The following is a 56,027-nucleotide window of genomic DNA, read 5'->3' on the forward strand; positions in this document are numbered from 1 at the left end:
ATACAATGGACAACAGCGTCGCATGCGCCAGGCCATCGAGCGCCTGCGCTCAGTAGAAATGCGCCTGCACCTTCAGGAACCCCAGGCTTTCGCTGAACGCTCCCCCAGCATGACAGATACCCCCGCGATCTCACTGCATACCCTGATTGCGATCAGCGATCAGCAAGTAGAGCAAGAGGCCCGCGAGGCGCTCTACACACTCTCAGTCTTTCCAGCCAAACCAAATACGTTCAGCGAAGCTGCCGCCCTGGCTGTATGCCAGGAGCCTGCCGAAGTGCTTGATACGTTATGTGACGCGGGATTGCTGGAGAGTTATGCGCCTGACCGCTACGCGCTCCATCAGACCATCGCCGATTATGCCAGTCTCCAGAGAAGAGATGCTGCCTCTGTCGAACGTTTCGCGAGCTTTATGGCAGAGTATGTGAGTCTCTCTGAGAAGGACTATCAGCGTCTAGAACAGGAAAGCAGCAATATTCAGGCGGCCTTGTGTCTGGCCAGCGAACACAATCATCCGGGAACACTGATTGCCGCAGGTAACGACTTTGCCCAGTTTCTCTTTATCCGTGGATCGTGCACCGAGGCAGTAGACCTGTTGGAGCATGTCTGTCAGGCTGCAACCGCTATGCAGAACCAGCAAAGCTTAGCAACTGCCCTCTATCAACTGGGAGACATTACCATCAACATGGGAGAATATGCTCGGGCATATGACTACCTGCAACGCGGCCTCACGCTAACGTCTGAACTCGACACCCCCGCACTCAGAAGCCACATCTTACGTGTTCTCGGTATCTATGCCTCCTCTCAAGGCCATTATGCCCAGGCAGATTCTCACCTTCAGGAAGCTTTAGCTCTTGCGCGGCAAGGCAAGGACGACGAACTTACGAGCCTCGTACTCAGAAGTCTGGGCGGAATTGCCAACGATCAGGGAAAGTTCGCCCAGGCCGAGGGATATTTGCAAGAAGGGCTAGTCCTGGCACGTCGGGTAGGGAAACCGGATCACACCTGTGCGCTGCTCATCAACCTCGGCCAGACAGCACTCACACGGGCCCAGTATGCCCAGGCAGAAAAAATAATTAAAGAAGGTCTGGACCTCGCCATACAGATTGGTTTTCGCGCTGGAATGTGCCTGCTCCAGCAACACCTGGGGATAGCGGCCATGGAACAGGGAAAATATGGGCTGGCCCGCGAGCCATTTGAACAGTCACTTGCGCTGGCCCGCCGTCTTGAGAATCGCGAATATCAGGTCTCAACGCTGGCGAATTTGGGGCTTCTTTTCCTGAAACAGAGTGATTACACCCAGGCAGAGGCGCATCTGGCGGAGGGATTACGCATCGCGCGTATACTGGGGAACCCATGGGCGCTTGCAGGCATACTCAATGAGTGGGGAAAACTCTGTCTGGAACAGGGAAAAGTCGCAGAAGCTGCCGCAGCCTTTATCGAAATGTATCAACTGAGTGCCCAGAACTCCCAGGAATGCGAGGCGCTTGCCCTGTATGGGCAGGCTCGTGTCGCCCACATCCAGGGAGATGTGCAAAAGGCCCACCAACTGGGACAGGCCAGTCTCGCTCTCCTCCAAGGCATGGAACACTACCAGGCTCCTGAAGTAGAGCAGTGGCTGGCGACGGTAGTACCAACGTAGCGTATGGCATCTTCACTGCCAGGAAGAATTAACGATACTCTGTCAGAGTTAATTGGAAAGGTCGGAAGTGCAGAGGGGCGTCAGCCCCTCTGCCTCTCAATTCTCTGCCACCGCCAGCGGCATGAAACCTTTTCCATGAAGTCAGAGACCTGGCTCACCGAGCAGATCGCTGAGATCAAAAGCTGGTTGTGGCATGCCGAGGTCGATCAAGCCATTAAGCGGTTACAGAGTTGGCAAGAGAAAGGGGAAGGCAAGGCCTTGAAAGCGGCTGTGACCTATCTGCAGGAACAACGGGACTGGATCGGCTCCTATGAAGCGTGGAGGCAAGCTGGCTATCCGGTGGGCAGCGGCATTATTGAGCGAGCGATGTCCCTGGTTATTAATTGGCGCATGAAACGGCGAGGGATGAGATGGAAACGAGATAATGCCACAGCGCTGGTGGCTTTGCGAACTGCCTTTCTCAATGCCGATTTGCAGCCACTCGGAGCGTTCCCCAAAGTACGAGCAGCAACGCCAGAATACCAACACCGGCACTAATCAGCGTATAGATCTGTAATTTGTGTGAGGACACCCCATCTATCTCCGCCCATGCTGGATCGCTTGGCATATAGCGGATCGGAACCATCTGTCCTTCGCTCGTAGTAAGGTAGGGGGAATCGGCATCGCACCCGTCAATTTTGGCTGCTTGAATATCCCCTGCCTCCGTTGTGAATTGAACAGTAATATAGTACTACTTTGTTAGTTTCTTCTGGGACGGAAGGACTCGACCTGCTGGGTGTGGAGCAGCCAGAGGACGAGATCCTGGAAGAGCCAGAGCAGCATCTGGCGATGCACGCCAGGCAGCGAGCTTCGCGTGACGCAGGGGGGAAAAAGCCTCATCGGGAGGCGGGGGAAGGGTGAGGCGATGGAACATGAGAAAACTGTAGGTCAGCATGACGAGAGCCAGATGCCGATGCAGGCCGTTCCAACTGCGTCCCTGGAAGTGATCGAAGCCGCATTCCTGTTTGGCATCCTCATAAAACTGCTCGATGACCCAGCGAGCGTGGACTAGCAGAACCAGTCGTTCCAGGGAGGTCTCGGGGGGCAAGGTGCTAAACCGGTATTGTGTTGGCTCTGGCTTCTTGCCAGCCTTTTCGGCAGTCGGCGTTTCCTGGGTGTCTGGGGGGGGCTCCGGGCAGAGGGCGTTCCGCCAGCAGCCAGCCCTCTGGTCCGGTTTGCACGCGGCTATGACTGGTTGAGTGCCGGGGCGAACCGGTTGCCCAATGCACGCGGATGGCGACCGCCTGCACCTGCATCGTGCCCTTTGTTCCTTCGCGCCAGGAGATGGTTCGCCAGGCAGAGGCGGGCAACGCTTCGATCAGATCTTTGACCGTGTGCAGCGGGGCTGGGCGTGGTTTGCGGGGCTGTCCACGTCCTTGATAGGTGGGCAGCTGGAGCGCGGCAGCTTGCACTTCGGCGGGCAACCGGCACCCGAACGTGCTCTCAACGGCGCAGATGTAGGGGATCTGGCGCTCGTCGAGGCCGCGCAGAAAGTTGGGATTGTCTCCATATCCTGCGTCGACCACCACCATTCCGATCGGGACACCCCACTGCCTGGCGCGATCTAGCAGTCCCAGCGCAATTTCCGGCTTGGTCTGCTGGCTGATCGACTCCGGGACCTGTGCCTGCTTGCGGCGCTCGGCATCCTGCATCCAGGCTTGCGGCAGAAAGAGTTGGGCGCTCACGGGCCAGTGGAAAGGTGTGCTGCTTGCCGGATCATCAGCGAGAAACTCAGCACTGACCACGACCTGGCAGTTGCCAATCTTGCCGAGGGTCCCCGAGTATTGCGGAAAGACGCCGACCGAGGCGCTCCCTTTCTTCGGCAGGCCGGTATCGTCGAGAACGAGGATGCCATCCGCTACAGGATGCAAGGCCAGTAAGCGTTTCACGCGTGCTTCGTCCAACTCCAACGGGTCCCAGGCCGCGTCAGTTAACAGGTGTTGCAAGCGCTCAACGGTGGTTCCTGCGACCACATCTGCGATGGTGCCACACGTTTTGTGAGGCAAGTCGGTGAGCAGTCCAGTCAGATAGCGTTCCATACTGTCTCGGCTGGTATGTCGGCGGAACAGCGGGGCAAATGATTCCAGGAACGCTGCCAGTTCGGGTAAGGGTGTGCGACACGAAGCTGTATGAATAGCTGTGAGATTTGAATGAACAAGATCTCACCTGGGGTTCTGCCCCCAGTACCCTACCAAGACATGCGGTTGGAGTAATCCGGCGGTGTGAAGCTCTTGGGACAATGGATGCCTCGCTTGCAAAAGCGGTAGTGAACCCGCGAGGAGTTCACTACGACTGCTAGCATCAAAGCGGTCGGGAACTAGGGTTGGATCGTATGGTTAACAGATGTGAACTGCCCAAAACGTCGTCACCGAAAACAAGCCAAAGATGCTGACAGGCTTGAGCCAAAAGGCAGTGTGGATCGGTCCAGGGTGTGCCCCTTTACCCTGGCGCAGACGCTGTATCCACCGGCGCAGAGGCAGAACCTACTCGATCCGGGTATGCATACGGAACGTGGTAAACCCGTAGTCCTCCCGAAAGGGACAGCCAACCGCAAGGACGGCCTATGGGAATGCGGGCAAAGGAAAACGGAGAAAGCGAAAGCCGCCTGTAATGAGGTGGATAGGGATGACGTCGAGAGACAACATGATCCCGCGCGAAAGCGAGCAGACTTCCGTTTGGTCTTTCTTGACGAGAAAACTTGACGAACAGACACAGGAGGCAAAGCAGATGACAGCGAACATGTTTGCTGGTGCAGCTTCCCACAGCGAGATGAAATGGCACCAGATCAATTGGTCAGCCGCTCACCGCAATGTGCGTCGGCTCCAAGCGCGTATCGTCAAGGCAACACAGGAAGGCAAACGGGGCAAGGTGAAAGCCCTGCAACGCTTGTTAACCCACTCGTTCAGTGGCAAAGCGCTTGCTGTCAGACGAGTGACGGAAAACCAAGGCAAGAACACCCCTGGAGTAGACAAAGACATCTGGAATACTCCAGAAAAGAAGGCAAAAGCCATACAATCGCTCAAGCAACGAGGCTATCATCCTCAACCGCTGAAGCGGGTGTATATTGTGTGATTCGTTCCCTTGAAACGGTTGACAAAGCCGGGGAAAGGGGTCAGGTGAGTAATTCACCTGAACAACTTCATATCCAAGGAGGTGCGGAAACGCCATTCCTACTCCTCCCCTTGAAGTGAACAAGAGAAAGCCTTACCCACACCTCTCTGACTGACTCTCAGATGAGGCGAACAGCTTGGGTAAACAGCATAGAGGGAGACTTCCTAGTCCGAAGGAGATTCTCTCTCTCGGCAGGTAGCCATGGGTAACGTAAGCGAAGATACATGGAAACACCGTCACCCGTAACAAGCCAAACGGGCTGAGAGGCTTGGCTCAAAAGGAGCAAGGATAAGGGGTCGGCAGCGAATGTACTGACCGATATTCACTCCCAAAGAAACCCGGTGGAGAGTATCGCCCTAACGCTACAGAAAATGGATATGAGGAACGAAGTAACCTCATCGCGGCTCTCTGAGATGATCAATACTCAGAGCAGGTAGTCAAACCGGATGCTGCAATGAGGAAGGATTGCCTAAAAAGCCAATGCCTTTGGGAAAGCCAAAGGATATGCTGACGTAGGCACGACAGTTTGAAAGATAAAAACGTCAGTGAGGAGCAAATAAGCTATGAACACGGAATCAAAGCCGATGTATGGATGGAATGACCTCCCCTGGAAGCAATTCGAGCGGCAGGTCTTCAAGCTCCAAAAGCGGATTTATCGAGCTTCACAACGCGGTGATGTCAAAACAGTTCACCAACTTCAAAGACTCTTGATACGGTCCCGTGCCAGTCGTTACCTGGCAGTACGACGGGTCACGCAGGACAACCAGGGAAAAAAAACAGCCGGAGTGGATGGAGTGAAAGCCCTCCCCCCTTGTCAACGCACGGAACTGGCCGAGTCACTCAACCTCAGCCAGAAAGCCTCGCCAGTCAGGAGGGTCTGGATACCCAAGCCCGGCACAACCGAGAAGCGTGGTTTAGGGATTCCCACCATGGCAAATCGAGCACTCCAGGCCCTCGTGAAACTCGCGCTCGAACCACAGTGGGAAGCCCGCTTTGAACCAAACTCCTACGGTTTTCGACCGGGACGCTCCACCCATGACGCGCTAGAAGCCATTCGCTTCAGCATTCGGCTCCAAAGCAAATATGTGTTGGACGCCGATCTGGCAAAATGCTTCGACCGCATCAACCATCAGGCGCTTTTAACCAAGCTCGCCACCTTTCCCGCCTTGAGACGAGTGATCAAAAGCTGGCTGAAAGCTGGGATCATGGAAGGATTGACGCTCATTCCAACCGAAGAAGGCTGCCCACAGGGGGCGGTAATCTCGCCGCTCCTCGCTAATGTGGCCTTACACGGTCTGGAAGAGCGAGTCACCTCAGCTTTTCCGGCTCGGATGAAGCGAGAAGGACAAAGTATTCGCTGGCAACCGACCGTTGTCCGCTATGCAGATGATCTGGTGATTCTTCACCGGGATCCCGCGGTGATAGAACAGGCCAAACACATAGCCGCCGATTGGTTGGCCGAGATGGGACTAGAATTTAAGCCGAGTAAAACCTGGATCACCCATACCCTGAACCGTTATGCTAGCAGGATTGGTTTTACCTTTCTGGGTTTCGAAATCCGCCAATTTCCGGCGGGCAAAAGACACAGCGGGAAAACCGGTGGGAAAGATCAGGTTCACATCGGCTTCAAAACCATCATCAAACCGAGCAAAGAAGCCATGCATCGTCACCAGGAAAGGATCAAGGAGGTAGTAGGAAGGAACAAGGCCAAGTGGTTCTGTCAGAACTCAGGAGAACATTTGGCAAGGGAAGCGCTCATGGAGTATGTTTATAGGAAACAAACACATGATGAAGGATAATCAATGAACTGCCCATACTGTACATCCTCGGCTACCAGAGAACAATGCAAGAAAACCACTCTTGGCTATCGAACCTTTCGCTGCTCTGCCTGCAAACGGCTTTTTAATGAACGAACGGGCACGGCCTTCAACTTTCTAGAATATCCTACAGATACAGTTCTCCTGGTTGTCACCTGGCGATTGCGCTACAAACTGAGCCTGCGAGACGTGACAGAGATGTTTTTGGTGCGTGGCTTTGTCTTCACCCATGAAGCAGTGAGGGATTGGGAAGCTCGATTTGCTCCATTGCTCGCCGATCACCTACGTGTGAAGCGCCGAGGAAAAGCTGGAACCTCATGGTATGTGGATGAAACCTATGTGAAAGTGAACGGGAAATGGTGTTATCTGTATCGAGCTATCGACCAGGATGGCAATCTGGTGGATTCCATGTTGAGCGAGAAGCGGAATATGGAGGCAGCTCAGCGATTTTTCAAGCAAGCTGTTGATGTGGTTGGCCATGCTCCCGATCTCGTCACGACCGATGGGCATAACTCTTATCCACGAGCCATCCGAGAGACGATGAGCAGTTATGTGCAGCATAGGACAAGTAAATATCTCAATAATCGGCTGGAGCAAGACCATCGAGGGATCAAGCAACGCTACTATCCAATGCGTGGCTTTGGGACGTTTGAAGCGGCAGCACGTTTCTGTTGTGCCTTTGACGAATTACGGAACTATCTCCGTCCGCGTCGTATCATGGGAGAATCGACCTCACTCTCCGAACGACGGCGGGCTTTCCTCGATCGGCTTGCAGCCTTGCAAGCCCTGCAGCAAGCAGCCTCATAACAAGAGACGAGCAGTACCAGTGTTCCATAGAGCTTTGATCTGCTTCTGTGTTCTCAGTTCTGACAGAACCGAAAAGAGCGCTCATCGTCGTCAGTACGTCTCTCACCAGGAAGCCCGGCGCAGAAGCAGAGGAGAGAGACTGTCTATGCCGTGATGGAAGACACGCATCATGCCAGGGAGAGGCGAGCAAAATAATCAATGACAAACTGGCGGAATTGCAGTGCCGCCATTGAGAGGCGACGATCGGTCAGCCAGGAAAGTCCGATCGTACGCTGACACTTCGGCTCTGAAATCGGCATTTGGATGATGGCTGGATCGACTAATCCGTGCCAGGAAATCGCTGGCGCAAAAGCGATGCCTTGCTCCGCTCTGATCAATCCTCGAATCGTCGAGGGGTCGTCACTTTCAAAAACGATCCTGGGACGAAAGCCAGCCTGTTGGCAGAAACTATCGGTCAGTTCACGCCAACTGTCCCCTGGCTGCATGTTGATAAAGGCTTCCTGGGCAACCTCCTGCAGACGAATCTGGGAGCGCCGGGCCAACGGGTGGGCTGAGGGAAAAGCAAGCCAAATATCCTCAGTCAGCAGGGGAACGCTGGTGATGCCCGGCTGTTGGAGTGGAGGAGAGGAGATACACAGGTCACATGTTCCCCTGGCAAGGTGCTGCACCAGGCTGGTGACGGAATTGGCCTGATACCCCGAGAGCAAAAAATGAACGCCCGGGTGATCTTTGCGAAAGGCGCTGAGCAGATCTGGAAGCAGGTGGGTTGCCACATGCATCGCGAGCCCAATCTGTCCTTGCCTGCCATCCGCGAGATCGCTCAGGTCACGCCTGCCCAGTTCAAGTTCCTCGAAGATGCGCTCAACGCGCCGGACATACGCCTGACCAAAGTGATTCAGGCGTATGTTTCGCCCCAGACGGTCAAATAAAGGCACGCCCAACTCTTCCTCCAGGCGAGCAATGGTCTGGCTGAGAGGGGGTTGGGCAATCCCCAACTCATCCGCTGCGCGGGTCATGTGCTCCAATCGTGCAACGGTCAGGAAATATTTGAGCTGCAAGAGTTCCACCGTTTCTCTCCTTTTTCATATTATATAATATATGATAGCGATATTATACTATATATTGGACGGTATGAAAAAGCGATGGTATATTCTTCTCAAGAGAAACAAACTTAGAACGTCTCTTCGTCAATTACAGTGCACACGCTCAGTAGCATGCCAGAAAGAAGCTCTAAATGACATTCGATCGCTCTTCTGAACTTCGATTTGAAACAATACCGCTCAACTTCGGAAGCGGAAAGATTCCATCTCTCGGCTTTGGCACATTGATCCCGGACGCGACCGAGACAAGACGTGCGACCAGAAGCGCCTTGGAAGTCGGATTTCGACACTTCGATTGTGCCGAACGATATGGGAATGAGCGAGAGGTAGGCGAAGCATTGCAGGCAAAACTCAAGGCTGACGGAATCACGCGGGAGGATCTTTTTATCACCACAAAGCTATGGAATACCAACCATCGTCCGGAGCGTGTTGAGCGGGCGTTTGAGGCGAGTCGGAACAGGCTCGGAATCAGTTTCATAGATCTCTACCTCGTTCACACTCCATTTGCGTTTCGACCGGGGGACGACTATGACCCACGGGATGAACATGGCAATATCCTTTACGACGAAGGCGTGAGTCTCATCGACACCTGGCGGGCTATGGAAAGTCTCGTTGACGATGGCAAGTGCGGAGCCATTGGATTGTCTGATATCCGTCTCCAAGAACTCGTGCGCATTTACAATTCTGCGAGAATTAAACCTGCCGTTGTTCAGGTTGAATCGCATCCTTATTTTCCACAAGCAGAGTTGTTGGAATTCTGCAAACAGAAGGGCATTGTGTTCTTGGCATTTGCTCCCTTAGGTCATGGAACAAGGCCGGGCCCTCTCGATGACCCGGCAATTTTGGCAATCGCAAAGGAAGTCAACCAAACCCCAGCACAGATTCTGCTTGCCTGGGCAATCCAACGTGGCACGGCAGTTCTCACCACTGCGAAGACACCAGCCCGCGCTCAGGAAAACTTCAACATCCGCGCTATTCCAAAGACCGCTTTTGACAAGATCAACCAAATCCAAACTAGACAGAGACTCAATGCGGTAGTGGAGACCGGGATTCCGGGTTTCATTCCGAAGCGAAGCTGAACTATTTGGCCCAGTGCTACGTAAGCTGCTACGAAGTGCAAAGTAGCATGCATCAAGAGCTTGCGATGAAATAACGAGGAATTTTGTGTGGTTCTCAGGCAGATTTCGCGTGTGCGTAGGCAGAAAGCAGCTTTGGGGTCCGAGAAAAACAGTTGAAACAGGAAATACAGCCATGCTTTTTCGATGTTAATGTATGAAAAGTCACTTGAACATGGTTTATTCCCGCTACTTTGCACTTCGTAGCAGCTTACTTTTAACCATTGGCATTCAACGTAACGTAAACGTCGGTGGCTAGCGTACTGAGCTATGAACTACCAGAGCATACTGTCACTCCAGTGATGCGTACGGCGTAACGTAAACGTTTAACGTCCCTAAGCACTACCAGTTTATAGCTGCGGAGGCTTCTCAAGGGCATTTACGTAACGTTAGCGCAAAGGCGTTTACTGATCTGTAGCACTGGGCCTACTAACAATGTGTTTGGATACAGACAATCGTCAGTCTCCAGTGGGAGTTAGCTTGTGAGTCGGCCTAAGAAGCGCCTTGATGTCTCCACTGAGGGAGTCAGCAAACATCGCCTTGCAAGCCATCTCAGACGAAATTTCTCTCCTAACTCCCATTGTAGAATCAGAACGTGAGAGGTAAGGTGAACGATGAACATTGCTATAGGTCTGCTGGCAGACATTCCTGGGGTCAAGGGGCAGTTGCTTCTGGAGTGGGCGAGGCTGGCAGACAGCGCGGCTTTTTCGAGCCTGGGAGTGACTGACCGAGTGGTGTACCCGAATTACGAGCCACTGATGACGCTGGCAGCGGTCGCGGGTGTGACGAAGCGCATTCGTTTAATGACTGCAGTGCTGCTCGCGCCGTTGCGCAGGACGGCTCTTCTTGCCAAGCAGGCCGCCAGCCTGGACGCGCTCTCCAACGGTCGGCTGACGCTCGGCCTGGGCGTTGGCGTGCGCGAGGATGATTTCCTGGCGGTGGAGGCCTCCTTTCGCGATCGTGGCAAGCGCTTCGATCAGCAGCTCGCACTGCTGACCCAGATCTGGTCTGGCCAGCCCGTCAGTGGGACGCTGGGAGAGGTTGGCCCGGTGCCCGTTCAACCAGGCGGGCCGGAGCTGCTGATGGGGGGGTACTCACCAAAAGCGAGCGAGCGGATCGCTCGTTGGTGCAACGGAGCACTCGTCGGTGTAGGCGGTGGTGGTCCAGAGATGGTGCGCCAGTCCCTGGAGATGACCAGAAAGGTCTGGCAGGAGGCTGGCAGGTCTGGCAAGCCGCGCCTGGTCGTGACCTCGCACTATGCTTTGGGTCCCAACGTGGCTGACTGGGTGAACCGAACCGTGCGGGACTACTACGCGTTCTTAGGACCAGCGGCGACACAGGTAGCTGCCGGAGTACGTACCACGCCAGAAGCTCTGCGTGGCCTTGTCCAGGAGTTTGCGGACATGCGCGTGGACGAGCTGCTGCTGTGGCCGTGCATCCCCGAACTGGATCAGATCAGCCGTTTGGAAGACGCGATCTCAAAAGTGCCTCACTAACGTGTGGGGAAACCGTGAAGAGAATGAGAACGGGAAAAGCGATTTCGTCACATCTCTCTCAGTATCGGCCTCAGCCGCCGGCCCCGGGAGGGCATGATCGCGACTTCGCACGGCCAAGGCCGCACTAACGCAGTTGGTAATTTGACTGTACGGTTGAAGAGTTATGGTCCACATGATCGAAAATCGACGGAATCTTCGAATGGATCATTCCTCTTTTTTTCGTGTAGAGGTGCAAAACGCGCTTCCTCCTCGGCAAACTCACCCTTCTGAAAGAATCGATGAGTCAGCTCATTTACAGGGAAGAGCGACGTCAGCTCAGAACTGGAGCGGTATAGTCACGCAACAGAACGACCAAATTCGAAGATTCTGTCGATTTTCGATCATATCATCTGCAACTCTTCGATCATAAACTCAAATTACCAGCAGTTCGCCTGGTATCTCGCCCAGGAACTAGGCCCGCGAGGCATCACGGTCAACGTCGTCGAGCCCGGCCTGGTGGAGGATACCCGCATGGTGGGTGTCCTCGACGAGGAGCACAAGCAGCGGCAGGTGGCCGCTACCCCCCTGGGGCGCCTGGCACACCCTGGCGACGTTGCCCAGGTGGTCGCCTTCTACGCCAGCGAGGACAACGCCTTCATGACCGGCACCACAGCTGCGGTTAATGGTGAAATGTCCATGTACTGACGCCCTGCTGCTCTCTGCACACGGGGCCATACCGTCCCGGTCCAACCGTTGGTTGGACCGCATCCTGCCCACTGTCACCTCAGCACCATGGACCGCGAGCTTCCGGGCCCGCGCGTGCCGCGGGCCCATGGCGGTGACACAATCAAGGAAAAAGGAGAAACGTTGATGGACACGATTGATCTCGCCTACGTCGGACGGGGCCTGCACGAGGAACTGGTCGCCTACATCGCCGACCAGCAGGACTACTACGCCGATGAGGGCGTCCACGTCGCGCTGCGCGATGGCATCCCCTGGAACAAGGAGCGGCTGCGCCACGAAGCCGTCATCGGGCTCGGCGGGACACTGCTGTCCCGACTGACCGATGGCATTCCCTGGGTCGCACTCCAGGTTAACACCCACCGCCCGCTGTTCTGGTTCCTCGCCCGCCCCGGCCTGACCTCCCTGGCTATTGGCGTAACGTGCGGCCCTCTCAAATGTGTCAGTGACGTCTAATCTAAGGCGGGAAAGCTGTTGCTGAAATCGCCGGCAAAGAGCGATGCCATTTTTGCACAAGTAGTGTCTGACACAAGGCGAAATTGGTCAAAGACGAAAGGAAAGAGATAAATGAGTTCAATACGTGCGATAGTCGTTGATCCTGATTTTCCAGAACGGTTTGCCATCGAAGAGGTCGAAGCGCCCCAGCCTAGCCCGTCGGAAGCGCTTGTTCAGGTTGAGGCATTTTCTTTGAATCGAGGAGATGCAATCATACGAGTCAAAGAGCGCAGGCGACCCGGTTGGGATCTGGCAGGAATCGTCATCAAGCAAGCGGCGAATGGGACGGGTCCGAAGGTCGGGAGCCGGGTGATGGGCATAGTTAATGCAGGCGCATGGGCTGAGCAGGTGGCGGTTCCTACGAACAGGCTGGCCGAACTTCCCGCCAGCGTGACGTTTGCTCAGGCGGCAACCTTACCTACTGCTGGACTCACCGCGCTCAGGGCACTTGAGAAAGGAGGGTCGCTCCTGCACAAGCGAGTGTTGATTACCGGTTCCACCGGTGGGGTGGGACTCTTCGCGCATCAGCTCGCCCGGCGAAGCGGTGCCTTTGTCGTCGGCACGGCTCGCGATGCTCGCAACGAGGCGGTAGTCCGCGAGGCGGGCGCCGATGAGGTGATCGTAGGGGACGATCTTGAGCCAGCGCGTGCCTATGGCCCTTACCACTTGATTATCGAGTCGCTCGGTGGAAAAGCACTGAAGAGCGCATTCTCTCTGCTGGCACCAGGTGCAACCTGCGTCACGCTGGGCTGGTCGGCATCTCCAGAAGTCACCATTGATATCAGAAATTTCATGGTTGCCGGGGGAGTTACCCTCTACAAGCTGGTGATGTTTGCAGAATTCGATCGTCGTGCTGCATCTCGTGACCTGGCCTGGCTCGCACAACTGGTAGCCGAGCAGCAATTGCGGACGCCAATCGAGGTGGAGGCTTCCTGGCACGACATCGGTGAGGTCGTGCAACGCTTGCGGCAAAGGCAATTCACCGGCAAAGCTGTTCTGTATCTGACGTAGAGAGTCCATCTGAAGTTGCCAGAATCTTGCATGAGTCTCAATGCTGAGAGCATTGTTCTGGAGAAAGATATGCTCTCAGCCTGGGCACGGCCAAGGCCGCACTGGCGCATGGCCGTGACACAATCAAGGAGAAATGTTTATGTACACGATCGATCTCGCCTACGTTGAGCGGGGCCTGCACGAGGAACTTACCGCCTATATCGCCGACCAGGAGGGCTACTACGCCGATGAGGGCGTCCACGTCGCGCTGCGCGACGCCTGCTCCTGGGACAAGGAGCGGCTGCGCCACAGCGCCACCATCGGGCTCGGCCGGACACTGCTGTCCCGGCTGGCCAATGGCATTCCCTGGATCGCACTCCAGGTTAACACCCACCGCCCGCTGTTCTGGTTCCTCGCCCGCCCCGGCCTGACCTCCCTGGCCGACCTGGCTGGCCGACGGTTGGCGGTACACCCCCCCCACACCGGACCCGGGTGCTTCGCTCGGATCATGCTGCGCCAGGCCGGCCTGGACCCGGACCGCGACATCCACAGCATCGTCCGCCTGCCCGGCGACTACGGCATGGACCTGCGCTGGCTGTACGAGGGCAGGATCGACGCCGCCCTGGTCGGCAGCGCCGTCGTACCGGAGGTGATAGCGGCTGAACATGGCTGGCAGGTGCTGGGCTGGGTCGGCGACCACTTCCAGATCCCCACCGCAGGCGTAGCCGTTGACCCCACGCACATCCATCCGGATGACCCCGCGGTCCAGGCCGTCGTACGAGCCCACCGGCGCGCCTTGCAGGTGATCCACAACGAACCCGACACCACGGTGCGGCACATGCAGACGTTCCTCAGCCGATACACCGCAGACGAGGTCCGAGCCTACTACGAGACGTTCTACGCACCGTATTTCAGCACCGACGGCCAGGCTGACCTCGCCGTCGGCGCCAGCGCGATTTCCGCGGTCGCCGCCGAACTCGGTGTTCCCGCCAGCGTCACAGCAGCCGAGTTCTACCGCACCGCAACCACCACACGCTAGTACTTTGTCAAAGTTGATTGGAAAGGTGGGGAGAGACGCAGAGGGGCTGACGCCCCTCTGCGTCTCTCCCCTTGCCGCCGCAGGCGGCGTAAAACCTTTCGGATGAAAATTGACAGAGCACTAGGGCTGCGTTGCAATTGACCACTCAGGATGGCAGAAGGCCGTTTTAGCGTTTTTCGAGACAGCAAGTCGCATCTCTTGGCCGCAGAAGCAGCCGCTGGTGTGGAGATCCCAAGATTGCATGGGAGGAAATGGAGGAACTGGCCCTCGAGTATGAACGGACCGGATTACAACGCTAAGCGCCTTAGCGTTGTAATCCGGTCCGTTCATACTCGAGGGCCAAAATCAAGTTCGGCCTTCTCTCCATGGTTGAGGAGACGGTAAAAACCGACGATTCGCTCATCGATTTCACACACATAGACACTATCCTTCTCAATCTGCTCCGAGGTGATGTTGATGTCCTTGACCATAGTGTAATACTTCCCACCGTAGGCATGAGAAGTGCAAACAAGAGTGGTCAACAAGGGACTGTCTGCTCGTTGTGCGCGTCGAATAGATGACATGCGTTACAAGCTCCTAGAAGAGTGAGAAAACGGAAGGGAAGGAGAAGAGCTCTCTTTCTGCCTTTCTTTGATCTGGTGCTTTACCAGTGTACCACGGGTTTCGATGGGTATGATGATGCATATACCCTCTGTGAAGGATATCTTGGCAGGAGATCGTTTGACGAAAGAACCTCTGCACTCTCTGAGCAATCCACATCTCAGTCGATTTCAGAACATCGGTAAGGGTGAAGCCGCTCCAGTATGGACGCTCTTCGCAAGCCCACTCGCACGATGAAAATCCCTTCCTTTCAACTCAAAACTCCTTTGTGAAGGATATCATGCCATATTCTCTCTGAAGCATATCGTGCCAAAATTTTGCCACAATATGCTACAAATTTCACTCAGCACTGCAAATAATGCTGAGACTCTATGAGTAGAGATTTGCCTACATTCTGCATGAGGAAACCTGCGAAAAAACCAGGATCAGTGGTATCGGCACAGAGCCCTCCAGAAATTTCTGGAGGGCTCTGTGCCGATACCACCACGAAGCAGTCAATACTCCTGAGAGGTCCTCGCTCTCTGAAAAAACGGCAAGAATGATTCTCCTTTTGGCGTTTTGGCTCAGTCATCATTATCGTCCCACCCTCTCCGCGAGCCTCTTCCAGAGCTTCGCGGGTTTCGGCAACGAGAAAGAAGAGAAACACCAGAGCCGCCACACCTTTCGTCCGCCACCAGTGGAACAAGGCATTGAGCAGAACCCCTACCAGGACTGAGCCTACCATGTAGCCACAGGTGAGGAAATTGGCCGCGTCACCACACAATGCGCCGCTGTCAATCCGAGCAGCAATACGCCGTTTCATAAACCACAACCAGGACATGATCAGGACCGCAGCCGCGGAGATAGCGATACCAAGCGGTGATTCTTCTGGGCGCGAGCGCAGCACCAGGCCGAGGACGGAGGTAAAGAGACATAATAGTGCCAGAGCCCTGGTGGAGGCCCGAGACGAGGATGCGCAGCACATTGAGCAGGCGGAACATCGTGCCGCCTGGGTGGTCTTTGAGTTACATGGTGACCGCTATTCCCTTTTTCTCCAACAATTCATGGATGTCACTTAATATGTCATCTAGGTCGCGTGGTTCTATAAGCTCACCTTCATCAATGGGAGAAAACTCAGCTAACAAGAACTCCACGTTGATAGAAGAGCATCAAGTTTACTGTGTCTCCTGTGGGATCTCCCGCTGTTCAGCCTCTCTCACAAGAGGTCAAGCTTGCATTAACAACTGGCAAGGCAATGCTTCTCTGAGGAGATGGATGAATTGCTTGAGACGTGCATGCACACTGCTCAGTAGAGCAACCATCCTTCTCGTGCTTTTGTGTTTGGCAACAGGCGCAATGGGAGTAGTAGTCAATGACGTGCCCGAGGCGATCAAACTCAATGTGGCAGCAATCCAGTACTACTTGCTTCAGCTTTTCGCGCGCGCGCTGCACTCGTGATTTGGCTCCTGAAAACGAGAGACCCAGACGCGTTGCCAGTTCTTTCTGCGAGACACCTTGCACATCGGTCAGCAGAAGAGCCTCTTGATGCGCAGAGGGCAAGCACGCAATCATCCTAGCGACCGACGCGGCCAATTGCGCCTGTACGTTCTCTTCTGGAATTTCATCGAGAGGCAGCATCTCCTCGGCATCCTCTAATGGAACGTCCTGCCTCCTTTTGCGATAGTGATCAATGATCAAATTGCGCGCGATCTGGTACATCCAGCTTTCTAGCTTGTCATGTTCGCGCAACGAGTCGACCTGCGTGTGCATCTTAAGGAAGGCTTCCTGGAGCAGGTCTTCAGCCTGCTCCTCGGTTGCCACGCGTCGACGGATAAAGCGATAGAGGGGGTCATGGAGTGTTTGCCAGGCAGACTCAACCGTGTGAACCATGCATTCGTACCTTCTTTTCTGATGGAGTGTATCTGCCTGTATTATGCACAGCACGTCAAGGGCTGGGAAGAGCAACAGAGTTGCGTGCCAGCGTTCCTGATGCTATTTGTGCCAATGAGCAGCGAAACTCCGTGCTTGAGCCTGGTGGAGACACCATCCATCCACGCGCTTTTTCTCCTGCCTGCTTCCCTGGCCAAACATGCTGTCTGAAACCGATGCAGGGAAAGACGAGCCTGTTCATAGTCCTGCTGGCGCCAGTGCGCCAATGCCTCTTCTCGAAACATTTTCATGTCCCTTCCTGTTGTTAAAATCATTTCTATCCATGTAGACGGAGCCGGATGAAAAAGGACGCATCTGGACACGCAGCCGTTGTAGTCTGGTTCCAATTACACCTTAATCTTTGCTTGTTGTCTTCACAGTTTGTACACAGTAACAGCATATGAAATTGTTGCGTCTTTTGGCGAAGCGTCACGTCTACCTAAATGAACATGCCAAAGGGCATACACAATTTTGAACATACGAAAAGAAAAACAAAGGAGCACGCATTTATGACCCAGATCTCCAATTCGTCAAAAACAGCAGCTAAAGGTGGTTTTCAGCACGGCCTTCCCACCGTTTCAACCTTGCCGATACAGCAGAGTGGATGTTGTGGCACAACCAGCCAGTCTGCAAGCACGGGATGTTGCGGCGAACCCACGACCAGCCAGGCCGTAAGCACGGGATGTTGCGGCGAACCCACATCCAATGCCGCCCTCTCCACTGAGACGCAGGTGACAGGCGGGTGTTGTGGGGAACCCGTGCAAGGAGATTCCCCTGCGAGCCAACAGCGATGCTGCTAATAACAACGACTAGGTGGAAGGAGAGACCGCATGGTGACTGACATGGCAACTGAGCACACTGCTCCGCCTGACCTTCTCGCGGCCCTCACGCTTCTTGATCCGGATCGTATGATGGAGCACACACACCAGTTGTGTGCTCCTGCTTTTGCTGGTCGACGTGTGGGGACGCAGGGACACGCAGGGGCAACGGATTTTCTGGTAGAGCAATGGAAGACCCTAGAGTGGGAGACAACCACACAGGCCTTTCCACTTTCGGCTCCAGTATTTGAGCAGGCTGCCCCACTTCTGCTGGAACAGGTGACATCGGAGGGTGAGGTGCTCCGCACCTTTGTACAGCGTACCGAGTATTGTGGGCACCCACGCTCCGCCTTTCAGCCTGAAATTGTCGCAGGGACAGTTGTTGCGTTTTCGGAAGAGGGTGCTCGTGATCGCTATCAGGGAGCGTGGGTTGCGCTTGATGCCGTGCCACAGGGGGCGGCATTCACGACGCTGGCCAGCGAGCTTGCCCAACAAGGAGCGCTTGGTCTGCTTACGCCTCTCTACGCAACCGCTGATGGCTACCTGGTAAAGCGTATCATTGCCAGTGCCCCCGTTGCCCTTCCCGTACTCTCAGTTCGCGCAGACCTGCACGCACACCTGGTAGGGACAAGGATACGCGCACGCGTTCCCGTCTTTGCGCACCAGACCCAAGGATATAACGTTCTGGCGCAACGTCCTGGAACCGATGAGCGCTTGGCCAATGCGCCCCTGATTCTGGGGGCGCATTATGATGGTGTTGGCGATGATGTGGGAGGTCCGCGCCTCCCCGGCGCCACAGATAACGCGGCTGCCGTGGCGGTCTTACTCGAATTGGCACGAGTGATCACGCAAGCTCGGCTCCAGTTCAGGCACCCTCTCCTCTTCGTCGCCTTTGATGCGGAAGAAGTCGGGGCACAAGGGTCCTCTTTCCTGGCCACTCAGTTCAAAGCACAGGGGGACGCGCCGCTCATGCTCAATCTAGATGGGGCTGCCTGTCTCAATGACGCCGTCTGGATTGAGCCAGCCTCGCAGACCAACCCCTTACTCCAATCCCTTGATCAGGCGGGGCGCTGGCTCGATATCCCGCTTATTGTAGGCAACATTGCTTCTGACCAGCGACCATTTGTTCAGGCGGGATTTCCTGCGGTGGGAATGAGTGTTGGGGCAGCACAGTTGCATACCCCTGGTGATGCGATTGAGCGCGTACAGCCAGAGGCGCTACGTATTGCAGCGACCCTTCTCCTTGCCACGCTCTGGCAACTGGCTGCGTAAAGCACCAACAAGAGAGAGCATGTCGGCAGGCCTTTCGCACGTGAGGTCTGCCACCATGCTCTCTCTCTTTATACTTCGCGCTCTCGCGTCTTCACCTCTGGCATCCAATGCCTGGCTGGGGGCGTGAGCGCAATGCCGATGCCCGCCAGGAGAAATCCCCCAGCACACAACCAGAACGCGAGGTCATAGTGCCCGAGCAGGTCGTAGAGCCAACCTGCTGCCAGGGGACCTGCCGCATTGCACAGGGCAATGGGCAGCCCTTGCAGCGCGGTGATAGCTCCATACGCCTTCTTGCCAAAATAATCCGCAATCACCGAGGCTTTGAGCGGAGAGATAGCACCAAAGGCCGCCCCATAGAGCAGCACATACACCAGCAACCAGGGAATCGATGGGGCCAGGATGAGAAAGACGACCCCCAGGGCCTGCACCACATGACAGAATCCAAGCAGCACACGTGGGGAAACGCGTTCGCTCAAAAGATTGAGCCCGACGCGTCCTGGTAAACTTGCCAGCCCTAATCCTCCGGCAAGGGTCGCGGCAAGCGCTGGATCATATCCTCGCTGGATCAGGTGCGCGACCTGGTGCGTAAACAGGACGGTATTGCCAAGCATGGCGATGGCAAACGACACGGTCAACATCCAAAACGGACGTTGGCGCAAGGCCTGGCGCGCTGTCACCCCATCTTCTCGCAATAATGCGTGCCCTTGCGGCTTCTGTGATCGCTCTCTTCTGGGTGCTCGGCGCAGCAGCAGTCCATGCAGCGGCACAGCAATGACGAGATGGAGCCCCCCAAAGAGAAAGAGCATGTTCCGCCAGCCCATCATGGGGAGCAAGGCCCCCGCCAGGGGAAAGAAGATGGGTGATGCCAGCCCACCCAGAAAGGTCAGGACCGCAAAAGCCTTGCCTCGTCCCTGCTCAAACCAGGTCGTAATGACGGTAAAGGTGACCGGATAGAGGAATAACGCCATCGCAATGCCCATGCCTCCCGCCCATAAGAGCGCAAATTGCCAGGCAGCATGCGCAGATGCCAATCCAAAGAAGGTCAGTCCACCCAGCAGAGACCCCAGGGTCATGAACAGGCGAGCACCATAACGATCCACCAGGTACCCAACGGGAACGCCCAACAGTCCGGCGAGGAGCAAGCTCACCGCATAGATACTGGAGATGCTGGTTCGGTTCCAGTGGAAGGTGTCACTCACGGGAACGATAAGTGTGCCAAAGAGGTATTGTGTCGTCCCGTACGAAAGAATCGTGGTCAGGCCAAGCGCTCCCACCAGAATCCAGCCATAGGAAGAGCGCCTGGAAGAAGGATACTTATCATCCAGTGCGGGAGCGTATGCCAGAGGCTGCTGGGAAGAGGAGAGCCTCTCCCCAGCATTGTTGCTAGCCACAGCAGTTCCCTTGCGCCACGACCTGGAGGCCCTCGCCAGAGAATTGCCTGACCCCGAGGTTCAGGGGCACCTGAGTGGGTTGCGTTGCACAACATCCCGCGCTCTCAGTGACTTCCTGTGCTTCTGCCGCAGGAGAGGCGCAGCACCCGCCGTTATCCGTCGAGCAGACGCCCGTCTCCGGTAGTTCGAGTTCGACTCGGCGCGCGCTTTCCCAATCACCAGTGAGGGCCGCGACAATTGAGCGCACCTGTTCGTAGCCCGTGAGCATCAAAAAGGTCGGCGCGCGGCCATAGCTCTTCATCCCCACGATATAGAAGTTGGCTTCTGGATGGGTCAGCTCATCCACCCCATGAGGCGGGACCGTCCCGCAGCTATGGACATTCGGGTCAATCAACGGAGCCAGAACTGCCGGGCTCTCCACCGCCGGGTCAAGCGCGAGGCGTAGCTCGTTGAGGAGTGAGAGGTCGGGGCGGAAGCCAGTCGTCGCAATGATCTCATCGACTGGGGGAAGCTCCGTTTCGTAACCCGCCAGGGAAATCCCTTGCGCTGTCTGAGAGAGTTTCTGAATCTGAACATTGCTTACCATACGCAGCTGGCCGCTGTCTACCAGGCGGCGGATGCGTGCGCCGAGCTGCCCGCGTTCAGCGAGCGCATCACTCTCGCCGCCACCATAGAGCTGACCAGCCTCCTTGCGCCGAATCGCCCAGAACAACTGAGTTGTGGGTTCCTCTTGTGCAAGGGCTTCGAGTTCAAGCAACGCATTGAAAGCCGAGTGTCCACTGCCAATGACCAGCACACGACGGCCTGCATAACGTGTCCGGTCTTTGCCCAGGACATCGGGAATCCCGTAGAAGATGTGTTGTCGCAAGGCTCGTTCGCCTAATGCAGGCATGCCATGCGCACCCAATGTATTCGGCTGCAAATAGGTCCCCGAAGCATCTATCACGGCTTTGGCCAGCACATCTTCCTCTTCACCACTGGCATGCTCGACACGAAGCACAAAGGGCGCCTCTTCGCGACCAGGCGTTTTCATCTTGTCATATCCCAGGCGTGTGACGGCCAGGACACGCGTCTTGAGGTGCAGATGGGGGTTGAGTGCAGGCACCTGGGAGAGAGGTGCGAGGTACTGCTCAACCAGCTCACGTCCTGTGGGGTAGCCCTCAGCGTCAGGAGCCTGCCAGTCAGTTTCCTCTAACAGCGAGACCGCCTCTTTATCGAGCATATAACGCCAGGGAGAGAAGAGGCGAACATGTCCCCAACGCAACACTGAAGCCCCTACCGTATCGCCTGCTTCAAAAAGAAGAGGGGTTTCTCCGCTGCGCAGAAGATGTGCAGCCGCAGCCAGTCCAACCGGTCCCGCACCAATAATGGCAATTGGGAGCGAAGCGTGTGTTTCAGCGGTCATAGCATAATGCATTGAGTGTCTCCTTCCAAAGAAACGAATAGAATGGTATTTTCTTTTGCTATATATGATGACGAGATGATAGGTCAAAGGATGCAGTAGCAAGATTGCTCGCAATGAGATATTCGACAATCACCACATCGCGCCAGGTGCCATCAAGTTGCCCATGTTTTTCATAGATGCCCACTTCACGAAATCCCAGTGAGCGTAACAGGCCCCGGCTGGCCTCGTTCTCCACAAACACACGTGAGAGCAGTTTCCAGAATCCCGCAGCAGCGCTCTCCTGAAGCAGATGCGCCATCGCCAGGCGCCCTGCCCCCTTACCTCGCCAATCGCGGCGAACATAGACCGAAAACTCCGCGATGCCAGCATAGCAGGGACGCGAGCGATACAAGGAGGTGGAAGCATAGGCGATGATATCCTGCTCCTGCTCCACCACGACAATGGGATGCATGCCATCAAACCAGGATGCGATCATAGCCTCGGTGCGCAACTGCGTCTCAAACGTTCCTACCCGATCCTCGATTCCCTGATTGTAAATAATTGCAATCGCCGAGGCATCAGCAACCGTGGCTACTCGCACCCGCATGCTGCCCCTCCCTGATCAGCACTGTCAGTTGCCTCCGCCTCAGTGGTCAAGGTCTGTAAGGCCTGCTGGAGCAATTCGAGGGAGGAACGGACCATCTCATGCTGTGCTGCGGGAATATGTTCGAATGTTTGCTCTGCCAGGTCATTGAGGGTGCCGCTCAGTTCGGCCAGGCGCTCCTCGCCTGCAGCAGACAAGGACAGTTGAACCGTACGCCGGTCCCGCGTACTGGCGACTTTCTCTACCAGCCCTTCTTGCACCAGTTGCTCAACGGCGCGACTGGTCCAGCCCTTATCCAGACCAACCCGGCGACTGAGTTCAGCCAGCGTTACAGGGCCACTTCGTCCCAGTTCTGTCAGCACATTACACTGGGTAGAGGTCGTTCCCCTACAATAGGCCACACAATTGCGCTGCAGCTGCACATGCAGGCGTGCGACTTCTCGTAACAAAGCCCCTGTCGATACATGAGATCCCATCGTGTTCCTCCTAACCTTTTCGTTGCGGCAAGCAACGAGTGATATGATCAGTATACCCCCTCGCTATTCTGTTGTCAATAACAACGTTGCGTCAGACAACAGATGGACAGGGTTTTCAGCGAAAGTGAGCGCTACGGCATTCGTGTGACCTCGATGACACTGCCAACGGTCTCTTGCACCAGGTCTCTCTTCTCAATCTGTTGTTGCTCTAACCATCGTCTCACATCCATCGCGGCACGAGCGCCATCTGCCGCTGCGGTAATGGCCTGGCGGTAGTAAGGATCAGCCACGTCGCCGGCAGCAAAGACTCCTGCAATGGAGGTCATCGTCCGTTCGACGGGAAGAATATAGCCTTCTTCGTCGAGTTGCAGCGCCCCGCGAAACAGATCGGTGTTTGGATGATGCCCAATGGCGAGAAACACGCCCTGAACCGGTAACTGAGAGACGGTCCCTGTCTGTGTGTTGCGTATGTAAATGCCTTCTACAGCATCGCCCCCGAGAACGTCTACCACTTCGCTTTCCACGATGAAACGAATGCCGGGGTGTTGCCGTGCTTTTTCCACCAGGATCGGGCTGGCACGAAACGTCGAGCGGCGGTGAACGATGGTTACCTGCCTGGCATAGCATGTCAGGAATAACGCCTCCTCCATCGCGGTATCCCCTCCACCGACCACCACAACGTCTTTCTCGCGGAAGAAGAAGCCATCACAGGTGGCACAGACCGAAACACCGCGCCCAAGGAGGCGTTGTTCGTTGGGAAGTCCGAGCCAGCGCGCGCTGGCTCCCGTGGCAACGATCACTGCACGTGCATGATACTCATCGGTATCCGTTTGGACCACAAACGCACGAGATCGAAAGTCGACTGCAATCGCATCCTGTGGAATGAGTTCTGCTCCGAAACGCTCAGCCTGCGCCTCCAGTCGTTCCATTAACTCGGGTCCCAGGATACCGGTATCAAAACCGGGAAAGTTTTCTATCTCGGTCGAGAGCATTAATTGCCCACCCGCCTGATAGCCCTGAAACACTGCAACAGACAGCCTGGCACGAGCAACATAGGTTGCGGCCATATATCCTGCTGGTCCAGAGCCAAGAATCACGACATCATACTGCTTCTTCATCGCGTCACCTGTTTCATTGAGTCTTCAACATTGTTGCTACTAGCAACAAGTTACTGGAGAGAGTATACCTCTTCTTTATATCGTTGTCAATAACAACGTTGAGCGTAACAACAAATAAGGAGGCGCGAGTCTCTTCTCCTATGAAGGAAGAAAAGATCGGTTTCAGGTGAGAGCTACCTTCTCACAGAGGCAAGTGTGGTCTCACGTTCTCTTGGGGAAGAGCGAATTATCTGAAGATAGCGCCGAAGAGGTTTCATGATGGCAATCGCATCTGGGCCAACTCCTCGCAAGGTCGCGGAAGCAAACGTTCTCTGGAACTCCAGCCCCAGGTAGTAGAGCCCCGGCGTCGTCAGACTCACGCCCATCTTCTGCACTGCCTGCCCATCGGCGTCAAGCGCCCCAAGATCGGCCAGAAAGCCTAGATTGTGACGATAGCCCGTTGCGAAGATCACACTGTCAATTGGTTCTTCTTGCTCATCTTCCCACATCACCCCCTCTGCGGTAAATCGGTCAAACACGACGCGTCTCTCAAGCCTCCCTTCCTGAAAAGCAGGCTGATAGCGTCCTGTGTCAATCACTGCCGTGGGGGCATGGCGCTCCCAAAAGGTGCTGAGGGGGAAACGATCCAGGCCAGTGAGCCAGGCCCAGAAGTGAATGTCGCGACCCAGAACACGTTGTGGACGGAAGCGCAGTGGTGCCCGGCTAGCAATCGTGACGCGTGCAACCTGGGCAAGCTCGACCGCGATCTGGAGGGCAGATTCACCTGCCCCTACCACCAGAACGCGCTGCCCCTGGAAGGGTTCTGGACGCCTATAGGCTGACGAATGGAGGATCTGTCCTTTAAAAAGGTCTTGTCCGGGGAATTGAGGGAGGGAGGGATGCTGAAATGGCCCGGTGGCGGCAATGAGACTCAAGGCTTCATAGGATGTCCCGGCGGCTGTTTCCACACGGAAATACTGCTCTGTTCTCTGGACCCGTTCCACACGAGACTGCACATGCACAGGCAAGTGAAAATGCTGGGCATAGGATTGCAGATAGGCGATCACCTCGTCTCGGTAAGGGTAGCGTTCTGGATCTCCAGGAAAGGGCAGTCCCGGAAGCGACGAAAAGCGGGCAGGGGAAAAAAGGGTCAGACTGTCATAGTAATGAGGCCATGAACCAGTGGGCGATGCTCCTGCTTCCAAGAGCGCAAAGTGAAGTCCGGCTTTTTGAAGCACAGAGCCAGCAGCAAGCCCTGCCTGTCCAGCTCCAATAACGAGTGTATCAAACATACAGCTTCGCTCCTTTACATTTCTACAGTTCCCGAATTGACGAAATAAAGAACAGCAAGCAAACCACCAATGCTCCTTGTTGTGAGGGGAACACGTCCTGGCTTAAGGCTCGCAGCAACGCGTAATAAGGTCGGTGAGATGCGCCAGTTGTTTGAGGGAACGGTCTTTGTCGGGCTGGTAATACACTTCCTTGCCCTCCCGGCGAGAGGTGAGCAGACCAGCTCGTTTCAGAACGGCTAAATGTTCAGATGCCGTAGATTGCCCTAGCCCTGTTTGTTGCGCAACCTGTCCCACAGTGTGTTCCTGGCCGTCGAGAAACACATGAAAGAGAATGCGCTGGCGGGTCTCACTTGCTAACCCGTGTAAGAATTCCTGAAGATCTGCGGTTAGTTCGCTCATGGCTCGCTCACTTCATCATATCGGAATATGTCGATTTTACCGAGTATACCAGAGCCGGACACTCCCGTCAACCATGAAAAGGCATCTACGTGGAGCAGAGATCTGAGAAGGAGAGAAGCCGCAGCGAGGCTCTTGTCCTGAGCCTCGCTATTGTGAGATGAGCACGGGATCATAGAGAGAACACTACGGACAACTAGCATCATCTCCGGCTTGCTGCACCGCCACAGGGGCAGGCCGGACATGGACTCCGTAGAAGCGCCGCTGAAAGAAGAGTGCGACGTTGACCAGGCCGATCATCACCGGGACTTCGATGAGGGGCCCAATCACTGCCGCGAAGGCTGCTCCCGAATGCAGCCCAAAGACCGCAACCGCGACGGCAATCGCTAGTTCAAAGTTGTTGCTGGCTGCGGTAAAGGCGACAGTCGTCGTTTTGCTGTAGTCGGCCCCAGCCCGTTTCCCCATCCAGAAACTGACCAGGAACATCACCACAAAGTAGATCACCAGGGGAATGGCGATACGAACGACATCGAGCGGAATCTGAACAATAATATTGCCCTTGAGACTAAACATGACAATGATGGTGAACAATAAGGCAACGAGCGTGAGAGGGCTGATTTTAGGGATGAATTGTTCCTCATACCAGGAACGCCCTCGCCAGCGTAGCAATGCGAATCGCGTGAGTAACCCTGCCAGGAAGGGAATCCCCAGATAGATGAAGACGGAGAGGGCGATCGCACCGATACTGATATGGACTGCGCTTCCTGTGATGCCAAAGAGGGGTGGCAAGAGCGTAATGAAAATCCAGGCATAGACGCTGTAAAAGAGAACCTGGAAGATGCTATTAAAGGCCACCAGGCCGGCGGCATACTCGCTATTGCCCTTTGCCAGTTCATTCCAGACAATCACCATGGCAATACAGCGAGCCAGGCCGATCATGATCAGAACAATCATATACTCCGGGTAATTGCGGAGAAAGAGCAGTGCAAGTGCGAACATGAGTACAGGGCCGATGACCCAGTTCTGGACTAAGGAGAGAAGCAAGATTTTCCAATTGCGGAAAACATCACCAAGCTCTTCATATTTTACCTTCGCCAGGGGTGGATACATCATCAAAATTAACCCGATAGCGATAGGGATATTCGTCGTTCCCACTTGAAAGCGGTTGATAAAGGCTTCAGTGCCAGGAATGGCGTAGCCAATACCAACGCCGAGAAGCATCGCCAGGAAGATCCAGAGAGTCAACCAGCGATCAAGAAAGGAGAGGCGTTTCTTCGTTTGTGTTTCTTCCATTCTCTTTATTGTATCCTCCAATACGATAGATGTTTTATTGCTTATAAATTAACAATACGCCGGTGTAGATAGAGACAGATTGCGGCCCTGAGAGCTGGGCTGTTGCCACCTGTTTTGTCTCTTGTGCGTGACTAAAGGAGATGGGCCGATGGTGTGTATGAACCCGAAGCCAATTGAGAACACTTTCGCTTACTGACCTCGTCATAAACAACTAAACTTCACCAAGTGCATAAGAAAAACAACGTTGAAGGATATCGCGTCGATGACGCAGGCGCTCTTTGGCACGCACAAGCTCTTGGTTGAGGTGAGTGAGATCCTGGCAACACAGGTTTTTGAGTTCGCGGCGTTTGAGGAGATTCCACACGTATTCCTGAGGATTGAGGTCAGGAGCATAGCCAGGCAACCGCTCGAGATGCACCCGTTTCCCTATTGGACTGGAGAGAAAGGTTTTGATCACATTCGCGCGATGGATTGGCGAGCCATCCCAAATAATGAGCAACTTGCCTGAGATCTTGCGGAGTAAGGCTCGTAAAAATCGTACGATGTCTTCGGCTCTATAGGCGTGCTCTTGTGTTTGCATGAAGATTCGCCCTTCTTGGGTGATGCCTCCAATTGCCGAGAGATGATCGCGGGTCAACTTGACACGCACTATCGGGGTCTGTCCTCTCGGGGAGTAGGTTCTCACCATCATCGGCAGAAGATAAAAGCCTGATTCGTCTACAAAAACGATCGTTCGCCTTTCTTGTGCGGCTTTTTTTTTAGAGCGGGCCACTCATGTTCTTTCCAGTCTTCAATTGCCTCCTCATTACGTTGTGTCGCTCGTTCCACCGGTTTTTGGATACTGTACCCCATCTCGCGGACAAGGCGACCACAATGGTCGGGATGATAGCTCACCTTGAACTCTCGTTTGATCACTTGGGCTAGTCTTCGACTATTCCAGACCTCCCCGACAAACCCATAGGCTGATGCTCCTTTCGCCAACAACGTCGGAATGTGCGCCTTCTGTTCAGCCGTCAAGCGAGGTGTCGCTCCTTTTGCAGGATGCGCTTTGAGGGCTTTTTCTCCCCCTTCTCTTCCTTGTTTGATCCATTGGCTCACGGCTCCTTCGCTCACTCCCAATGCCACGGCAATATCTTTTTGCTTCCATCCCTCATGTTTGAGGACCCAGGCGCGTTTGCGCCTTTCTTCTCGCCAATCGGCTTTTCTTGGTGCTCCCATTCCTCCTTCTATCGGCTTTCCCTCCTCATTCTTTACCTCTCTCTGTCGAGGTCAGTAGTGGAGAACGAACTTCGTATGGCACGGCAACAGCGTCGCCCTCAGGCGGTATATTGCACTACAGTGATCGTGGCTCTCAATACACAAGCCAGCTCTATCAAAGCCTGTTGGCTCAATATGGCATGAGCGTGAGTATGTCACGCCGGGGAAATTGCTATGATAATGCGGTGAGCGAGTCGGTGCGCCGATGCGCATTCTTTCCCCTTGTTGGACCTAAGTTTTGGCCAAATAAATGGCGACATGCGCAGGAGCGACGAAGGTTTGGAAAGGGCTGAGTAAGACAGGAGCCAGCGGAGCATCCTGATTGAGTCCGATCTGACGGACGCGCCCCCACGCATCAAGGAGGAGAAAGCCACTGATATGAAAAACATCGCGTACCAAACGCAAAGGTCCGTAGTGCTGCACCGCAGAGGTCGTTACGACCAACCACTCTTGTGCCCAGACGAGCACATTGTGGACCAGGCTGCCCAAGAGCATAACCATCTGTTGCGCTTCAAACCGCTTTTTGCTGCGCTTGCCGAGGGCACCCCCCTGTTTGTCGCCTTTGAACGAGGTTTCGACCCCACCTCCACGCTGATCGTAGAGACGCAGGTGGGCAAGCAGCAGATCCTTGACAGGATCAAGACTGTGGACAAGCAGGCCATCACTCAGTTCTTCAACCTCATCGGGCAGCAGGCTGCAGATCAGGACCGCGATGCCCCACTGTCCATTAGGTTTGCGCTTACGAACTGCGATGCGCCTCACAGGCCGCACATACTCCGGCGCTTCCACTTCGACCCATCCCACTTGCCGCCCCGGCTCATCGGGATCGTCAACCCAACGGGTCACGGAAGCTGCCAGGCGAGTCGCACGTTGGCCGGAGTAATCCTTGCACAGGATCTGGTAGCCTTGGGTGAGCGACCAGTTCACATCGTTCATGCTGCCACCCCCAGCATCCACCCGCAACAGGGTGCGCGCGCGTTTCGCGCCATTAAGGTCCAGGATCTCCTCGGCAGCTTGAACCAGAGGCACAAACGCCTCGGACAGTTTGGTCCGGCCCTCAAAGAGTTGATCGACGACGACTTCCCCGTAGCGGGTCGCCAGGACACGGCCCAATTGCCGTCCACGGCGGTTGCGCGCCCCAGCAAAGTAGCCTTTGGTAGCCAGAGCAGCCTTTTTGCCACACGGCAGACCCGTGAGATCAACATCCAGGATTTGAAATTGCCGATGGTAGTCATGCCGATAGCCTTGGCTGTGTTGGCGATACATCAGCTTCATCGCGTGCTCCATTTGCTTCACCGTCTCGGCGGTACAGGCAGAGAGCGTTTCCTGGACGACCGATTGCTCGGCGCAGCGCGTCCGTCCAAACGCGTGTTGCAGCGCACGATCGCTCCTCAAGCGGCTGTTGATCTCCACCAGCCCTGTGGCTCCCGCCAGGATACTGATGAAGGCATCGGACAGTTTCTCAAAGGGCGTGTCTTTCACGGTCTTCTGCGGGATCTGAACGAGCTTTCGGATCGGTGCCAGCAGATCCAGGGTGCGTAGTTTGATGCCCAGTGCGGCTAGGCTCGCACATCCGGTAAAACGTTGGGTCAGTTTCATCGTAGATTCTGTCATGATGATGAATCTCCTCTTGTTTGGTTGACTTTCTGCAAGAGCTATAGATCATCATCTTTTTCTTTGCAAGCTCTTCTTTTGCCAAGCTTGCTGCCACTATTTTGGCCAAAATTTACGTTGGAGAAGTCCAACTTCACTGAAGCAGATGTGAGTAAAGCACCTTCTGGTTGTGTTGCAAAAACGATGACGAAGGCGAGATGGATGTGAAGAGGTCCTCCTCGTTCAGGTAGGCGATCACTCCAAACAGTGTGGCGACCTGCGCGACCTGCTCTCCCACATCTCCTTTTGCCACTCCTTGTCCTTGCCCTTTCCTCAGGATGTTCATCATCTCGTCTCCTTGGAGGGTTCGCCAGGCCGTCTCGAAGGAGAAAAAGCCCATCCCTGGCTTCGTCAACCGTTTGATGAAGCGGTGATCTTGTTCAATGAGATTATTGAGGTATTTGACTTGCCTGAGTTCACAGCTTTCAGAAAGGCTTCCCGCCGCTTTCAGTTCTTTGAACGCTTTGGGATAGGCAGCGTTTTTGTCTACGTTGATCACTTGTGGTTCGCTGCTATGCGAGGCGTCGAGCGTTTTCAGAAAGAAGCATTTGGCTGCTTGCGCATCTCTGGTTGAGCTGAAAAAGAAATCGAGCGTGTATCCTTGCGAGTCAACTGCACGGTAGAGATACAGCCATTGTTTTTTCACTTTGATGTACGTCTCATCAACCCGCCAGGAGTCAGACGTCATCTTCAACTGAGGACGGCACCGCTGTTCAAGTGCAGGCGCAGAGTGCTGAACCCAGCGATAGATCGTGGTATGATCGACACGCAACCCTCGCTCCGCCATCATTTCTTCCAAGTCACGATAGCTCAAAGCAGAGCGGAGATACCACCTCACGCATAAGAGAATACTGTCGGGCTGGAAATGGCGCCATTTCAAAGGATTCTGTTCGGTCATCACGTCTCTCTTTCGCTCGTTTTCCTGTACTGTACCAGATCAGCTTTCTTCTTTGCAACACTACCGGCCAAACTGTATCCCAGCGAGTTGGTCACGATAGGCTTGCTCTTCGCGCTGAAAGGAGGCCACTTTCGCGCCTTTTATCGTTGGCTCAAACGAGACTATGAAGCTTTGTTTGCTGGTTTGCCTGATCGTACCCGGCTGCAGCGGTTGCTGGTCACCCATCAGGACTGGAATGCACGTTTCCTGGCTGATCCCAGCTTCTTCCTGGTGATTGACAGCTACCCGATTGAGTTGCTGTTTCCCATTCGGCAGGGGCGCAGCTCCCAACAATGTGGCAAAAAGTCCAAAGATAAGGGGCGTTGGAGCATTGGCATCAAGCTGTGTTGGGTCCTCAATCGCTTCGGGCAGGTGATCGATTGGGATTGGGGCACGATGAATATCCCGGACAAGGAGTTCCATGCGCTCATCCAGCAGTTCAGTGGAGGCAGTATCGTGCTGGCCGATTATGGCTTTCGGAGCAAAGATGGCGTGCCAGAGAACTGCAAACTGTGTGCGAAAGGTACCTGGAATGACCGCATGAGTGTGGAGACCTCGTTCTCCTTGGTCACGGTCATCTGTGACCTCAAACGGGTCTACCACCGTCTGCAAGCCTTCATTCAGGCTCGTTTGGCCTCGGTGGTCGTGTTGTTCAATGTGCTGTTGACCTTGTGCGCATCAGCTTCATCCCGGCGCTCATCCTTTCCAGATGAGCATCGCTGAGTTTAGTTTATAAACTAGCACCATTGGTTATTAGGCCCGCCGGAGAAATTTACAACGCTAAGCACTTCGCTTTGTAATCCGGTCCGTAGAGCCATGCAGCAATGAACTCGCGGACTTGTCAAGATGCAAGAAGAGCCTGTGAGCCAGTTTTTTTGTTGCCTAACAGAGCAAGCTGTGCCATACGTGTTGGGTCACATGTGTTAGGCAACATGATGTGCCTCTTACCATTGCCCAGAAAGGACACTCTATAACGGTCCCCTTTTTTTGTTGCTCTCGAATCATGCAGAGAATCATCATCACGGATGAAGCCAGTGCCCCCATCGGAAAACTATACTTGGGACATGAACGAACACCGCTTCTTGACCAAGCAGAGATCTATCAGGGTTCTGCGGTGAGAAGCGAGTCAAAGAGCACAAACAATTGGTTTTCAAAAAGGAAAAGAGCAGAGCATGATAAGCGCAGCATTCCCCTATCAAAAAAAGCGGAAGCCCGTGCTGGGATTAGAGATGGCGTATGTAGATGAAGGCCAGGGCGACCCGATTGTCTTCTTGCATGGCAATCCGACCTCCTCTTACCTCTGGCGCAACATTTTGCCGTACGCAGAAACATTCGGGCGAATAATCGCCCCTGATCTCATCGGCATGGGCGATTCGGCGAAGCTGCTCGGTAGTGATCCCGCTTCCTACACTTTTGTCGAGCACCGCCGGTACTTGGATGCCCTGCTGGAAGCGCTCGATGTGCGTGAGCGGGTGATTCTTGTGGTGCATGACTGGGGCTCAGCCCTGGGCTTTGATTGGGCGCGGCGTCACCCAGAGGCGGTCAAAGGTCTTGTCTACATGGAGGCGATCGTCAAGCCAGGAAGTTGGAGCGAGTTTCCAGAGGCCGCCCGCAAGGGTTTCCAGGCGTTTCGCACTTCTGCTGGAGAGCAGATCGTGCTGGAGCAGAATGCCCTTATCGAGGTCAACCTGCCCAAAGCCGTGCTACGCCAACTTTCCGAGCAAGAGATGCAAGAGTATCGGCGTCCGTTTGCTGAACCGGGCGAGGAGCGTCGTCCCATGCTCAGTTGGGTGAGTCAACTCCCGTTTGACGGTGATCCAGCCGATGTGGCGGAAATCATCACAACCTATGGTGCCTGGCTGGCTCAAAGTCCCGTGCCCAAGCTGTTCATTCACAGCGAGCCGGGAATCATGCAGCCATCGCACGTGGAGTTCTGCCGCAGTTGGCCAGCGCAAAGCGAGGTCAGCGTGCGCGGGCGCCATTATCCCCAAGAGGACTCTCCCGACGAGTTGGGCAGCGCTCTCGCGGCTTGGTTGCAACATCTGAAATAGAGAACACGAAGGAAGCGTCAGAACTGAGAACAGGAGAAGCAACAAAATTGTGGGACGACGTCTCGTCCTCTCTCCTTGGGCTTAGGCTCTCAGAATGAGAGCCTTCAAGCTGTTCAGTCGTTGACAAAACAGAGCGCGTTGTTGGGCAAGAGGCACTAATTGGTTCATTGTCGTGCGGAAGCGGAAGAACTGCCGTAACTCATCAAAAGCGCGACAAAATCGGGCTGCCGAGGCTACGTTTCCGAAACCTCGCATCGGGTAGTAGCGTTGTTTGATCCCACGATGATCTTGTTCCAGTCGGTTGTTGAGATAGGGATTGCAACGATGGTGAACCTGGCTACCAAGTGTCTCACGAATCGCGCGCGGATAGGAATCATGTCCATCGGTCGTCACCTGCTCTGGTCTGTGTCCAACTGTCTCGACTGCCTGCCTGAAAAAGCACTTGGCGGCCTCCATATTCCGTTTCTCGCTCAACATACAGTCAACCAGATTGCCATCACGGTCGATAGCACGATACAAATACCACCACTTCCCATGCACCTTGATGTACGTTTCATCGACAAACCAGGATCGACCTGCTTGCCCACGTCGTTTGGCTCGCAGTTGGTCTGCTAACAACGGCGCAAACCGGGTTTCCCAGTCTCGGACCGCCTCATGGGTGAAGACCCAACCTCGCTCGAGAAACATTTCAGCGAGATCCCGCAGACTCAGTGTATAGCGCAACCGCCAGAGGATGACAAGCAGGACAAGATCGGTCGGATATTCCAGAAAGTTGAAAGGCGTGTTAGTGCGTTCGTTGAAGGTATGGTGGCATCCTCGACAACGGAACATCCGATAGCCAAGTGTGGTTTTCTTGTTCTGTTCTGTGGAGGTCGCTGACATGCAGTATGGGCAGTTCATAGGATACTCCTCATCCAAACGTTCCTGTGCTGATCAGTCTATCACGCCTTGTGGAACTCTGCTTGAGGTCCTGTTCTCAGTTCTGACGCATCCTAAAATCTCTCAACACAAATGAGAAATCATGCTCTACATATGGGTGGGTAGAGCGAGTTGCGACCACGCAGTTCAACAGGTTCTTTTCCACCTCTTTAATCTCTAGAGGACGCCGTATGTAATAGTCTTCCCTGTGGATCCTCCAGTCCACAGAGATAAGGGTCCACAGGGCTCTTTTTAAGATTTCTTCAATTGGACTTTGTAGGAACCTCTGAAGATCAGACCAGGGCTCTGCATTTGGATCGCAGGCCAGTTCCGGGTAACTCAATTGATATTCAATCTCTTCGATCTCTCGAAAGATCTCGGTGTGTACTGTAGCCATCACCTCGGTGCGGAGATTTCGTATATCAGCAATAACGGAATTGATGGTAGCAGTGATAGTGGTGGTGTTGGTGCTCATTGTCTCAAGCTCCTTTCTTGATCGAGAAGACAAGCGAAAGGAGTCGAGCACACCCCTGACGAAATCTCAACCATCAGGTGATGGGGAGTTTTCTTTGGTGACCGAACCTCCTTTCTCTCGTTGTGGATAAGTGATCGGTTGGGTAAAACCAGCCCCGATGCTCCAGCAATTGTTCGCCTGGAGAATGCGATCTGCCAAATGCACCTGGCAGGGGGAGATGGCGCTGAATGGTCCCAGCGACAAGGACGGTTCCACTCTATGGTCCTAGTGGAGAGGACAGTCGCTGAATGGTCCCGGCGACGAGGACATGAAGATCTAGGAGGCATATACCATGAGCGGGAGGGTGCATGCAAGCAGAAAGGGGCGTGGCCGAGAGCGGGTTCGTGGATGGTGGTGCGCCAGTAGGAACGCCTGGGATGCGGGATGGAGTGGTTGGGAGGGTGGAAATAAAACATCCGGTGGAGAGGAAGAATAGTAGCAGCAGGCGTTGAGAGGCGAGGTGTATGTGACTCTGCCTGAAACAGTCTTCTCAGGAAACGTCGCTCTCCTTTCTGTTCAGGTATCAAGTGTTCATGGCTGAAACCAACAGTGTGATGGTCCATGTTCGCTAAATGAATGCGCGCCCTCCTTACTCAAGGGAAGACGCGCATGGTGCATTGATTCTCAATGCAGATTCCTACCCGATAAGGAAGTAGGCGATATAGGTACTATAGCATATTTGATAATTTAAGCAAAGTTATCAATAGTTATTGTAGGGTCTCCGTCCTTCCGGGGGAAGGATGAGGTAATTGTGCCTCCAATCACTCATATTTATGCATCCTTCATGCTACCTGGCCTTGGGTCTCCAGGCCAGGTAGCATGAAATGCCGCACAGAAGTGCGTGTTCTCCAGGTCCTACGTTCTGAAACCCACTTCTGGATAGGTGCTCGCCGGCCCGCGTAGCAGCGGAGAGGGGGTATTATCCAGGTAGGCATCAAAGAAAGCGCGTACATATGCCCGGGTAATCTGCACCCCGCGCACACCATCGATGGAGCCAAGCATGCCAAAGGCACGCAACAGTGAAAAGTAGACAGCGTAATCGGAGAAGTTGAAGTGTTCGGTATCTTTGATGCTAATGTGATAACCCGCACCTCGTGGCACCGTATTCAGGACAGCCTGTATTCCCTGTTGAAATGTGTGGCAGTCGGTATCTGAGCATGCTCCCTCGTCATGTTGGATCACCATGAACGGCTTATGCAGGCCTGCCTGCAACACATCACCAAAGAGATCGCCATCAATATCCATACTGGCTTTACAGCGTGCATCGATATGGCATACCTGAGCCGCGGTTGCACCACCAAAGGAATGTCCAAAGACGCCAAGCCTTGTGAGGTCGAGATGCTGGGTGAATACATTTCCAGACATTGTGTTCAGCCTTATCAGCTGGTCCATGACGAATGTCACATCCTGCGCCCAGACAGACACAAGCTGATTACCAGCGTTCTGCAGATTTGTCGCATTATCCAGGTTTCCTGCGGATGTTGAGGTTGCGACGCGCCCGTCGGGAAAGACTACCGTGTCAGAACTATAGGTAGGAGTGATCGCGAAGATAATATAGCCATGGCTTGCCAGATCTTCGAGTAGCGTCGTGTATTGGGTTGGAATCTTACCCATTCCAGGCTCAAAGATGAGCACTGGATAGCGCGTCGTATCAGTGGCAAGTGGTGCATCCTCAATACTATGCGTCTGGATAGAATCGCTGCTCTGTACGAGCTGATTGTCGCTCGCCTGCGCCCACTTTAATGGCAGGTAGGGAACGGATGGTGCTCCAGACACATGTGCAGCGGGATACCAGGACCAGACCACAAGCTCTCTTTTTGTGCCCACGTGTGGCGCGAGAGGATCATTTCGTGCCTGGTCAGTCCAATCATAAGCCGTCCTGCCCACAGCATAGGGACCGGTGGGGGCAGGTAGCACGACCATGTGGTGGCGCTGAATCTCAACATAGGACACGCAGCCAATAACAACAAGGATAAACACGAGCAGCAGGATCAGGAAGGCCCTGAGCGACCTTTTTATCCATGTGCGGTGAAAGAGACGAGAAAACATATAATTTACACTTAATCTTTCTATCGTTTTAGCATCATGCTTGGCACTGGAGATCAGTCAAACACTTATTCCTTGACATCGCGTTTCCAGGTCGGAACAAGCGCCACCCCAACGAAGACAAGCGCGTAGATAGCTATGACCCAGAGGGCATGAGAAGTGCTCACGGGAAACAATGGTCCGGCGCCGAAGGACTCAAAGCCACTGCGAGCCTCCACAGGCAAAAGCATATCAGGCAAACGGTTAAGCAGTGGCCCAAGCAGGTATACTGTCGCCCTACGCCAGAAATCGTTGTGTGTTACCTGGGCAATCGTGTTCAGGATAGCCGCGCCGATATTGTCGATGGGAAACCATATGAGCGAGACACTTAAGCCAAAGGTGAGCGAGCGCCCAAGAGCATTCATGGCCGCTGCAAGCAGGATCGTAACCCCCATACTGATCAGGACAGTCAACAGATCGAGCCAGGTATTCGACCAGAAGGCTGACGTGATCGCATTGAGCGCGTTTAGATTCCCAACCAGGAAGAGCATCTGCATACAGGTAAACAATGCGGTCAGCAAGACAAACATCACCAGGAGCGCCAGCGCAATCAAAAACAGCAAGGCAATTTTGGCGAGCAGCAGTTGTACACGGCCAACCCCACGCGCCAGCAGGATGCGGATTGTGCCATACTGGTACTCGCGCCCGATGATAAACGAGGTCAGGACCAGGAGGAAGATACCGGAGAAGATGCGGAAGACCACCATATTGCTCTCCAGCGAGTAGTACAGGAAGTGCAAAGGGGTATGCTGCAGATCTGTTTTCAGTCCTTTCAACCCTGCTCCAAGAAGGAAGCCAACGGTAAAGACGAGCGTTAGCAGAACCAGCATCAGCCAGAAGAGGCGCGCGATTTTCAAAAACTCGCCACGCATGATGCCCGTAAAGCTGGCATGCAGAGAAGGCTGAGAGGCAGTTTCAAGCCCAGTAGCAGTTATGTGTGTGCTCATCGTTATTTGTCTCCTTTGTGCGCATTCATCAACGAGAAAAAGACTTCCTCCAGGTTCTGGGTCGCGGGCGCGAGACTCTCAGGCGTAAATCCTGCCTGAGATAGGAAGGCGTAAAGCTCACGTCCGCTTCCCTGGGGTGCCGGGGTCAGGAGCGCTCCGCTCTCATCCAGGCGCGCAGGTTTACCCCATGGCTGTTGCTGAAGCAGGGCTAGAGCTTCCTGTGCCCGTTCAAGCCGAACCTCAAACTCCCCCTGCCCACGCGTCAACTCTTCGACGGTCTTATCCGCGATGAGTCTACCAGCATTCAGAAAGATGACACGCGAGCAGATCTGCTGAACCTCGACCAGAAAGTGGCTGGAGAGGAAGACCGTTTTTCCCTCATCCGCCAGGCGGCGCATTAAATCGCGCATCTCAACGATCCCGGCGGGATCAAGCCCATTAGCAGGCTCATCGAGGATGAGCAGATCAGGATTATTGAGCAGTGCAATTCCAACCCCCAGGCGCTGCTTCATACCCAGTGAGTAGGTACGTACACGATCCTTCTGGCGCTCATGCAGTCCAACCTGCATAAGAACCTCCTCAATCCGTTGCTGTGACACTCCACCAAGTACTGAGCCTACCGCGCGCAGGTTATCTCTTCCGCTCAGGTGTAGGTAGAGGGCTGGTGCCTCCACCAGCGCGCCGATGTGTGGCAGCACAGAGTCCCTCCTGTTTGCGAGATCGTGCCCAAACAGTTCCACGCGCCCGGAGGTAGGGGCTATCAGGCCCAAAAGCATGCGGATTGAAGTGGTTTTCCCCGCGCCATTGGGTCCGAGAAAGCCCACAATCTCACCGCGTCGGACCTCTAGATTAAGCTGGTTGACGGCCACGCGCGCGCCATACTGTTTGGTTAAATCATAAGTACGCAAAACGTTTTTGCCCGCTTGAGAAGGCGAGGCGGTCGTAACGGCTAGTGAAGCCTGGTTTCCTTGCATAGATTACTCCCTTTGTATTTTTGAACACGACACCCTAAGACATAACGACGTGTTGACAGGACGTATGTCTTAAATACGTTGTAGCTTGACCATGAGGGGTCAAGCCATCTCATAGATGAGTTGTACTCGTTCAGGCTGTAGCTTTGTACAAAGTGACACGAGCCGAGAGCGCGCGTATGAGCGAGATCACAGCCAGAGTGGTCGCCAGAGCCATCGCTATCACAATGCCCAACCAGGTGCCAAGGGTACTCGATCCAACAATTCCGTCGTTACCAGTGAAGAGCTTCGGCGCGCTCTCTTGCAGGCCGAGTCCCCAGATAAAGGTCGATACCGACATCAGCGCCATCGAGAGCGTAGCCAGGATGGACGGAGGCAGCGCGAAGCGCAGCAGTTTTTCAGAGATCTCACTACGAGCAACTGCAAAGCAGATCGAGCCAACACTGATGATAGCGGTGGTAAGCAGTGTCCCCAGAAAGAGGCCTCTCCCCAGCAGAACATGTTGATCGCCTGGATGAAAGACCGCTTTTAGAAGAGGCAGTATGCCAAAGAAAGTCCCAAAAGCCAGGACAGGTATAGCCAGCGCGAATAGGGGAGTAAGTCGCCTCCGTACCAGCGCGGACTTGATCACAGTAACAACAATAGGCAAACCACCAGCTACCACAGCCAGGAGCGCTACCACAGACCCAATCACGACGAGGTTAAAGGAGAAACCTACCAGGCTATGCGTTCGCGCAACCTCTTGAAAGTCAGCATATTCGGTCATCTTCTGAAAACCCATGCCAGCAAGGATAAAGCCTCCATAGGCGCAGAATATCGTGAGCAATGAACGACGCAGGATCGAGAGCATATAGCGTATCCTTTCAGACCATTCCATGATCCTTGTGCCAAGGTATGGGTGGAGATGAGCATCAAGCGCACCCCGCATAACATCAAGTCCTTCAAACAGAGAAAAAGGATGGGATGCTAGCACGACGAGAAATTCCTCTCCATAGCGTGCGCGCCAAGCTCGAGGGTAAAGGCATAGCAGCAGTTTCTGGATATTCATAGCGTTGCCAACCTCCGCAAGCCGAGCGACGCAAAGGTCTCCATACTCGTGAGTTGTTCGCGGAGGAAGGCAATCCCCGCAGAGGTCAGGCGATATGGGCGCCGTCCACGCTCCTCGGAGGGCAGCGCCTCAATCAAACCATACTCCTCCAGCCGGGCGATGGCTCCATATAAGGTCCCGGTTCCCAGTCGAACGCGAGCCATCGCCTCAACATCTTCCATAATGGCATAACCATGCTTTTTCCCACCAGCCAGGCTGGCTAAAATCAGAATGGACGGATCAGAAAATCGTCCCAGTTCGGGCGTGCTCATAGCGCGCTCCTCCTTGCTATCTATATTATGCCTCATGACATGTCGTTTGCTGACATGTCGTTAGACGTAATATAGATGAAAGAAGACAAATCTGTCAATGCCTCTGAGTGCACAAAAACCGCTTCCCGTGTGTATATGGGGAGATACTTGAGTGTAGAATATGCGCGGGTCTCCGTCCTTCCGGGGGAAGGATGAGCTTTTTTAGCAGAAACGAGCAAGTAGAGAAAGACAACGGCTTGTCGCTCGTTGAACTTGGTAAGAACAAAACGCCAAGATCAGGAGAAACAAGCCTTGTCCCCTCATCATACCAGAGAACAGACAGAAGAAATAGCCGTTCATGACAGTATTCTGATTCCTTTGGACTTACCCGAATTCTGTGTCTTAACACAAGAATGGAGTGACGATGGGAGCCTGTACGTGACGCTTATTGCAAAAACGAAGACCGCCATATGTCCTGGCTGCCAGAGGTGTTGCGATCAGATCCATGATTGTCGTCAACGCGTCAAGAGAGATCTGGATGTACGAAACGATCACATACAATTGATTCTGCTCAAACGCCGTTTTCGCTGTCACGTGTGTCGCAAACCTTTTACGGAGTCAGATACGGCCTGTGGCCCACGTCGAAGAACTACTGCACGTCTGCGTGAAGCCATTGGAAGACAAGCTGCAAAGCACCCTGTTTCCCATGTTGCGGAGGTCTTTGGGATTGGGCCTCGGTTTGCACGTGACTGTTTTCAAAGCGTTGCCCATCTTTGCTTGCAGCAGCGAGGCTTGACAATCGATGAGCAAAGTCTGCTCCCCACGCCTCGTTATCTCGGCATAGACGAGTTCGCCGTCCGAAAAGGACATCGCTACGAAACCATCCTCTGTGATTTGGAAGCAAGCCAGGTGCTTGAGGTCCGTTATGGACGTCGACTCGAGGATGTGGTCCCTTTGTTGCAACGGCTTGCTCTGCCAGAGAAGGTGGAAGCGGTCAGCATGGATATGAGTGCCTCCTTTAGACCAGCGGTTCGATCCTGTTTGCCACAGGCTCAGATTGTGGTGGATCATTTCCATGTCATCCAGCATGCCATGAAAGCGTTCCGAAAGGTCGTATCAGCTTGGGCAAACAAGAAAGAAGGGCAAGTGCTTTTGTATCGCAAGCAACATCTCTTCCTTCATGCTCAGGAAGCCTTAACGCCAGATCAGCAGAAGGAACGCGCACGCATCGCCTCTCATTTGCCCGAGCTTGAGGCCGCCTGGCAGCTCAAAGAAGGCCTGCGAACCTGGTATGCGACAGCTACCACAGAGACTGCCGAGAAGCAACTTGATGATTGGATCGATCAGGTTCGAGAAAAAGGACCTGATGCTCTGCGCCAAGCGCTCTCGGCCTTCACCAAATGGAAACAAGAAATCCTGGCGTTTTTCCGTTTTTTGCCGACACGCATCTCGAACGGATTTGTTGAAGGCAAAAACAACCGGACCAAGGCGATGATGCGCCAAGCATATGGCTATCGTAACCTTGGAAATCTGCGTCTTCGTATCCTGATCGGTGAGGTTGTATGAGGCACAATTACCTCATCCTTCCCCCGGAAGGACGGAGACCCTTATTGTAGTACATGTTGTTCCTCTTGTTTTGGTTACGACGATGGGATGGCGCTTAGACGCCGACCCGGACGAGAAGGCTGGGAGCACAACATCATACTCGTTGCTTTCTTGATAACCGGCGGTGCAGCCTGGTACATTGCCTATAGTCATAGTTTTGAGAGAAGTGGCAGGGGGCAGCGCCTGAGCGATGAGAGGACAGGGCCGAGCGTGCGGTGTCAGGGGATGCTGCCTGACCTGTTCCCGACCCGTCCTCAACCCGTCTCTCATGTCCTCTCCCTCCTGCTGACGCCTTTTTCTGCCTGGCTGGCTGCTGCCTAAGGCCGTCTCATGGCCACTCCCGCCTGATCTCCTGCTGCCTCCTTCACTGATGGGGTGGAGAGGAGTTTTGCGTGTGCTGTGGGATGCTGGTGGTCAGTGGAGGTTTTGGCTCGAGCTGTTGCTGCTGTGGCTGATTGTGTCCACTCTCGCAGAGAATTGCCTGTAGCCAGAGGAGGAGTGATGGAGGAGAGCAGTGGAGAGGAAGGTATAGGGAGCTAGCACAAGGCAGAGGTGCCTTGCGGGGACAGAAGAAACAAGAAGTGACGCTCCGCATAGGTGTAATATAGCCTTGAGTGCAAGCTGAGGAGGTTGGGAGCCAGGCGTGCATGGTGCCCTCTCTCGTGATGTGTTGCCAGGAACTCTAACACTGGTAACCGGTTCCCACCAAGAGTGAGCTGGAGGAGGAAGAGCAGCAGCAGCAGCAGTTGAGCAAGGCCCTGCCAGGGGGAGGAAGTGCCCATGGTTGTGTGCGTAAAAGAGTGCGATATCGTATAGATTTATGCGCAATCTGTTTGAGGGTGGGCGCGCGAGGTCTCCCTTTTCCAGCAAGAGGCGTGACAGAGGTGTGTGTGCGGAGGAATGGAGTGGAGAGAGGAGTGGGCCAGGGCGTAGTGGGATGCTGGCGCGCGGGTGAGATGTGGTATGAGGGTGTTGGTGGGAGAGAATTGTTGGAGGTGTGTGATAGGTCCTGGTGTGATATACAGGTGTAGAGGAGTTGTATATACTCTAGCTTATTCCCCCACAAACATGTCGGGTATGATCCATGGTTTTGTCGAAAGAGCGGGTCCTTGCGACCCGCTCTTTTTTTTGCGGGTCGCAAAGCAGATGAGGATGCGAGAGTGCGTGTTTTTGCGGGAAAGGGAAGCGTGTGTGGAAGAAGAGCAGCTGAGGGACTGGTTGGTGCTGGAAACGTGGTTTCCAGTGAGTTGGATTGCATGGAGGGAAGAGGGATGGCACGACAGCAGTAGACGATCGGGCGGTCAGGTCTTGCTGTGGAGATGGGGAGAGGAGGCCAAGCGTTCTGAGGAAAAATGGCAACCTGTTGCCAATGAGCGGATGGAGAGAAGAGGGATGGCGCGCGAGGCGCACGGTTGCCGTGTGGTTGGTTGTTGCTATAGGGATGAGGACCTGAGAGAAAGAGGAGATGTGGTAACGGTTACCAGATAGCGGTGCTCTTGCAAGAGGGGCTGAGGAGAGAGGGAGGAAGTGGCAACCTGTTGCCAGTGGGTGTTGTCTAGAAAAGAGGGATGGGGCTGGAGGGTGGAAACGTGGTTTCCAGTGCGGTGGAGGAGGGAAGGGAGAGGAGAGGAAGGGCCCTGCTGGCGGGAAAGAGAACTCGCTTGTATGCTCCAAATCTTGGCCGGATGCAGGCATGTGAGCGAGAGTAGGATCCAGGGTGTCAGCAGGGCCCTTGCAGATAGGATTGCTTCGAGGGAACGTCAATTCGAGAATCAAGCTATCTTTGACCCTTCCTCGGGTACTGGAACTACTTAATTAGGATATCCTAATCCATTATGCCCCATCTTTCGCGTGAAGTCGACGTACAACTCTATGTTTGCACTTTTGAAAAGAGGGTAGCAGGGAAGGACACCATGTGGTATCAAACAGGTAACAAACAACCTGAAACCACGGAGGTGTCCGATGCCACAGCCTATTCTCTGTCTGGATGCAGAAGTGCGCTACTTTGCCGAGCGGTTCCGTGCGGTCTTCTCCAAGCCCCAATATGAGTACTTCGTGACCGTCCTGCTGGGGCTGCTGGAATGCGAGGGCAGGCGCACGCTCTCGGGGATGCTGAGCAAGATTGCGCAGCCTCCCAGCTTGAGCGGGTTGAGTCGCATTCTCTCGGAAGCTCCGTGGGTAGCCGAAGCATTGGTCGTCGTCTGGCTGGAACGCTTCCGCACCGAGATGCAGCCGTTGGTGGAAGCCGAACGGGAACAACAACGTCAGGCGCAACCCAAACGTCGAGGTCGCCCCAAAGATCCCTTGGTGACCGGGTATCTGATTGGAGATGATTCCACGATGAGCAAACCGAAAGGGCGCAAGATGCAGGGTCTGGGCAAGCATCACTCGACCACCTACGAGCAGCGCATCGTCGGCCACAGTTTGGTGCAGGGACTCTACGTGTTGCTGGATCGCAGGTGCCCCTTGGCTCCGCAGTTGTACCGACAGGAGAAGGTCTGCGTAAGCGAAGACGTGGCGTTTGAGAGCAAGATCGCGCTGATGGAGACACTCATTCGCACCTTTGAGCCAGTCGTCGGGACAAAAACGCATGTCTTGCTGGACAGTTGGTACTGCGCTCAATGCCTGTGGCGTGCGGCTCGTGATCGAGACTTCCTCATCACGACCGGGATCAAGAGCAACCGGTGGCTGCGCATTGCCGATGCCACCACGCCGCAAGGATGGCGGTGGCAGAAACTGAGTGATTATCTGGCCGGCTTGACAGAGCAAGATTTCGTCCAGACTTCCTGGCCGCGCGGCGGCAAAGCGGTGTCTGTCCATGTGGTGACCACCAGTGTACGCAAACTGTACCGTTGTCAGGTTGTGATCGTGCGCCACTCGCTCTCGGCTCCGCTCTCCCAGGCGCGCTATTGGGCCTCTAGTGATCTGGACGCCTCGGTTGAGGTCTTGCTTGCCCATATCTCGGCGCGCTGGGACATTGAGGTTCTCTTCGCTGATGGCAAAGAAGAGCTGGGGTTGGACCACTACCAGCTCATGAGTACTCAGGCCCTGGTGCGTTTCTGGACCCTGGCGATGCTGCTCTACGTCTTTCTGGAGGAAGAACAGCACCGCTTGCAACTCAGGTGGCAACGCGCGGTGACCATTGGCGAAGCCCGGCGCGAAATCCAGCGTCGCCATCGTCATCGCTTGCTTGACTGGCTGCATGAGCAGTTCCTTTCTGGCATTCACCCTGACACGTTGGTTGATCTGCTGGCCGCTTGATGCGGCTCAGCCAAAAAGTGCAAAGATAGAGCGTACAAGATGACAGGAGCATAGCAGCAGCATAGCAACTTTGTCACATGTGTTTGCGTTTGCGCTGAAAAATTTTGTGTGACAGAAAAGGTATATGAGGTAAGGACAGAATGTGCGTCAGCATGGTACAATGCCCAGCGTTAACGATAGTATTTCCCTTTCTTGTACTCCATACCTTGGCCGGATGCAGGGATGAGGGAGGGAAAAGGATCCAGGGCATGCACCTGCTGTTTTTCGTGTTCCACCTGGCTGTGGGTTGGTGGTGGAAGGTCGTGTGCTGCCCTGTGCTGCCCTGATGGCAGAGAGGAGAACGCGAAGTGCGCAAACAGGTGAAGGTGATGCTGCGAGGTGGGCGAAGGGAACGTGTGGTGATTGTGTGTTGTGGTGTGCTCGTGCTAGTGGGGTTGGTGTTGTGGGTGTTGAGTGTGGAGCAGGTGCTACCTGGGTTCTGGGGGCTGGTGTTACCGGTGGTGTTTACGGGGTTGGGGCTGCTTTTTGGCCTGTTGCAGTGGTATATGCAACTGCGTCATTCTTCGGGGCTGATGAGGAGCAGGATGAGAGCCAGGGTGGGATGGACTTAGGGGTGGATGGATATAAAGGGACGCTCCTGGTGTGTGCGACGGTGCGCCAGCGTGGAGTCAATCTGTTGCTTGGGCGGGGTTTTCGCCACTGTTTGCCTGAGGTGGCGGCGACGATTGGGCGGCAGGCCTGGGAGGAAGAGGAGCTGTGGGCTGGGGTGTTTCCGGCCTTAGCGCCCGGCAACTATACCGTGACCTCGCCGGGGACGACGGAGCGGGTGCAGGTGACGATTTATCCGGGCCAGGTGACCCGGATAGAGTGGCTGTAGGGAGAAGGGGGGATGAAGATGAAGAATGTGCTCAAGCGGGCCCGTCAAGAGCGTAGCTATTCGCAGGAGGAGGTTGCGGGCGCATTGGGAGTGGCGGTGACGACGATTAGTCGCTGGGAGAATGGACATGTTTGAGCCCAGGGCCTATTATCGGCGCAGGCTGGCGGCGTTGTATGAGAAGAAGCCAGGAGAATTGTTTCCCGCGCTGATGGCGGGAAAGATGATAGATCTTCCCCCGGAGGAGCAGCAACCCGAAGGGCGGGGGAGCATCGAAATTATCTTCGACGAGAGCGTCGCCTTCGTAATTGGAGCCAGGAGGATCTGGCCCAGAAGGTTGGGGCTGCGCGCGGAAGTATCAGTCGTTGGGAGCAGGGGTATGTCTTGCCGAATAAGCACTACATTCGGGAGTTTTGTCGGGTGTTTGGGATGCGCCGGCGAGACCTGTTTCCCAGCTTAGAGGCTCGCCAGAAGCAGAGCACGACGTTAGCGTCTGCCAGTGTTGATCGGAGCGGAAGAGAGGCGGATGCTGAGTCTCGCAAGAGCGTGGCGAGCATGCCTGCCGAGGGCGTTGCAACGCTGGAGGAGGAAGCATATCGGCTGCAGCTGGAGGAACGTCGCATCGAGGGGTTGTGGAGCGAACTTGACCTCCAGCGGCAATCATTGGCCTATAAGCAGGCGGTTGCGTGTCAGGTGCTTCAGTGGATGTATCCTGATCTTGACGAGGAAATGGTGCTGGCCATGACACAACAGATCCCACTCAAGGGGGAGGAGCAGGAGCAAAGACGTCCGCGGCGAGTGATGGAGGCTCGTGCTCGGTCACGTGATGGCGCAGCGGAGCTTCCTGCCGAGAATATTGTGCCGTTGTTTCGGGGGAGAGGAGCAGGAGGAGCGTGATTGGTCCCAGGGAGCTAGACCAGGGCAGAAGCGTGGTTCTCTACTACTGATGTTACCCCGCGAGTAAAGATTTAAACCCATGGTAGAGCGTGAAAGAGCGAGTCCTGGCGCGTCCTCCGTCGTGAGGCATAGGATTTTCTGCCCTATGAGTGGGTCAGGGTGTAGTGAGGTGTTGGAGTGCTGGTGAGATATGCTATGAGGGCGTTGGTGGGAGAGAACTGTTGGAGGTGCATGATCGATCCCAGCATGCTATACAAGTGTATTGAAGTGTTTTATACTACAGTTCATGACTATATATCCATGGTTTAGTCGAAAGAGCGGGTCGCTAGGACTCGCTCTTTTTTTGTAGGAGAGCTTTTCCCTGGGGATCGCTGCTGCCCCCCTTAGGTGCTCGTCTTGTTGCAGACCGAGGGAAGAGACACAGTGGCGAGGAGTTCTCGCATTTACATGTAGCCACCTGGCGCAGATTCAGGCGGTTTAGTGGGAAAAGGAAGAGCGTATGGAAGAGGAGCAGGGGGAGAGTAGCAGCAGCAGCTGGGGATGGTGGGGAGCCTGAGTCAGGGGAGGAGAGAGAAAGGGTCTGTGGTGGTGAGTGGCAGTTTGCAGGGTCTCACAGGCAATGGGTAGCCTGGCGGAAGGCCTTTCTCGGTGCTGTGTCAGTGGATGATGGAGCAGCCTTATGACCGTTGCCTGGGGTGGACCGCCTGGCGGAAGGCGTCTCGCATAGCCTTATCCTGCTGGGATGCTGGTTCTTGCTGAAGCGGGATGACCAGGCCGCGAAGATCGGCCATGATCTCCAGCACGAGGAGGCTGGCGCAACTGGCATGATAGGCGGTCTGTGTGTGCTCCTGGCCGACGAGAAGCAGAGGGGAAGACAGTGGACGCGAGCAATAGTCACATTTCTGGGAGCACGCTCCCCTTTTTGCTGGCTGGTTGTTTCCTTGAATGAGCATCTCTTTCTCCTTTGTGAGGAAGGGTTCTTCCTTCTCGTGTATCGTTGTGTCCCAAGGGGGGTGTGGTTGGAAGAAGGACTGGTGTGTATGTGCCTGGTGGTTTGAGTGAGGGGAGCAGGATGCTGGTGCGAATACATTTCGGGGAAAATTGGAGGAGTTTGGGCTGGAGAAGAGGGGGGTGGATAGGACACCATCCCGAATGTTGTGTAAGGATACAGAGAACATTTCCAAATCGAGAAGCATGAGTCCTGGTTTGGAAATGCTCTCAGGAGAGTCTAAACGGAGAGGTACAGTAGCTCATGCTTCACCGAAAATCCCATTTTTGCAGGGTGTCTGTCATTTTCTGCAAATCGTATCGGAGGGCACTCACCTACAAGTTCGATGCCCTCCAATTATTTGACGGCGTTAGCGATGATGGATCTTGCGGGTCTGGCGGATCTCGTCGAGGTGTGCAGTCGTATGCTCGATCTGGATGGTAATCATGTCGCTGAGCGTGGCTGTATGGCCCTCATCCTCCGTAGTAAACTTCCTCACGATGGAGTGATCCCAACTATTGGGCACATAGCGTAGTAATTGGGTAATATGGGCCTGCACCGCACTGATGAGAGCCAGCGACGTCCCGATGGGTCGATGCTTGTAATCCAGCACCTCAACCCATTTTTCCTGGTCGTGGGGAGGCCGTACAAAGACGCTTCCCGGGTTCACCAGGACGGTTTCGATGGACATCAAGGACAACGAGGTGCTCAGAGCAAGATGATGGATGATCTGGCGAATCGACCATTCATTGGGGGCGCGCTCCAGATCGAGATCGGCTTCGGTGAGGTCGTCAAGCGCTGCTGCAATCTCGTCGCTGAGCCCCGCGTAGGCAGCTAGCATTGCTTCGGGTGAGCGTTTCACCGGGATCACGAAAGCGAAGTGATAGCCGTTGGGATCGGTCACCAGCAATTTTCGCTCACCACGCTCATTTTCCTCGACGTGTATATCGGTGAGCCCATCCTCGACCAGTCTGGCGTGCTGCGTTTCAAATGTGTCAACAAAGAAGTCAAGGATATCGCCAGGCTTGAAGACCTGGCGGGGCTCGTCGAGAAGACTGCGCGGATCTTCAAGATGCGGGGAAGCAAGTAACACTAGATCATCATCGCTATCCCGTATGTAGGCTATTCCCGCATCTGGCTGAAACTCGACCAATTTGAAGTTCAGCAATGTGGTATAGAAAGCAATGCTTGTCTCCAGATCGAGGACGGTGAGGGCTACTCGTGCTTTGTTGGGCATCTGTTTTGCCTTTCTTGACAAATAGGGATTGAGAGACAAGAGGGAAATGGGGTTTCTTGCGTAGTTCAGTATACCATAGAGAACATCGTTGTTACACAGGACCGTTTGCAAACGCCACCTCCTTCCGAACCAGCCTTTCTGGCTGGTTGCTTTGACGTCGGCCGCAATGAGCGTTCAGCTTTTAGTCGACCGGAATCTTGGGCAGGCGGATATCTTGCATCACCGCCCAGACAATGGTCAAACAACTCGTTTCCGTGGTGAAAGCGTCAATCTGATCTGTGCGTCGTCGGACATTGCTAAACAGGCTTTCAATGGCATTGGTGCTGCGAATGTAGCGATACATGACCGGTGGAAAGGTATAAAAGGTCAAGAGATGTTCTTCATCTTCCATCAGGCTCCGTATGGCTTCAGGATAGCGCTGACGATACTTGGCTTTAAATGCCGCCAAATTCAACAGCGCATCTTCTTTCTTCTCTTGTTTCCAGATCCCTCCCAGTTCCGCAGCCACCTCCTGCCGCTCCCGGTGGGGAACGGCGTTGAGGACATTGCGCTGTTTATGCACCAGACACCGCTGGCGGGGCGTCGCTGTAAACAGAGATCCGACGGCCGCTAGCAGTCCATCATGTCCATCCGTGACGATCAGATCGATTTCAGCCACTCTACGGTTGGACACCATGCCGAGTTTTGTGTAAGGGTTTTGTTGAAGCAAGAGCCAAAGATGTCCCCTTTAAGAGAGGTTTACGTATGCATTGGTAAGGAAAAAGGAACTTTCCTGGACAATGCACACAGGAGGAAAAAGATGCTGACACTTTTCTATTCCCCCCATATGACCAGCGTCGATAACGAGACGGGACAGGCTTCTGGTCATGCCGATGTGCCGCTCTCCGCGCTCGGTCGAAAGCTCGCGCAGGATCTTGGGAAGCACTATGCGACGGAGACACTGGATGCCGTCTTCTTCTCTGACCTGCAACGCGCTTCGACCACCGCTCAGCTCGCCTTCTCAGGGCGTGAGCTGCCCCTTGTCCCAGACGCCCGGCTTCGTGAGTACGATTATGGTGATATGACGCAATATCCAGTTGCGCAGGTGGAGGAAGAGTTCCCACAGCGCATCACTGAGCCATTTCCTCGTGGGGAGAGCCTGCTGATGGTCGTCGAGCGTGTGAGCACTTTTTTGCGCGAGGTCTTGCGTGAGTATGATGAGAAAGCGATTGTGGTCATCGGGCATCGAGCGACGAAGTGGGGGCTGGAGTACTGGTGTGGCGAGGCTTCGCTGGAGGAGATCGTGCATACCCCCTGGGAATGGCGAGAGATTCCTATCTGGCGCTATGAGTTGTATGAGCACAGCCTTGAGCGGCGCTCTGGTGCCAGCCAGGGATGAGAGACTGCGAAGCGATGGGGAAGGAGAACCAGTCAATAGCTCAGTCTGTTCGACACGCAGGGCTTCTCGAAGTCGATTGGTCATCTGCGCCCACGGCTCAACCAGGTCGGGAAACCTTTCAGTAAAAATGCGACGAGCGTCCTGGTCTGCGTTCGTTGACAGAACGGACGACACATTATAGAATGGACACATGGCGCTTAAACGAATGGACAACATCGGCATCGTGGTGGAATCCCTCGATGCTGCTATCTCTTTTTTCGCTGAGCTCGGCCTCGAGCTCGAAGGGCGAGCTATGGTAGAAGGCGTGTGGGCAGGGCGCGTCACTGGACTGGGCGACCAGCGCGTTGAGATCGCCATGATGCGCACGCCAGACGGCCACAGCCGGCTCAAGCTCTCGCGATTTATCACGCCTCCTGTGGTCGCCGATCACCGGAACGCCCCAGTGAACGCTCTGGGCTACCTACGCGTCATGTTTACCGTGGACGACATCGACGATACGCTCATCCGGCTCCGCAAGCACGGCGCAGAACTTGTCAGCAGCGAGGTGGTCCAGTACCAAGACGCATATCGGCTCTGCTACATCCGCGGACCTGAAGGACTTCTCATCGGGCTGGCCCAAGAACTCGGCTGAGTCGCCGCGGTTTCACATGGATCGCGGCTGGACCAGCCGAGGACATGGGCGTAAAAGGGGTTGACCCATAAATTCGCCAATTTCTACTCATGACGCATATCTCCCTGTTTCGGCGAACTTATCTGGCAACCCACACTTTCACCTACTTGTCTGCTCTGGAGAAACGTCTCTCCAAGATCAGTTTACGATTCGAGGTTTTTTTGAATGCAATTTGTGGAAAGAGGCGCTGGAACTATAGGCCCTCTTTTACTTGCTTAAAATATCCATTGATGCGTTAATCAGGTGTTTGAGGTTTTGTAATCCACTTACGTTGTTCTGACTAAGCCTAGCTCTAATCCTAACATGAGTAATCCAAAGAGTACATCCGCTCACAATGAGTAAGAAAATACCCAGAATAACCATATTTTTGTTGGTATTTGTAGGTGTACTGGTTATCCCACCAATTATTGCTATGGCTAAACCAAATAATAGAGCAACGCCTTCAATAATTCCCACTACAATGTATTCAGCTCGCTGAGCCTTTGTGATAGGAAAGATACTACTATTGGAACGTACAAGAAGAATGCTTGTTAAGCCGAACAATAACAGAAAACCATCCATACTAACGTTGATAAATATTCCACCTGGAATAAATCTCGCATTGAGGAGCCCCACAATAACACTGAAGATAAAAAAAAGCCCCAAAATCATTCCTGCAATAGAGACTCCTGTCCCAAATGGAAATCTTTTTGTGTGAATTGCTCCATACATTATCTCAGGTTGTATCTGTATTTGATTTTGGTGTTGTGCAGAAGCAAATTTCGGGTGCGAGGGCAAGGATTGCTTCGATGCAGGTAGGGATGGGGCAGGCTGTTTAGGCTTTGCGGATACAGCCAGAGGATGTGCTGTTTGTTTAAGTCGAGATGGCATATATGGATTGTTTGTGAATATTGATGATGTTGGGTTGTTGGCGTTCTGTAAGACCTGTTGTACTTCCTGAATGCTCGCTGGACGTTTACTCTCGTCCAACTCTAACATTTGCATAATGAGATCGGTAAAGGTCTCAGGAAGAGTGGATACAAGTGATTGCAGCGGTGGAAAGCGAAACGGAGACTGCGAAGGATCATAGCCAGAAGTCATCTCGTAGAGAGTGGCCCCCAGACTGTAAATATCCGAGTGTGTGGTGGTTTGTGCCTTCCCATATTGCTCGGGTGGTGCATAGCCTGCAGATCCGTAGTTGGCAGTGTCTTTGGCTTGACCTGGTTTAAAGTGGCGCGCGATACCAAAATCAATCAAGTAGATACACCCATCCGTACCACGCATAATATTGCCGGGCTTCAAATCCCGAAAAATAATTGGGGGCTGATGGGAGTGGAGATAACTCAGGACGTTGCACAACTCTTGTCCAATACGGAGCACTTCATCAAGCGGTAACTTCTGGCCTGGAGCATGCGCCAAGTAGTCCTCTAATGTCTCTCCCTGAATAAAACTCATGACTAAATACCAACGCCCACTCTCCTCGAAGTAATCATAAATACTGGGCAGGTTGGGATGCTGTAAGCCAGCCAAAAGATGTGCCTCATGCTTAAAACTCTCCACCGCTTCTTGTGATTGCTGACCATTGGTTTGGCTCATCTCTTTTACTGCAACTAGGCGGTCTCCTAACGAGGTATCCTGAGCCAGATAGACCGCACCCATGCCGCCCTGGCCGACTACCTGCAATACACGATAACGCTGTTTGAGAAAGGTTTGGGTTGGTAACTGACCTGTGAGCAAAGATGGATCTGGTACAACGGTAGTTGACAGGAAAGCATAGCCACAAGAGAGGCAAAACTGCTCGCTGTCAACATTTTGTGCGCCACAATGGGGACAGAAGATAAGAGAAGCAGCCATACAATACACAACTCCTCTCGTTTAACTCTACGTTGTTTTCGCGTTGACAATGCGGAAACGTAGAAGTTATGCGAGGCAATTTAGTTATACAAGTAAACATCTTTATATTAAATGAAGGCAGTTGCGAACGCAATAGGTTATCGTGAAATTGGGCAGCGTTTGGACATAGAAAGGGCATCTTCTGTTCTTAGACCGTAACTACTCAGGTACGGGACGCGCGAGGCGCAGCGCTGCGTGGAGGAGTGGTTATTGTCTGGGGATGGAAGTGTAGAGGCGTTGGCCGATAGCCTTGCCTATTCCTATAATCCAGGACAACCTGCGAAAGGGCCCAGAGATGTTCAGTTGACGCCCTCGGGGATGATGAAGAAAACCTGCGAAGGGTGGCACCCATGCAGGTCTCGCTGCTCACCACCTCCACCCGGTAACCCATTACCGCTTTGTTACCACCTTGGAGGTCCAGGTGCTTTCTTCTTTGCACCAGGGAACCTCACGAGAACCTCATAGACAAATCTCACGGCCTCAGCACCGGAGAGAAAAACTCACTGACAAATCTCACAGACTCAGCAGCAGCAGCAGCCAATCCCTTCCCACACCCACTCCCTCCTCCCGCTCGCACACTTCTTCCCATTTCATAGCTTGGTATTCGTATGCCTGGTCCGTTTTAGTACATGAGAATAAAAATGCAATCAAGGGTCCCACGAAAACACAACCTATGGCCTAATACTACTTTGGCAGTTTCTAATGGACGAGCTACATAGAGAGCACAAAACCTCACGCTCATGCTCAGCCTTAATTCTTTGCTCCAAGCTCACATCTACAAATCTACCAAAGTAGTACTAAGAGGAGACGCATGAAAAACAACACATCTTTCGATGAGCAAAAGACTGAAATCAAAACACCCAGAAGCCAAACCTGGTGGCAGCGATGGAAACATCTCGTCCATGTATCCACCTCGGTCATGGTCGTTGGAATACTCCTAGGATGGGGATTCATCAAGGGAGGAGCTGCCCTGATCTCGAACCATCTGTCCTTTGGAGCGATCGTTGAGCAGATAGGGGCATCTATCATCATTGGAGGGATTTCCTCACCACTGTGGCTCAGCCTTTTTCTCTTCTTTGGCTTGAGAAAGAGGCAGAAGTAAGCAGGTGGGCTACACCCATTATTCCGGACAGCCATCCAAGTTGTCAGCGCCGGCGTAATTCCGAGCCGATTTGGGAGTGTTTTACTCAATGGCTGGGCGAGTATAGCACGCTTCTCAAGAAGCCATAAAATCTGTCAAACCCCTGGCGAGAGTCCTCAAGGACCCTCGCCGCCTCGGGATGCGCGCTGGTCCTCATGTTTTCTCACTGATCGCCTGTGCACGCTGATACAGGGAACTTGCCTCTGCGTGGCGGCCCTGTTTGTCGTAGAGTCCAGCTAAGTTATTGAGTATAGTGCAGGTATCAGGATGCATCGCACCCGGTGACCTTTCACAAATGGCCAGCGCACGCTGATACAGTGGTTCCGCCTCCTCATAGCGTCCCTGGTCCGTCAGCGGCGGCTTGCTCGACAATACCTGCCAAGTCCCATCCCAACCGATCTCCGTCTGTGCCCATCGATACTTTGTAGACATCGCCCAGATTGAGTGAGATCGCATACACCCGAACCAGCGCCTCTGATGGTGTAGAAGTTGGGCGCTCAACTTCGCGTATCGCCAGGCGTCCGGCGGCCTGAGGATCAACGACAATTGCTTGTATTGAACTCATCTGTTTCTCCTGAATACTCTCTGCTGGAGAGGAATCTTTTGTATGTGGTTTGGTCTCTGCCCTCTTCTCCAGACCGTTCATGCGCCTGGAACATTGAGGGGAAGCTAGACCATGCAGTCTGGCTGGTGTTATTATGGAACAGTATCCCTGCTGTAAACAGGAGTGTGCCGAACATAGGTGTAGGAGTAATAGTTTCAGACGCCGAAAGACGGCAAGAGAGCAAGAGAGCAAGAAAGAAGAGATGAGAGAAACAGTGAAGCGCCGTGCGCAACTTGCCGATTTTTTGAAAACCCGTCGTGCCCGTCTGCATCCAGAGCAGTTTGATCTCCCAAATTATCCCAGGCGTCGAAAGCCCGGACTTAGACGAGAAGAACTCGCCGGGCTCGTTGGAGTGGGCGTTTCCTGGTACACATGGCTCGAACAAGGCCGGGATATTAATGTCTCCGATCAGATTCTTTCCCGCCTCGCAGACATCTTGCAATTGAATGAGCAGGAGCGCAGCCATCTGTTTCTCCTGGCACGAGGTCCGCTTCCGCTCCCAGATGAGCAAGGCGGTGAGAACCTGTTGCAGAACGCAGACTATCAGGCCATTCTCGATGGATGGGACATCTACCCGGCACTTCTCGTCGATCGACATTTGAATGTGATCGCATGGAATGAAAGTGCCAACTGCGTTTTTGGCGATTTCTCTGGTCGTTCTGAGCGAGATCGCAACGCAGTCTGGTCCACCTTTATGGACCCCTCGCAACGAGAACGCCTCGTGCATTGGGAACATGCGGCACGGCGAAGCATAGCGCTCTTGCGCGCAAGGAGTGACCGCTATGCCAATGAGCCATGGTTTCGAGAGCTCATTACTGATTTGCACCAGGCTAGTCCCGAATTTCGCGCCTGGTGGCCTGAGCATGACATTCTCTTCACGTGTCACGATCAGAACGAAATCAATCATCCACTGATCGGCTCCCTTGTGTTCCAAGGAACGACCCTTGTCATGCCCGAACGTCCTGACTTACAGATCATGGTTCATACGCCACTCCCGAAAGTCGACACAACGACGAAACTCAGAGCATTAATGACCGGAAAGAGCCATTTCCCTCTGAGAAAATGAAAGCATTTTGGAAGATCGGTATGGCATCGGTATTGATTGCTGCTTGCTGCTTATACGAGCATGCTTGTTCTCTGGGTACAGAGAGTTAAAGGTCACTCACACGCACGAGAAGCAAAAGCAGCCCTCGTCGTTACTGGTTTGGGAACGTCATGCCAGAGAAAAATGCCGTCCTAGAAAAAAACGGGAATGTCGGGGCCATGGCTTCGAGCGTTTTCTGGTAAATAGCGCGAATGTTCGACGGTTTTTCAGGTGAATGTTAGGAAATCAGCGCGAAACATGGGAATCGACCATTCATCGCCTGAGAAAGCCGCTCTACAAGCGGACGTTTGCACACCGTTTTTGTAAATTCACAGTACCATGGTTCGCCTCACTGTGATTTGACTTGATGGCCCTGAGTTAAGATAGCCATCCTCTAGCCGCAAACTGGATAAATGCGGCACTGTTTGGCCTGATTGAGCCTGAAAATGGCCCTGGTTATCGGTTCAGTTGGATTATCGGCACAGTTTTTTTGCGAGAGAAGGACGGTCACTGTGCCGATACCATCCCGCAAGACGGTGAAAACTGCGCCGATAAGACCAGTATGCGGCACAGTTTTCACGAAACTGGACCGAACGTATCTACCCTGCGGCAAATTGGGTCGCTCCTTAACTCAGAGCTTCATATCGTTTGTGCTCAAGGAATGGATCACTTCTGCCATCATAAACTCAGCATTCACCAAACTTGTGTATGAGCCACATTATGCTTTAACGTTCAGATCCTTATTGCGCTTGTCAGCGAGGCAGCAATGAAAACGCCAATGGGCTCTTACGGGAATCTCTCCCAAAAGGGATTGATCTTGGATCAGTTTCTCAATCAGGTCTTTCA

General features: G+C 54.1%; 57 protein-coding genes and 4 pseudogenes (1 of these 61 running past the window's edge). 28 read left to right on the plus strand and 33 right to left on the minus strand.

The window, feature by feature from the left end:
• Together JMJ16_RS09655 and JMJ16_RS09660 are read left to right on the plus strand one after the other, a co-directional pair.
• A protein-coding gene (locus JMJ16_RS09655; protein ID WP_201380725.1) for a tetratricopeptide repeat protein crosses the window boundary here: on the plus strand, positions 1-1,639 show its 3' portion. 944 nt of this gene lie to the left of the window's left edge; the window shows 1,639 of its 2,583 coding nt (coding positions 945-2,583); its start codon lies beyond the left edge, outside the window; the stop codon is at positions 1,637-1,639.
• A 135-nt stretch (positions 1,640-1,774) separates the two neighbouring features.
• Positions 1,775-2,176: a hypothetical protein gene (locus tag JMJ16_RS09660; protein ID WP_201380727.1), complete on the plus strand. Its 402-nt coding sequence runs from the start codon at positions 1,775-1,777 to the stop codon at positions 2,174-2,176.
• Positions 2,177-2,369: 193 nt separating this feature from the next.
• Here the strand turns inward: JMJ16_RS09660 and JMJ16_RS09665 are convergent, their stop codons facing one another.
• Positions 2,370-2,726, minus strand: a complete 357-nt coding sequence (locus JMJ16_RS09665; RefSeq protein WP_201380735.1) for a transposase — start codon at positions 2,724-2,726, stop codon at positions 2,370-2,372.
• 4 nt (positions 2,727-2,730) lie between these two features.
• Positions 2,731-3,813 (minus strand): IS701 family transposase, encoded by a 1,083-nt coding sequence (locus tag JMJ16_RS09670; RefSeq protein ID WP_307813093.1) that lies wholly within the window; start codon positions 3,811-3,813, stop codon positions 2,731-2,733.
• Positions 3,814-4,023: 210 nt separating this feature from the next.
• Here JMJ16_RS09670 and JMJ16_RS09675 point away from each other — a divergent pair, with 210 nt between their 5' ends.
• The 4 genes and pseudogenes from JMJ16_RS09675 to JMJ16_RS09690 all read left to right on the plus strand — a co-directional run bounded on the left by JMJ16_RS09675 (position 4,024) and on the right by JMJ16_RS09690 (position 7,413).
• Positions 4,024-4,380 carry a hypothetical protein gene (locus JMJ16_RS09675; RefSeq protein ID WP_201380739.1) on the plus strand — a complete coding sequence of 119 codons (357 nt, stop codon included), beginning with the start codon at positions 4,024-4,026 and terminating at the stop codon, positions 4,378-4,380.
• A gap of 25 nt (positions 4,381-4,405) precedes the next feature.
• A pseudogene (locus JMJ16_RS09680) lies at positions 4,406-4,744 on the plus strand (reverse transcriptase N-terminal domain-containing protein); the annotation flags it as partial.
• A gap of 608 nt (positions 4,745-5,352) precedes the next feature.
• Entirely contained in the window at positions 5,353-6,588 is a 1,236-nt protein-coding gene (locus tag JMJ16_RS09685) for a reverse transcriptase domain-containing protein (protein ID WP_201380743.1), read from the plus strand.
• A gap of 3 nt (positions 6,589-6,591) precedes the next feature.
• Positions 6,592-7,413 (plus strand): IS6 family transposase, encoded by an 822-nt coding sequence (locus tag JMJ16_RS09690; RefSeq protein WP_201380745.1) that lies wholly within the window; start codon positions 6,592-6,594, stop codon positions 7,411-7,413.
• A 167-nt stretch (positions 7,414-7,580) separates the two neighbouring features.
• On the opposite strand, the gene JMJ16_RS09695 is transcribed toward JMJ16_RS09690, so the two are convergent.
• Complete coding sequence (locus JMJ16_RS09695; RefSeq protein ID WP_201380747.1) at positions 7,581-8,480, minus strand: LysR family transcriptional regulator; 900 nt, start codon at positions 8,478-8,480, stop codon at positions 7,581-7,583.
• 167 nt (positions 8,481-8,647) lie between these two features.
• On the opposite strand from JMJ16_RS09695, the gene JMJ16_RS09700 reads away from it, so the two are divergent.
• The 6 genes and pseudogenes from JMJ16_RS09700 to JMJ16_RS09725 all read left to right on the plus strand — a co-directional run bounded on the left by JMJ16_RS09700 (position 8,648) and on the right by JMJ16_RS09725 (position 14,368).
• A complete protein-coding gene (locus tag JMJ16_RS09700; RefSeq protein ID WP_201380749.1) occupies positions 8,648-9,592 on the plus strand; it encodes an aldo/keto reductase in 945 nt (314 codons plus the stop codon).
• Between the two features lie 650 nt (positions 9,593-10,242).
• Positions 10,243-11,124 (plus strand): LLM class flavin-dependent oxidoreductase, encoded by an 882-nt coding sequence (locus JMJ16_RS09705; protein ID WP_201380750.1) that lies wholly within the window; start codon positions 10,243-10,245, stop codon positions 11,122-11,124.
• A gap of 465 nt (positions 11,125-11,589) precedes the next feature.
• The gene (locus tag JMJ16_RS09710; protein WP_236601553.1) at positions 11,590-11,808 is read left to right on the plus strand and encodes an SDR family oxidoreductase; all 219 of its coding nucleotides are present in this window, start codon (positions 11,590-11,592) and stop codon (positions 11,806-11,808) included.
• A 165-nt stretch (positions 11,809-11,973) separates the two neighbouring features.
• A pseudogene (locus JMJ16_RS09715) lies at positions 11,974-12,255 on the plus strand (ABC transporter substrate-binding protein); the annotation flags it as partial.
• 156 nt (positions 12,256-12,411) lie between these two features.
• On the plus strand, positions 12,412-13,350 hold the full coding sequence (locus JMJ16_RS09720) for a zinc-binding dehydrogenase (protein WP_201380754.1): 939 nt from the start codon (positions 12,412-12,414) through the stop codon (positions 13,348-13,350).
• A gap of 139 nt (positions 13,351-13,489) precedes the next feature.
• Entirely contained in the window at positions 13,490-14,368 is an 879-nt protein-coding gene (locus JMJ16_RS09725; protein ID WP_201380756.1) for an ABC transporter substrate-binding protein, read from the plus strand.
• Between the two features lie 326 nt (positions 14,369-14,694).
• On the opposite strand, the gene JMJ16_RS09730 is transcribed toward JMJ16_RS09725, so the two are convergent.
• Positions 14,695-14,931, minus strand: coding sequence for a hypothetical protein (locus tag JMJ16_RS09730; RefSeq protein ID WP_201380758.1), 237 nt, complete (start codon positions 14,929-14,931; stop codon positions 14,695-14,697).
• 380 nt (positions 14,932-15,311) lie between these two features.
• Entirely contained in the window at positions 15,312-15,854 is a 543-nt protein-coding gene (locus tag JMJ16_RS56880) for a cation transporter (protein WP_374228996.1), read from the minus strand.
• On the opposite strand from JMJ16_RS56880, the gene JMJ16_RS53910 reads away from it, so the two are divergent.
• Entirely contained in the window at positions 15,787-16,026 is a 240-nt protein-coding gene (locus tag JMJ16_RS53910; protein ID WP_236601333.1) for a hypothetical protein, read from the plus strand. The two genes, JMJ16_RS56880 and JMJ16_RS53910, sit on opposite strands and share 68 nt — an antisense overlap.
• A 127-nt stretch (positions 16,027-16,153) precedes the next feature.
• Here the strand turns inward: JMJ16_RS53910 and sigZ are convergent, their stop codons facing one another.
• The gene (sigZ, locus tag JMJ16_RS09740; RefSeq protein WP_236601334.1) at positions 16,154-16,837 is read right to left on the minus strand and encodes an RNA polymerase sigma factor SigZ; all 684 of its coding nucleotides are present in this window, start codon (positions 16,835-16,837) and stop codon (positions 16,154-16,156) included.
• A 41-nt stretch (positions 16,838-16,878) separates the two neighbouring features.
• A complete protein-coding gene (locus JMJ16_RS09745) occupies positions 16,879-17,127 on the minus strand; it encodes a hypothetical protein (protein WP_201380767.1) in 249 nt (82 codons plus the stop codon).
• A gap of 258 nt (positions 17,128-17,385) precedes the next feature.
• Here JMJ16_RS09745 and JMJ16_RS09750 point away from each other — a divergent pair, with 258 nt between their 5' ends.
• Both JMJ16_RS09750 and JMJ16_RS09755 read left to right on the plus strand, forming a co-directional pair.
• Positions 17,386-17,676 carry a hypothetical protein gene (locus JMJ16_RS09750; RefSeq protein WP_201380769.1) on the plus strand — a complete coding sequence of 97 codons (291 nt, stop codon included), beginning with the start codon at positions 17,386-17,388 and terminating at the stop codon, positions 17,674-17,676.
• 30 nt (positions 17,677-17,706) lie between these two features.
• Positions 17,707-18,966, plus strand: a complete 1,260-nt coding sequence (locus tag JMJ16_RS09755; RefSeq protein ID WP_201380771.1) for a M28 family metallopeptidase — start codon at positions 17,707-17,709, stop codon at positions 18,964-18,966.
• 68 nt (positions 18,967-19,034) lie between these two features.
• Here JMJ16_RS09755 and JMJ16_RS09760 read toward each other — a convergent pair whose 3' ends face one another.
• From JMJ16_RS09760 to JMJ16_RS53920, 10 genes are all read right to left on the minus strand, one after another.
• Entirely contained in the window at positions 19,035-20,357 is a 1,323-nt protein-coding gene (locus tag JMJ16_RS09760; RefSeq protein WP_201380772.1) for an MFS transporter, read from the minus strand.
• Positions 20,350-21,774: an NAD(P)-binding domain-containing protein gene (locus JMJ16_RS09765; RefSeq protein WP_201380774.1), complete on the minus strand. Its 1,425-nt coding sequence runs from the start codon at positions 21,772-21,774 to the stop codon at positions 20,350-20,352. The genes JMJ16_RS09760 and JMJ16_RS09765 overlap by 8 nt, the downstream gene beginning before the upstream one ends.
• Positions 21,775-21,820: 46 nt before the next feature.
• Positions 21,821-22,348: an arsinothricin resistance N-acetyltransferase ArsN1 family A gene (locus tag JMJ16_RS09770; RefSeq protein ID WP_201380776.1), complete on the minus strand. Its 528-nt coding sequence runs from the start codon at positions 22,346-22,348 to the stop codon at positions 21,821-21,823.
• On the minus strand, positions 22,333-22,821 hold the full coding sequence (locus JMJ16_RS09775; protein ID WP_201380778.1) for a MarR family winged helix-turn-helix transcriptional regulator: 489 nt from the start codon (positions 22,819-22,821) through the stop codon (positions 22,333-22,335). Before JMJ16_RS09775 ends, JMJ16_RS09770 begins: the two co-directional genes overlap by 16 nt.
• Before the next feature lie 131 nt (positions 22,822-22,952).
• On the minus strand, positions 22,953-23,939 hold the full coding sequence (trxB, locus tag JMJ16_RS09780; protein WP_201380780.1) for a thioredoxin-disulfide reductase: 987 nt from the start codon (positions 23,937-23,939) through the stop codon (positions 22,953-22,955).
• 173 nt (positions 23,940-24,112) lie between these two features.
• Positions 24,113-25,210 carry an NAD(P)/FAD-dependent oxidoreductase gene (locus JMJ16_RS09785; protein WP_201380782.1) on the minus strand — a complete coding sequence of 366 codons (1,098 nt, stop codon included), beginning with the start codon at positions 25,208-25,210 and terminating at the stop codon, positions 24,113-24,115.
• Positions 25,211-25,312: 102 nt separating this feature from the next.
• A complete protein-coding gene (locus tag JMJ16_RS09790; RefSeq protein ID WP_201380784.1) occupies positions 25,313-25,609 on the minus strand; it encodes a helix-turn-helix transcriptional regulator in 297 nt (98 codons plus the stop codon).
• A gap of 183 nt (positions 25,610-25,792) precedes the next feature.
• On the minus strand, positions 25,793-26,899 hold the full coding sequence (arsB, locus tag JMJ16_RS09795; RefSeq protein ID WP_201380786.1) for an ACR3 family arsenite efflux transporter: 1,107 nt from the start codon (positions 26,897-26,899) through the stop codon (positions 25,793-25,795).
• Positions 26,900-27,110: 211 nt separating this feature from the next.
• Positions 27,111-27,671 carry an IS630 family transposase gene (locus JMJ16_RS53915; RefSeq protein WP_236601336.1) on the minus strand — a complete coding sequence of 187 codons (561 nt, stop codon included), beginning with the start codon at positions 27,669-27,671 and terminating at the stop codon, positions 27,111-27,113.
• Positions 27,617-28,117, minus strand: coding sequence for a winged helix-turn-helix domain-containing protein (locus tag JMJ16_RS53920; RefSeq protein ID WP_236601227.1), 501 nt, complete (start codon positions 28,115-28,117; stop codon positions 27,617-27,619). The genes JMJ16_RS53915 and JMJ16_RS53920 overlap by 55 nt, the downstream gene beginning before the upstream one ends.
• Positions 28,118-28,200: 83 nt before the next feature.
• On the opposite strand from JMJ16_RS53920, the pseudogene JMJ16_RS53925 reads away from it, so the two are divergent.
• Positions 28,201-28,353: pseudogene (locus tag JMJ16_RS53925) on the plus strand (DDE-type integrase/transposase/recombinase); the annotation flags it as partial.
• 34 nt (positions 28,354-28,387) lie between these two features.
• Here JMJ16_RS53925 and JMJ16_RS09810 read toward each other — a convergent pair.
• On the minus strand, positions 28,388-29,770 hold the full coding sequence (locus JMJ16_RS09810) for a transposase (protein ID WP_201377970.1): 1,383 nt from the start codon (positions 29,768-29,770) through the stop codon (positions 28,388-28,390).
• 133 nt (positions 29,771-29,903) lie between these two features.
• The gene (locus JMJ16_RS09815) at positions 29,904-30,707 is read right to left on the minus strand and encodes an IS6 family transposase (RefSeq protein WP_374228940.1); all 804 of its coding nucleotides are present in this window, start codon (positions 30,705-30,707) and stop codon (positions 29,904-29,906) included.
• 87 nt (positions 30,708-30,794) lie between these two features.
• Between JMJ16_RS09815 and JMJ16_RS09820 the strand changes: the two genes are divergently transcribed.
• Positions 30,795-31,469 carry a hypothetical protein gene (locus tag JMJ16_RS09820; protein ID WP_201380790.1) on the plus strand — a complete coding sequence of 225 codons (675 nt, stop codon included), beginning with the start codon at positions 30,795-30,797 and terminating at the stop codon, positions 31,467-31,469.
• A 449-nt stretch (positions 31,470-31,918) separates the two neighbouring features.
• Positions 31,919-32,797, plus strand: a complete 879-nt coding sequence (locus JMJ16_RS09825; protein ID WP_201380792.1) for a haloalkane dehalogenase — start codon at positions 31,919-31,921, stop codon at positions 32,795-32,797.
• 81 nt (positions 32,798-32,878) lie between these two features.
• Here the strand turns inward: JMJ16_RS09825 and JMJ16_RS09830 are convergent, their stop codons facing one another.
• From JMJ16_RS09830 to JMJ16_RS53930, 8 genes are all read right to left on the minus strand, one after another.
• A complete protein-coding gene (locus JMJ16_RS09830; RefSeq protein WP_201380793.1) occupies positions 32,879-33,697 on the minus strand; it encodes an IS6 family transposase in 819 nt (272 codons plus the stop codon).
• Between the two features lie 76 nt (positions 33,698-33,773).
• Positions 33,774-34,190, minus strand: a complete 417-nt coding sequence (locus JMJ16_RS09835) for a hypothetical protein (RefSeq protein WP_201380795.1) — start codon at positions 34,188-34,190, stop codon at positions 33,774-33,776.
• An 894-nt stretch (positions 34,191-35,084) separates the two neighbouring features.
• Positions 35,085-36,278 carry a hypothetical protein gene (locus JMJ16_RS09840; RefSeq protein WP_201380797.1) on the minus strand — a complete coding sequence of 398 codons (1,194 nt, stop codon included), beginning with the start codon at positions 36,276-36,278 and terminating at the stop codon, positions 35,085-35,087.
• Between the two features lie 65 nt (positions 36,279-36,343).
• Complete coding sequence (locus tag JMJ16_RS09845) at positions 36,344-37,261, minus strand: ABC transporter permease (protein WP_201380799.1); 918 nt, start codon at positions 37,259-37,261, stop codon at positions 36,344-36,346.
• Between the two features lie 2 nt (positions 37,262-37,263).
• Positions 37,264-38,235: an ABC transporter ATP-binding protein gene (locus JMJ16_RS09850; protein WP_201380801.1), complete on the minus strand. Its 972-nt coding sequence runs from the start codon at positions 38,233-38,235 to the stop codon at positions 37,264-37,266.
• A 130-nt stretch (positions 38,236-38,365) separates the two neighbouring features.
• Complete coding sequence (locus tag JMJ16_RS09855) at positions 38,366-39,082, minus strand: hypothetical protein (protein ID WP_236601338.1); 717 nt, start codon at positions 39,080-39,082, stop codon at positions 38,366-38,368.
• A gap of 194 nt (positions 39,083-39,276) precedes the next feature.
• Positions 39,277-39,591, minus strand: a complete 315-nt coding sequence (locus tag JMJ16_RS09860; protein WP_201380805.1) for a PadR family transcriptional regulator — start codon at positions 39,589-39,591, stop codon at positions 39,277-39,279.
• A gap of 381 nt (positions 39,592-39,972) precedes the next feature.
• On the minus strand, positions 39,973-40,164 hold the full coding sequence (locus JMJ16_RS53930) for a hypothetical protein (protein WP_236601586.1): 192 nt from the start codon (positions 40,162-40,164) through the stop codon (positions 39,973-39,975).
• Between JMJ16_RS53930 and JMJ16_RS09865 the strand changes: the two genes are divergently transcribed.
• The 7 genes and pseudogenes from JMJ16_RS09865 to JMJ16_RS09890 all read left to right on the plus strand — a co-directional run bounded on the left by JMJ16_RS09865 (position 40,072) and on the right by JMJ16_RS09890 (position 46,207).
• Positions 40,072-41,136: an ISL3 family transposase gene (locus JMJ16_RS09865; protein ID WP_236601554.1), complete on the plus strand. Its 1,065-nt coding sequence runs from the start codon at positions 40,072-40,074 to the stop codon at positions 41,134-41,136. The genes JMJ16_RS53930 and JMJ16_RS09865 overlap by 93 nt on opposite strands.
• An 87-nt stretch (positions 41,137-41,223) precedes the next feature.
• Positions 41,224-41,496, plus strand: coding sequence for a hypothetical protein (locus tag JMJ16_RS09870; protein WP_201380809.1), 273 nt, complete (start codon positions 41,224-41,226; stop codon positions 41,494-41,496).
• A 1,641-nt stretch (positions 41,497-43,137) separates the two neighbouring features.
• A complete protein-coding gene (locus tag JMJ16_RS09875; RefSeq protein WP_201380811.1) occupies positions 43,138-44,436 on the plus strand; it encodes a transposase in 1,299 nt (432 codons plus the stop codon).
• A gap of 406 nt (positions 44,437-44,842) precedes the next feature.
• Complete coding sequence (locus JMJ16_RS09880) at positions 44,843-45,313, plus strand: hypothetical protein (protein ID WP_201380813.1); 471 nt, start codon at positions 44,843-44,845, stop codon at positions 45,311-45,313.
• 12 nt (positions 45,314-45,325) lie between these two features.
• On the plus strand, positions 45,326-45,448 hold the full coding sequence (locus JMJ16_RS09885; protein WP_201380815.1) for a helix-turn-helix transcriptional regulator: 123 nt from the start codon (positions 45,326-45,328) through the stop codon (positions 45,446-45,448).
• A gap of 186 nt (positions 45,449-45,634) precedes the next feature.
• Positions 45,635-45,688 (plus strand): annotated as a pseudogene (locus JMJ16_RS56885) (hypothetical protein); the annotation flags it as partial.
• Positions 45,689-45,730: 42 nt separating this feature from the next.
• The gene (locus JMJ16_RS09890; RefSeq protein ID WP_236601342.1) at positions 45,731-46,207 is read left to right on the plus strand and encodes a hypothetical protein; all 477 of its coding nucleotides are present in this window, start codon (positions 45,731-45,733) and stop codon (positions 46,205-46,207) included.
• Positions 46,208-46,884: 677 nt separating this feature from the next.
• Here the strand turns inward: JMJ16_RS09890 and JMJ16_RS09895 are convergent.
• The 3 genes from JMJ16_RS09895 to JMJ16_RS09905 all read right to left on the minus strand — a co-directional run bounded on the left by JMJ16_RS09895 (position 46,885) and on the right by JMJ16_RS09905 (position 49,108).
• Complete coding sequence (locus tag JMJ16_RS09895; RefSeq protein WP_201380817.1) at positions 46,885-47,160, minus strand: hypothetical protein; 276 nt, start codon at positions 47,158-47,160, stop codon at positions 46,885-46,887.
• A 405-nt stretch (positions 47,161-47,565) separates the two neighbouring features.
• Complete coding sequence (locus JMJ16_RS09900) at positions 47,566-48,432, minus strand: DinB family protein (protein ID WP_236601345.1); 867 nt, start codon at positions 48,430-48,432, stop codon at positions 47,566-47,568.
• Between the two features lie 181 nt (positions 48,433-48,613).
• Complete coding sequence (locus JMJ16_RS09905; RefSeq protein ID WP_255553206.1) at positions 48,614-49,108, minus strand: transposase; 495 nt, start codon at positions 49,106-49,108, stop codon at positions 48,614-48,616.
• A 123-nt stretch (positions 49,109-49,231) separates the two neighbouring features.
• On the opposite strand from JMJ16_RS09905, the gene JMJ16_RS09910 reads away from it, so the two are divergent.
• On the plus strand, positions 49,232-49,810 hold the full coding sequence (locus JMJ16_RS09910; RefSeq protein ID WP_201380821.1) for a histidine phosphatase family protein: 579 nt from the start codon (positions 49,232-49,234) through the stop codon (positions 49,808-49,810).
• Between the two features lie 190 nt (positions 49,811-50,000).
• Positions 50,001-50,441, plus strand: a complete 441-nt coding sequence (locus JMJ16_RS09915) for a VOC family protein (RefSeq protein WP_236601349.1) — start codon at positions 50,001-50,003, stop codon at positions 50,439-50,441.
• Positions 50,442-50,687: 246 nt separating this feature from the next.
• Here JMJ16_RS09915 and JMJ16_RS09920 read toward each other — a convergent pair whose 3' ends face one another.
• The 3 genes from JMJ16_RS09920 to JMJ16_RS09930 all read right to left on the minus strand — a co-directional run bounded on the left by JMJ16_RS09920 (position 50,688) and on the right by JMJ16_RS09930 (position 54,058).
• Positions 50,688-52,313, minus strand: a complete 1,626-nt coding sequence (locus JMJ16_RS09920; protein WP_201382802.1) for a serine/threonine-protein kinase — start codon at positions 52,311-52,313, stop codon at positions 50,688-50,690.
• A gap of 1,333 nt (positions 52,314-53,646) precedes the next feature.
• Positions 53,647-53,925 (minus strand): tetratricopeptide repeat protein, encoded by a 279-nt coding sequence (locus JMJ16_RS09925; RefSeq protein WP_236601350.1) that lies wholly within the window; start codon positions 53,923-53,925, stop codon positions 53,647-53,649.
• On the minus strand, positions 53,825-54,058 hold the full coding sequence (locus JMJ16_RS09930) for a hypothetical protein (RefSeq protein WP_201380825.1): 234 nt from the start codon (positions 54,056-54,058) through the stop codon (positions 53,825-53,827). Before JMJ16_RS09930 ends, JMJ16_RS09925 begins: the two co-directional genes overlap by 101 nt.
• A 241-nt stretch (positions 54,059-54,299) precedes the next feature.
• On the opposite strand from JMJ16_RS09930, the gene JMJ16_RS09935 reads away from it, so the two are divergent.
• Positions 54,300-55,163 carry a helix-turn-helix transcriptional regulator gene (locus tag JMJ16_RS09935; RefSeq protein ID WP_201380827.1) on the plus strand — a complete coding sequence of 288 codons (864 nt, stop codon included), beginning with the start codon at positions 54,300-54,302 and terminating at the stop codon, positions 55,161-55,163.
• The last annotated feature ends 864 nt before the right edge of the window (positions 55,164-56,027 follow it).

This window comes from Ktedonobacter sp. SOSP1-52 (genome assembly GCF_016587395.1).

Bases quoted from the DNA above. Each gene is read 5' to 3' on its own strand.
- JMJ16_RS09660 (WP_201380727.1), top strand. From the start codon at position 1,775: ATGAAGTCAGAGACCTGGCTCACCGAGCAGATCGCTGAGATCAAAAGC.
- JMJ16_RS09685 (WP_201380743.1), top strand. From the start codon at position 5,353: ATGAACACGGAATCAAAGCCGATGTATGGATGGAATGACCTCCCCTGG.
- JMJ16_RS09690 (WP_201380745.1), top strand. From the start codon at position 6,592: ATGAACTGCCCATACTGTACATCCTCGGCTACCAGAGAACAATGCAAG.
- JMJ16_RS09700 (WP_201380749.1), top strand. From the start codon at position 8,648: ATGACATTCGATCGCTCTTCTGAACTTCGATTTGAAACAATACCGCTC.
- JMJ16_RS09705 (WP_201380750.1), top strand. From the start codon at position 10,243: ATGAACATTGCTATAGGTCTGCTGGCAGACATTCCTGGGGTCAAGGGG.
- JMJ16_RS09720 (WP_201380754.1), top strand. From the start codon at position 12,412: ATGAGTTCAATACGTGCGATAGTCGTTGATCCTGATTTTCCAGAACGG.
- JMJ16_RS09725 (WP_201380756.1), top strand. From the start codon at position 13,490: ATGTACACGATCGATCTCGCCTACGTTGAGCGGGGCCTGCACGAGGAA.
- JMJ16_RS09730 (WP_201380758.1), bottom strand. From the start codon at position 14,931: ATGTCATCTATTCGACGCGCACAACGAGCAGACAGTCCCTTGTTGACC.
- JMJ16_RS53910 (WP_236601333.1), top strand. From the start codon at position 15,787: ATGATCAGGACCGCAGCCGCGGAGATAGCGATACCAAGCGGTGATTCT.
- sigZ (WP_236601334.1), bottom strand. From the start codon at position 16,837: ATGGTTCACACGGTTGAGTCTGCCTGGCAAACACTCCATGACCCCCTC.
- JMJ16_RS09745 (WP_201380767.1), bottom strand. From the start codon at position 17,127: ATGAAAATGTTTCGAGAAGAGGCATTGGCGCACTGGCGCCAGCAGGAC.
- JMJ16_RS09750 (WP_201380769.1), top strand. From the start codon at position 17,386: ATGACCCAGATCTCCAATTCGTCAAAAACAGCAGCTAAAGGTGGTTTT.
- JMJ16_RS09755 (WP_201380771.1), top strand. From the start codon at position 17,707: ATGGTGACTGACATGGCAACTGAGCACACTGCTCCGCCTGACCTTCTC.
- JMJ16_RS09765 (WP_201380774.1), bottom strand. From the start codon at position 21,774: ATGCATTATGCTATGACCGCTGAAACACACGCTTCGCTCCCAATTGCC.
- JMJ16_RS09770 (WP_201380776.1), bottom strand. From the start codon at position 22,348: ATGCGGGTGCGAGTAGCCACGGTTGCTGATGCCTCGGCGATTGCAATT.
- JMJ16_RS09775 (WP_201380778.1), bottom strand. From the start codon at position 22,821: ATGGGATCTCATGTATCGACAGGGGCTTTGTTACGAGAAGTCGCACGC.
- trxB (WP_201380780.1), bottom strand. From the start codon at position 23,939: ATGAAGAAGCAGTATGATGTCGTGATTCTTGGCTCTGGACCAGCAGGA.
- JMJ16_RS09785 (WP_201380782.1), bottom strand. From the start codon at position 25,210: ATGTTTGATACACTCGTTATTGGAGCTGGACAGGCAGGGCTTGCTGCT.
- JMJ16_RS09790 (WP_201380784.1), bottom strand. From the start codon at position 25,609: ATGAGCGAACTAACCGCAGATCTTCAGGAATTCTTACACGGGTTAGCA.
- arsB (WP_201380786.1), bottom strand. From the start codon at position 26,899: ATGGAAGAAACACAAACGAAGAAACGCCTCTCCTTTCTTGATCGCTGG.
- JMJ16_RS53920 (WP_236601227.1), bottom strand. From the start codon at position 28,117: ATGGGAGCACCAAGAAAAGCCGATTGGCGAGAAGAAAGGCGCAAACGC.
- JMJ16_RS09810 (WP_201377970.1), bottom strand. From the start codon at position 29,770: ATGACAGAATCTACGATGAAACTGACCCAACGTTTTACCGGATGTGCG.
- JMJ16_RS09815 (WP_374228940.1), bottom strand. From the start codon at position 30,707: ATGACCGAACAGAATCCTTTGAAATGGCGCCATTTCCAGCCCGACAGT.
- JMJ16_RS09825 (WP_201380792.1), top strand. From the start codon at position 31,919: ATGATAAGCGCAGCATTCCCCTATCAAAAAAAGCGGAAGCCCGTGCTG.
- JMJ16_RS09830 (WP_201380793.1), bottom strand. From the start codon at position 33,697: ATGAACTGCCCATACTGCATGTCAGCGACCTCCACAGAACAGAACAAG.
- JMJ16_RS09835 (WP_201380795.1), bottom strand. From the start codon at position 34,190: ATGAGCACCAACACCACCACTATCACTGCTACCATCAATTCCGTTATT.
- JMJ16_RS09840 (WP_201380797.1), bottom strand. From the start codon at position 36,278: ATGTTTTCTCGTCTCTTTCACCGCACATGGATAAAAAGGTCGCTCAGG.
- JMJ16_RS09845 (WP_201380799.1), bottom strand. From the start codon at position 37,261: ATGAGCACACACATAACTGCTACTGGGCTTGAAACTGCCTCTCAGCCT.
- JMJ16_RS09850 (WP_201380801.1), bottom strand. From the start codon at position 38,235: ATGCAAGGAAACCAGGCTTCACTAGCCGTTACGACCGCCTCGCCTTCT.
- JMJ16_RS09855 (WP_236601338.1), bottom strand. From the start codon at position 39,082: ATGCTCTCGATCCTGCGTCGTTCATTGCTCACGATATTCTGCGCCTAT.
- JMJ16_RS09860 (WP_201380805.1), bottom strand. From the start codon at position 39,591: ATGAGCACGCCCGAACTGGGACGATTTTCTGATCCGTCCATTCTGATT.
- JMJ16_RS09870 (WP_201380809.1), top strand. From the start codon at position 41,224: ATGGCGCTTAGACGCCGACCCGGACGAGAAGGCTGGGAGCACAACATC.
- JMJ16_RS09875 (WP_201380811.1), top strand. From the start codon at position 43,138: ATGCCACAGCCTATTCTCTGTCTGGATGCAGAAGTGCGCTACTTTGCC.
- JMJ16_RS09885 (WP_201380815.1), top strand. From the start codon at position 45,326: ATGAAGATGAAGAATGTGCTCAAGCGGGCCCGTCAAGAGCGTAGCTAT.
- JMJ16_RS09895 (WP_201380817.1), bottom strand. From the start codon at position 47,160: ATGCTCATTCAAGGAAACAACCAGCCAGCAAAAAGGGGAGCGTGCTCC.
- JMJ16_RS09900 (WP_236601345.1), bottom strand. From the start codon at position 48,432: ATGCCCAACAAAGCACGAGTAGCCCTCACCGTCCTCGATCTGGAGACA.
- JMJ16_RS09905 (WP_255553206.1), bottom strand. From the start codon at position 49,108: ATGGTGTCCAACCGTAGAGTGGCTGAAATCGATCTGATCGTCACGGAT.
- JMJ16_RS09910 (WP_201380821.1), top strand. From the start codon at position 49,232: ATGCTGACACTTTTCTATTCCCCCCATATGACCAGCGTCGATAACGAG.
- JMJ16_RS09915 (WP_236601349.1), top strand. From the start codon at position 50,001: ATGGCGCTTAAACGAATGGACAACATCGGCATCGTGGTGGAATCCCTC.
- JMJ16_RS09920 (WP_201382802.1), bottom strand. From the start codon at position 52,313: ATGGCTGCTTCTCTTATCTTCTGTCCCCATTGTGGCGCACAAAATGTT.
- JMJ16_RS09925 (WP_236601350.1), bottom strand. From the start codon at position 53,925: ATGTCTACAAAGTATCGATGGGCACAGACGGAGATCGGTTGGGATGGG.
- JMJ16_RS09930 (WP_201380825.1), bottom strand. From the start codon at position 54,058: ATGAGTTCAATACAAGCAATTGTCGTTGATCCTCAGGCCGCCGGACGC.
- JMJ16_RS09935 (WP_201380827.1), top strand. From the start codon at position 54,300: ATGAGAGAAACAGTGAAGCGCCGTGCGCAACTTGCCGATTTTTTGAAA.